The 57,671-nt window shown below is 38.7% G+C and carries 49 protein-coding genes (1 of these 49 running past the window's edge); 14 read left to right on the top strand and 35 right to left on the bottom strand.

Features of this window, described 5'->3' with window-relative positions; translation table 11 throughout:
* The 4 genes from ACTB0Y_RS05740 to ACTB0Y_RS05725 form a co-directional block, all read left to right on the top strand.
* Nucleotides 1-124 carry the final stretch of a GAF domain-containing protein gene (locus tag ACTB0Y_RS05740; protein ID WP_463205854.1) on the top strand. 2,255 nt of this gene lie to the left of the window's left edge, so only the last 124 of its 2,379 coding nucleotides appear in the window; its start codon lies off the left edge, out of view; it ends in the stop codon at nucleotides 122-124.
* Between the two features lie 123 nt (nucleotides 125-247).
* On the top strand, nucleotides 248-3,124 hold the full coding sequence (locus ACTB0Y_RS05735) for a M16 family metallopeptidase (RefSeq protein ID WP_463205853.1): 2,877 nt from the start codon (nucleotides 248-250) through the stop codon (nucleotides 3,122-3,124).
* 110 nt (nucleotides 3,125-3,234) lie between these two features.
* Nucleotides 3,235-5,160, top strand: coding sequence for a glycosyltransferase family 39 protein (locus ACTB0Y_RS05730; RefSeq protein WP_463205852.1), 1,926 nt, complete (start codon nucleotides 3,235-3,237; stop codon nucleotides 5,158-5,160).
* A gap of 145 nt (nucleotides 5,161-5,305) precedes the next feature.
* The gene (locus tag ACTB0Y_RS05725) at nucleotides 5,306-6,934 is read left to right on the top strand and encodes an amidohydrolase (protein WP_463205851.1); all 1,629 of its coding nucleotides are present in this window, start codon (nucleotides 5,306-5,308) and stop codon (nucleotides 6,932-6,934) included.
* 869 nt (nucleotides 6,935-7,803) lie between these two features.
* Here the strand turns inward: ACTB0Y_RS05725 and ACTB0Y_RS05720 are convergent.
* A complete protein-coding gene (locus tag ACTB0Y_RS05720) occupies nucleotides 7,804-8,382 on the bottom strand; it encodes a superoxide dismutase (protein ID WP_463205850.1) in 579 nt (192 codons plus the stop codon).
* A 182-nt stretch (nucleotides 8,383-8,564) separates the two neighbouring features.
* A complete protein-coding gene (locus tag ACTB0Y_RS05715; protein WP_463205849.1) occupies nucleotides 8,565-9,164 on the bottom strand; it encodes a superoxide dismutase in 600 nt (199 codons plus the stop codon).
* Between the two features lie 136 nt (nucleotides 9,165-9,300).
* Between ACTB0Y_RS05715 and ACTB0Y_RS05710 the strand changes: the two genes are divergently transcribed.
* From ACTB0Y_RS05710 to ACTB0Y_RS05700, 3 genes are all read left to right on the top strand, one after another.
* Entirely contained in the window at nucleotides 9,301-11,046 is a 1,746-nt protein-coding gene (locus ACTB0Y_RS05710) for a potassium channel family protein (protein WP_463205848.1), read from the top strand.
* Between the two features lie 142 nt (nucleotides 11,047-11,188).
* The gene (locus tag ACTB0Y_RS05705; protein ID WP_463205847.1) at nucleotides 11,189-11,938 is read left to right on the top strand and encodes an alpha/beta fold hydrolase; all 750 of its coding nucleotides are present in this window, start codon (nucleotides 11,189-11,191) and stop codon (nucleotides 11,936-11,938) included.
* A gap of 72 nt (nucleotides 11,939-12,010) precedes the next feature.
* Nucleotides 12,011-12,295 carry a hypothetical protein gene (locus ACTB0Y_RS05700; protein WP_463205846.1) on the top strand — a complete coding sequence of 95 codons (285 nt, stop codon included), beginning with the start codon at nucleotides 12,011-12,013 and terminating at the stop codon, nucleotides 12,293-12,295.
* Between the two features lie 60 nt (nucleotides 12,296-12,355).
* Here the strand turns inward: ACTB0Y_RS05700 and ACTB0Y_RS05695 are convergent, their stop codons facing one another.
* From ACTB0Y_RS05695 to ACTB0Y_RS05650, 10 genes are all read right to left on the bottom strand, one after another.
* The gene (locus ACTB0Y_RS05695; protein ID WP_463205845.1) at nucleotides 12,356-12,643 is read right to left on the bottom strand and encodes a hypothetical protein; all 288 of its coding nucleotides are present in this window, start codon (nucleotides 12,641-12,643) and stop codon (nucleotides 12,356-12,358) included.
* A gap of 23 nt (nucleotides 12,644-12,666) precedes the next feature.
* Complete coding sequence (locus ACTB0Y_RS05690; protein ID WP_463205844.1) at nucleotides 12,667-13,830, bottom strand: baeRF7 domain-containing protein; 1,164 nt, start codon at nucleotides 13,828-13,830, stop codon at nucleotides 12,667-12,669.
* 51 nt (nucleotides 13,831-13,881) lie between these two features.
* Nucleotides 13,882-14,277, bottom strand: a complete 396-nt coding sequence (locus ACTB0Y_RS05685) for a hypothetical protein (RefSeq protein WP_463205843.1) — start codon at nucleotides 14,275-14,277, stop codon at nucleotides 13,882-13,884.
* A 146-nt stretch (nucleotides 14,278-14,423) separates the two neighbouring features.
* Nucleotides 14,424-15,908, bottom strand: a complete 1,485-nt coding sequence (locus tag ACTB0Y_RS05680) for a BON domain-containing protein (RefSeq protein WP_463205842.1) — start codon at nucleotides 15,906-15,908, stop codon at nucleotides 14,424-14,426.
* A 36-nt stretch (nucleotides 15,909-15,944) separates the two neighbouring features.
* The gene (locus tag ACTB0Y_RS05675) at nucleotides 15,945-16,262 is read right to left on the bottom strand and encodes a sll1863 family stress response protein (RefSeq protein ID WP_463205841.1); all 318 of its coding nucleotides are present in this window, start codon (nucleotides 16,260-16,262) and stop codon (nucleotides 15,945-15,947) included.
* A 159-nt stretch (nucleotides 16,263-16,421) separates the two neighbouring features.
* Nucleotides 16,422-17,171 carry a PRC-barrel domain-containing protein gene (locus ACTB0Y_RS05670; protein ID WP_463205840.1) on the bottom strand — a complete coding sequence of 250 codons (750 nt, stop codon included), beginning with the start codon at nucleotides 17,169-17,171 and terminating at the stop codon, nucleotides 16,422-16,424.
* Nucleotides 17,172-17,190: 19 nt separating this feature from the next.
* Complete coding sequence (locus ACTB0Y_RS05665; RefSeq protein ID WP_463205839.1) at nucleotides 17,191-17,619, bottom strand: hypothetical protein; 429 nt, start codon at nucleotides 17,617-17,619, stop codon at nucleotides 17,191-17,193.
* 237 nt (nucleotides 17,620-17,856) lie between these two features.
* On the bottom strand, nucleotides 17,857-18,900 hold the full coding sequence (locus ACTB0Y_RS05660; RefSeq protein ID WP_463205838.1) for a response regulator: 1,044 nt from the start codon (nucleotides 18,898-18,900) through the stop codon (nucleotides 17,857-17,859).
* Nucleotides 18,897-20,066, bottom strand: coding sequence for a PAS domain-containing sensor histidine kinase (locus tag ACTB0Y_RS05655; RefSeq protein WP_463205837.1), 1,170 nt, complete (start codon nucleotides 20,064-20,066; stop codon nucleotides 18,897-18,899). Before ACTB0Y_RS05655 ends, ACTB0Y_RS05660 begins: the two co-directional genes overlap by 4 nt.
* A gap of 123 nt (nucleotides 20,067-20,189) precedes the next feature.
* Nucleotides 20,190-22,301 (bottom strand): M3 family metallopeptidase, encoded by a 2,112-nt coding sequence (locus ACTB0Y_RS05650; protein WP_463205836.1) that lies wholly within the window; start codon nucleotides 22,299-22,301, stop codon nucleotides 20,190-20,192.
* Nucleotides 22,302-22,421: 120 nt separating this feature from the next.
* Between ACTB0Y_RS05650 and ACTB0Y_RS05645 the strand changes: the two genes are divergently transcribed.
* A complete protein-coding gene (locus ACTB0Y_RS05645) occupies nucleotides 22,422-22,922 on the top strand; it encodes a hypothetical protein (RefSeq protein WP_463205835.1) in 501 nt (166 codons plus the stop codon).
* A 44-nt stretch (nucleotides 22,923-22,966) separates the two neighbouring features.
* Here the strand turns inward: ACTB0Y_RS05645 and ACTB0Y_RS05640 are convergent, their stop codons facing one another.
* Nucleotides 22,967-23,368, bottom strand: a complete 402-nt coding sequence (locus ACTB0Y_RS05640) for a hypothetical protein (protein ID WP_463205834.1) — start codon at nucleotides 23,366-23,368, stop codon at nucleotides 22,967-22,969.
* A gap of 291 nt (nucleotides 23,369-23,659) precedes the next feature.
* Between ACTB0Y_RS05640 and ACTB0Y_RS05635 the strand changes: the two genes are divergently transcribed.
* On the top strand, nucleotides 23,660-25,393 hold the full coding sequence (locus ACTB0Y_RS05635; RefSeq protein ID WP_463205833.1) for a right-handed parallel beta-helix repeat-containing protein: 1,734 nt from the start codon (nucleotides 23,660-23,662) through the stop codon (nucleotides 25,391-25,393).
* A gap of 66 nt (nucleotides 25,394-25,459) precedes the next feature.
* Here the strand turns inward: ACTB0Y_RS05635 and ACTB0Y_RS05630 are convergent, their stop codons facing one another.
* From ACTB0Y_RS05630 to ACTB0Y_RS05580, 11 genes are all read right to left on the bottom strand, one after another.
* Nucleotides 25,460-25,813, bottom strand: a complete 354-nt coding sequence (locus ACTB0Y_RS05630; protein WP_463205832.1) for a hypothetical protein — start codon at nucleotides 25,811-25,813, stop codon at nucleotides 25,460-25,462.
* 263 nt (nucleotides 25,814-26,076) lie between these two features.
* On the bottom strand, nucleotides 26,077-26,775 hold the full coding sequence (locus ACTB0Y_RS05625) for a Crp/Fnr family transcriptional regulator (protein ID WP_463205831.1): 699 nt from the start codon (nucleotides 26,773-26,775) through the stop codon (nucleotides 26,077-26,079).
* Between the two features lie 27 nt (nucleotides 26,776-26,802).
* Entirely contained in the window at nucleotides 26,803-28,215 is a 1,413-nt protein-coding gene (gene rlmD / locus ACTB0Y_RS05620; protein ID WP_463205830.1) for a 23S rRNA (uracil(1939)-C(5))-methyltransferase RlmD, read from the bottom strand.
* 197 nt (nucleotides 28,216-28,412) lie between these two features.
* Entirely contained in the window at nucleotides 28,413-29,039 is a 627-nt protein-coding gene (locus ACTB0Y_RS05615; RefSeq protein ID WP_463205829.1) for a class II aldolase/adducin family protein, read from the bottom strand.
* A gap of 11 nt (nucleotides 29,040-29,050) precedes the next feature.
* A complete protein-coding gene (gene mtnA, locus ACTB0Y_RS05610) occupies nucleotides 29,051-30,097 on the bottom strand; it encodes an S-methyl-5-thioribose-1-phosphate isomerase (RefSeq protein WP_463205828.1) in 1,047 nt (348 codons plus the stop codon).
* A 66-nt stretch (nucleotides 30,098-30,163) separates the two neighbouring features.
* Nucleotides 30,164-30,334 (bottom strand): hypothetical protein, encoded by a 171-nt coding sequence (locus tag ACTB0Y_RS05605; protein ID WP_463205827.1) that lies wholly within the window; start codon nucleotides 30,332-30,334, stop codon nucleotides 30,164-30,166.
* 96 nt (nucleotides 30,335-30,430) lie between these two features.
* Complete coding sequence (locus ACTB0Y_RS05600; RefSeq protein WP_463205826.1) at nucleotides 30,431-31,831, bottom strand: adenylate/guanylate cyclase domain-containing protein; 1,401 nt, start codon at nucleotides 31,829-31,831, stop codon at nucleotides 30,431-30,433.
* A gap of 61 nt (nucleotides 31,832-31,892) precedes the next feature.
* Nucleotides 31,893-32,675 (bottom strand): class I SAM-dependent methyltransferase, encoded by a 783-nt coding sequence (locus tag ACTB0Y_RS05595; protein ID WP_463205825.1) that lies wholly within the window; start codon nucleotides 32,673-32,675, stop codon nucleotides 31,893-31,895.
* A 26-nt stretch (nucleotides 32,676-32,701) separates the two neighbouring features.
* Nucleotides 32,702-33,796, bottom strand: coding sequence for a methylmalonyl Co-A mutase-associated GTPase MeaB (gene meaB, locus ACTB0Y_RS05590; RefSeq protein WP_463205824.1), 1,095 nt, complete (start codon nucleotides 33,794-33,796; stop codon nucleotides 32,702-32,704).
* Nucleotides 33,797-33,964: 168 nt separating this feature from the next.
* The gene (locus tag ACTB0Y_RS05585) at nucleotides 33,965-35,056 is read right to left on the bottom strand and encodes a DUF1573 domain-containing protein (RefSeq protein WP_463205823.1); all 1,092 of its coding nucleotides are present in this window, start codon (nucleotides 35,054-35,056) and stop codon (nucleotides 33,965-33,967) included.
* A gap of 161 nt (nucleotides 35,057-35,217) precedes the next feature.
* Entirely contained in the window at nucleotides 35,218-36,483 is a 1,266-nt protein-coding gene (locus tag ACTB0Y_RS05580; protein WP_463205822.1) for a mechanosensitive ion channel family protein, read from the bottom strand.
* A 40-nt stretch (nucleotides 36,484-36,523) separates the two neighbouring features.
* Between ACTB0Y_RS05580 and ACTB0Y_RS05575 the strand changes: the two genes are divergently transcribed.
* Nucleotides 36,524-37,813 carry a M64 family metallopeptidase gene (locus ACTB0Y_RS05575; protein WP_463205821.1) on the top strand — a complete coding sequence of 430 codons (1,290 nt, stop codon included), beginning with the start codon at nucleotides 36,524-36,526 and terminating at the stop codon, nucleotides 37,811-37,813.
* 5 nt (nucleotides 37,814-37,818) lie between these two features.
* Here ACTB0Y_RS05575 and ACTB0Y_RS05570 read toward each other — a convergent pair whose 3' ends face one another.
* From ACTB0Y_RS05570 to ACTB0Y_RS05555, 4 genes are all read right to left on the bottom strand, one after another.
* On the bottom strand, nucleotides 37,819-38,328 hold the full coding sequence (locus tag ACTB0Y_RS05570; RefSeq protein ID WP_463205820.1) for a peroxiredoxin family protein: 510 nt from the start codon (nucleotides 38,326-38,328) through the stop codon (nucleotides 37,819-37,821).
* Nucleotides 38,329-38,387: 59 nt separating this feature from the next.
* Nucleotides 38,388-39,695 (bottom strand): UDP-N-acetylglucosamine 1-carboxyvinyltransferase, encoded by a 1,308-nt coding sequence (murA, locus tag ACTB0Y_RS05565; RefSeq protein ID WP_463205819.1) that lies wholly within the window; start codon nucleotides 39,693-39,695, stop codon nucleotides 38,388-38,390.
* A complete protein-coding gene (locus ACTB0Y_RS05560; RefSeq protein ID WP_463205818.1) occupies nucleotides 39,695-40,285 on the bottom strand; it encodes a DUF4290 domain-containing protein in 591 nt (196 codons plus the stop codon). The genes murA and ACTB0Y_RS05560 overlap by 1 nt, the downstream gene beginning before the upstream one ends.
* 130 nt (nucleotides 40,286-40,415) lie before the next feature.
* The gene (locus ACTB0Y_RS05555; RefSeq protein ID WP_463205817.1) at nucleotides 40,416-42,737 is read right to left on the bottom strand and encodes an ATP-dependent helicase; all 2,322 of its coding nucleotides are present in this window, start codon (nucleotides 42,735-42,737) and stop codon (nucleotides 40,416-40,418) included.
* 162 nt (nucleotides 42,738-42,899) lie between these two features.
* Between ACTB0Y_RS05555 and ACTB0Y_RS05550 the strand changes: the two genes are divergently transcribed.
* Both ACTB0Y_RS05550 and ACTB0Y_RS05545 read left to right on the top strand, forming a co-directional pair.
* Complete coding sequence (locus ACTB0Y_RS05550) at nucleotides 42,900-43,859, top strand: formylglycine-generating enzyme family protein (protein WP_463205816.1); 960 nt, start codon at nucleotides 42,900-42,902, stop codon at nucleotides 43,857-43,859.
* Nucleotides 43,860-44,141: 282 nt separating this feature from the next.
* Nucleotides 44,142-44,402: an RNA recognition motif domain-containing protein gene (locus ACTB0Y_RS05545; protein WP_463205815.1), complete on the top strand. Its 261-nt coding sequence runs from the start codon at nucleotides 44,142-44,144 to the stop codon at nucleotides 44,400-44,402.
* Between the two features lie 111 nt (nucleotides 44,403-44,513).
* On the opposite strand, the gene ACTB0Y_RS05540 is transcribed toward ACTB0Y_RS05545, so the two are convergent.
* The 6 genes from ACTB0Y_RS05540 to ACTB0Y_RS05515 form a co-directional block, all read right to left on the bottom strand.
* The gene (locus tag ACTB0Y_RS05540; RefSeq protein ID WP_463205814.1) at nucleotides 44,514-45,641 is read right to left on the bottom strand and encodes a hybrid sensor histidine kinase/response regulator; all 1,128 of its coding nucleotides are present in this window, start codon (nucleotides 45,639-45,641) and stop codon (nucleotides 44,514-44,516) included.
* Between the two features lie 113 nt (nucleotides 45,642-45,754).
* Entirely contained in the window at nucleotides 45,755-47,803 is a 2,049-nt protein-coding gene (locus tag ACTB0Y_RS05535) for a methyl-accepting chemotaxis protein (protein ID WP_463205813.1), read from the bottom strand.
* Nucleotides 47,804-47,951: 148 nt separating this feature from the next.
* The gene (locus tag ACTB0Y_RS05530; protein WP_463205812.1) at nucleotides 47,952-49,400 is read right to left on the bottom strand and encodes a sigma-54-dependent transcriptional regulator; all 1,449 of its coding nucleotides are present in this window, start codon (nucleotides 49,398-49,400) and stop codon (nucleotides 47,952-47,954) included.
* A gap of 1 nt (nucleotide 49,401) precedes the next feature.
* On the bottom strand, nucleotides 49,402-51,807 hold the full coding sequence (locus ACTB0Y_RS05525; RefSeq protein WP_463205811.1) for a PAS domain S-box protein: 2,406 nt from the start codon (nucleotides 51,805-51,807) through the stop codon (nucleotides 49,402-49,404).
* Nucleotides 51,808-51,943: 136 nt separating this feature from the next.
* Nucleotides 51,944-52,801 (bottom strand): hypothetical protein, encoded by an 858-nt coding sequence (locus ACTB0Y_RS05520; protein ID WP_463205810.1) that lies wholly within the window; start codon nucleotides 52,799-52,801, stop codon nucleotides 51,944-51,946.
* Between the two features lie 69 nt (nucleotides 52,802-52,870).
* A complete protein-coding gene (locus ACTB0Y_RS05515) occupies nucleotides 52,871-54,076 on the bottom strand; it encodes a 6-phosphofructokinase (protein ID WP_463205809.1) in 1,206 nt (401 codons plus the stop codon).
* A 396-nt stretch (nucleotides 54,077-54,472) separates the two neighbouring features.
* On the opposite strand from ACTB0Y_RS05515, the gene ACTB0Y_RS05510 reads away from it, so the two are divergent.
* Nucleotides 54,473-55,474 (top strand): glycosyltransferase family 2 protein, encoded by a 1,002-nt coding sequence (locus tag ACTB0Y_RS05510; protein ID WP_463205808.1) that lies wholly within the window; start codon nucleotides 54,473-54,475, stop codon nucleotides 55,472-55,474.
* A gap of 86 nt (nucleotides 55,475-55,560) precedes the next feature.
* Nucleotides 55,561-56,772 (top strand): L-serine ammonia-lyase, encoded by a 1,212-nt coding sequence (locus tag ACTB0Y_RS05505; protein WP_463205807.1) that lies wholly within the window; start codon nucleotides 55,561-55,563, stop codon nucleotides 56,770-56,772.
* 8 nt (nucleotides 56,773-56,780) lie between these two features.
* Here the strand turns inward: ACTB0Y_RS05505 and ACTB0Y_RS05500 are convergent, their stop codons facing one another.
* Nucleotides 56,781-57,533 (bottom strand): DUF481 domain-containing protein, encoded by a 753-nt coding sequence (locus ACTB0Y_RS05500; protein ID WP_463205806.1) that lies wholly within the window; start codon nucleotides 57,531-57,533, stop codon nucleotides 56,781-56,783.
* Between the last annotated feature and the right edge of the window lie 138 nt (nucleotides 57,534-57,671).

The following is a 57,671-nucleotide window of genomic DNA, read 5'->3' as shown; positions in this document are numbered from 1 at the left end:
AACTGACGCTGAAGGTAATATTCATAAAATAGTGGGAATTGGCTACGATTTCACAAAGATTAAAGAGAAAGACAATGAAATTGACCGCCTGAAAAAGCAGATAGAGAACAACAAAGATGCTTAGTGGATGATCTAAATTCTGTCTTTGATTTGTTGTTAACAATCTTTTAACACCTTTCAGTTGTAACTAAAATATATTACCTCTCGTCACAATCTTGTTATATTATTAATCAAAAAAAATCTAGTTATGAAAATCTACATGTGGGCATTTTTATTGGTGTTCGTCCTATCGACACTTAATTTAAATGCAGATGAAAACCCCAAAATTGAAACTTATAAGTTAAAAAATGGACTTACGGTCATCTTAAAAGAAGACCATCGGCAACCCAAAGTTTTTGGTGTGGTTATTACAAAAGCGGGTGCCAAAGACGACCCCGCCGATGCTACTGGAATGGCACATTACCAGGAGCACATGCTTTTTAAAGGCACTCAAACCTTAGGTACCACAAACTGGGAAAAGGAAAAGCCCCACATCGACCGTATTTTCGAACTTTACGATGAGTTGGGCGCTGCCCAGGGTGATTCTGCCCGCCAGGCTATTCAGAAAGAAATAAATAAAGAATCACTGGCTGCCGGGAAGTATGCTATTTTAAATGAAACCAGCTTTCTGATTAATGCAATGGGCGGTACCAGACTTAATGCCGGAACAGGCCCTGATCAGACTGTTTATTATAACCAGTTTCCACCCAATCAGATTGAAAAATGGCTCGATCTGTATTCAGAAAGGTTTTATAATCCTGTTTTCCGTACTTTTCAATCGGAATTAGAGGTTGTATATGAAGAGAAAAATATGTACGATGACCAATTTTTCACAGGATTATTCGAAGCTTTTAACAAAGATTTTTTTAAAAAACATCCCTATGGCCAGCGTACAACAATTGGTACAGCAGAGGATTTAAAGAACCCTTCGCTGAATAAAATGTATAAATTTTTTACAGACTGGTACCGTCCGAACAATATGGCACTGGTGATGGTGGGCGATTTTGATTCAGAGCAAATTAAGCCACTCATTGCAGAAAAGTTTAATAGGTGGGAAAAAGGAGAAGTACCTGAACATAAAACATATAAAGAGGAACCATTTAAAGGACGTGAATTTAAAAAAGTTCGCATGTCTCCAATACCGCTGGGGGCCATAGGTTTTCGCTCTCCATCAGAAAAAAGTGAGGATATACTTAAATGGGAAATGACCATGAAAGTACTCACCAATGGCATGCAAACAGGCCTGCTCGATCAACTGATGGTGAATAATGAAATGCCACTGGCAACTGCAATAAATATGGCTAATCATGACTATGGAGAAACGGTCATGTTTTATTTTCCCGGCTTCTTTAAGCGATTGAAAAAAGGTGAGAAAAAGATTATGGCCCAGGTCGAAAAGCTTAAGAATGGCGATTTTTCAGATGATATGTTAGATGCAATCAAAGCAGAAATGTATAAAACGTATCAACTTAAACTTGAATCTATAGAAAATCAGGCTGTTAACCTTGCTTACACATTTACACTTGAGAAAGATCCCAAAAGTGTATATGAACGGCCGCAAAAGATAAAGGCGGTTACTAAAGATGATATTGTAGCAATAGCTAATAAATATTTTACAGACAACAGGCTGGTGATGTATTCCAAGATAGGTTTTCCAAAGAAAGAAAAACTCGAAAAACCTGGCTACGAACCGGTTGTTTCCAACACAAATGCTAAATCTGCTTATCGCAAAAAATACGAGCAGATGCCATCTACCGAGTACAAGATAGAACCTGTCGATTTAGAAAAAGAAGTACTTAAGGCAGATATTTACCCTATGGTACATCTTCGCCAATCTGAAAATTCCCTCAACGATATTGCGCAACTTCATATTCAGTTTAATAAAGGACGTAAACATGATATGATGCTCACATATGCGTCTCGTGCTATGAATAACGCCTCACCTGAAGGTATGACCCTGCAGGAATTTAAGGAGGCAATGGGATCTACAAATTGTACATATAATTTTTATTCCACTGATGGCTATTTTGGGCTGAGCATAAAGGGGCCTGAACATAAACTGCCTGAAGCGTATGACTTAATAAGTCAATTGTTTGCTCAACCAACAATTACCAAAGATAAGATTAAGCAAATGTACAAAGAGGAGAAGATGTCCCGTAAAATGGAAAAAACAGAGCCGGATATGATTGCTTCCGGGCTTTATAATTACCTCATTTATGGAGAACGTTCACCTTATATCAACAGACTTCCTAAAAAAGATATTAAAAGACTCGATCCGGAAGATCTTTTTAATCCATTCCGTGCAGCTACAACACATGAAGCTGATCTGTTTTATACAGGCCAGAATTCACTAAACCAGACAGTATCCACAATTAAGAAACATTGCCCCTTCCTGGCACAGGTAGAAATAAAAGGTACTGGTTTCCCGGCGCCTGAATTTAGAGATTTTACAGAAAATGAAGTTTATTTTATAGACCACAAGCGGGCCAAACAAAGTAAAATGTTTTTGTTTATAAATCAGGACAAAGTAAAGCCCGAAGAAGTGCCATTGGTAGAAGCCTTTAATATGTATTTTGGCGGGGGATTTTCAGGACTTGTACTCCAGGAAATACGCGAATACCGGAGCATGGCCTATTCTGCAGGAGCCAGGTTTAGGTTACCTAACCAAAAAGAACATGATGCTATTTTTGTGGGATATGTGGGAACCCAATGCGACAAAACTCTGGATGCGCTGGAAATTTATAACGGACTTATCCGCGATATGCCCGAAAAACCAGAACGCATGGATATGATTCGTAATTACCTCGTTAACTCTGCTATAACTAAGAAACCCTCTTTCAGAGGTTTACCCTGGAAAGACAGAACCTGGCAGTTAAAAGGCTACGAGGAAGATCCTATTCCTTCCAAAGTAAAAGCATACCAAAATCTTACATTCGACGACATTATTAAATTTTATGAACAAAAAATTAAAGATAAGGCTGTTGTAATAGCTCTGGTAGGAGATGCAGACCAGATTAGTATGGAGGAAATGAAGCAATACGGAACCATTCAGGTCAAAGAATGGGATGAGGTTTTTACGAAATAACGATAATTTTTCCACTACAAAAAAGCGCTGTTCTTCCGGAATGGCGCTTTTCTTTATTTCTTTTAGTTGCTTTTAACTATTTTTGGTGATTCATAAATGCCAATGCTGCCATGAAATTTTTATCTAATAAAGCTATCTTGTTGCTAATCATGTTGGTTGCTGTTGCCACCAGATTTTATCAACTAACAGAAATTCCCTTCACTCATGATGAGTTTAGCGCGCTATTTCGCACCGCGTTCGATTCATTTAATGAACTAATCGATAAAGGTGTACGTGTGGACGGCCACCCGGCAGGAATACAGGTTTTTTTATATTATTGGACGAATTTATTTGGCACAGCAGGATGGATTGTAAAGCTGCCATTTCTGATATTTGGTGTTTTATCTGTTTGGCTCGTTTTTTTGATTGGGCGCAGGTGGTACAATGAAACAGTTGGTTTATTAGCCGCTGCTTTTATGGCTACGCTCCAATACCCTGTAATGTACAGCCAAATTGCCCGTCCTTATGTTAGCGGACTCTTTTTTACACTTTTAATGGTTTGGTTCTGGACATCGATAATCAAACAATCTCAGGTGAAATTTTGGCCAAATGCTATTGGTCTGATTTTGGCCAGTACGCTATGTGCCTACAATCATCATTTTAGTTTGTTAATGGTTGGTATAGTATGGGCAAGCGGTCTGTTTTTGATAAGAAAAGACTACCTGGTGAAATATATTGTATCTGGCTTAACCGTGGTCTTGCTTTATTTGCCGCATATTGGCATTTTGTTGGACCAATTGAAGATGGGCGGCGTCGAAGGCTGGTTAGGTAAGCCTGACAATGATTTTCTATTAAAATATGTAGGGTACATATTTCATTTTGATTGGATGTTAATGATTGTTGTTGGTTTGCTCGTAATAAGTGCATACTTTTTACGTGGTTTTCAATGGAAACCTAATTACAAGTTCTGGCTTTTTCTCTCCTGGTTTTTATTGCCATTTTTTATTGGGTTTTTGTATTCCATGTACATAAATGCTGTACTGCAATTTTCTGTCTTAATTTTCAGCTTTCCTTTTTTATTTTTCGTCCTCTTCGGGCATTTGAAAAAGCAAAAATTCCGCATAAATTTAGCGATGGTATTAGTTGTTTTAGCTTTTGGATTGTTTACTTTAATTGAAAAACGACAGCATTACACGATTTTTTACAACAGTATTCATCAACATGTAATAACTGATAACCCACAGACAGACAATCGGAAATCAACCGTTTTAGCAATTATTAATGCGGATAAGGAAATTACAAACTACTATCAAAAGAAGTACGATTTACAAACCGACTATATTTGGTATGACCAATTTAGTGATGAAGGAGATTTTATTTCTTTTCTCAGAGAAAATAAAAATCGCTACAAACGGGTCTATTTTGGTGGGTTATCTTCAAGCAGCTCTGTAATAGTGCCAATTATCCAGAACTATTATCCTCAAATTGTATGGCACAAAACTTATTTTGGAGGTGATACCTATTTATTTTCAGGAGGCAATAAGTCCGAAAGAAATGTTATTGCAGAAATGGGGTTCGAGTCAAAAAAACAAAAGGGTTGGCGCGGTATAAAGCAAAAAGGGCTTACTAAGCAAGAAGGCGATTCCATAAATATTGTATATCAGATGTTGCCAAAAATGGAATGGGGTCCTAATTATACGCTTTTGTTGGATACCGTGCTTACTAACCCTAATAATTTTGTAGATGCCACTATTGAGTTTCGTTCCACTGAAGTCCCAGAAGAAATGCTTTTTGTGGTTAACGTAAAGTCAGGCGAAAATTCGATTTTCTGGAAAGCACGATCCTTTGATCAGTTTGTGTATTCCAATGATTCAGTGGAATGGCATAAAGCATATCATTCTGTAAAACTTTCAGATATCCGTCTGAAAGGTGATGACCTGCACGTCAGATTCTCATTGTGGAACAAAGGAGAAAATAGCATTTGGCTCGATAATTTTGTCATTAGCCACCGAAATGGTAACCCGAAAATTTATGGACTGATTCAACCTCTGAGATAGTAATTTTTAACAACAGCTTGAAAATGATTATATTTATAGCCTCAGTTCGAAAATTAAATATGAACTAAGCTGTTAATTACATAATATGCATCATTTAGCTCAATTCAAACTCGCGTCAGTTATAAATAAATCTTAAATTATAGCCATGAAATCATTTATTCCAATACTCATTATTTTGCTTGCTATGGGCTGTCAAACGCAAAAAGAAAAGGTAGATTTAATTGTAAAAAATGCCACGATTTATACCGTAGATAGCAACTTTTCTGTTGCCAGTACAATGATTGTCGATAATGGCGTAATTAAATCGGTGGGCGACAAGTCGCTTTTGAATGACTTTGAAGCAGAGCGAGAAAAAGACCTTGAAGGTCAATATGTTTATCCCGGATTAATCGATGCGCATTGTCATTTTGTTGGGTATAGTATGAACCTTCGTCAGGTGAACCTGCGGGGAACAAAATCTTTTGATGATATTCTGAATAAACTGAAAGAATGGGACAAAAATCATGACTTAGAATGGATACTGGGTCGGGGCTGGGACCAAAATGACTGGCCTGTTAAGGAATTCCCCAATAATAAAGCACTTAACAAGCTCTTCCCAAATAAACCTGTTTTTTTACGACGAATCGACGGGCATGCCGCATTGGTCAATGCCAGAGCACTTGAAATTGCAGGTATCGATGAAAATACTACTGTTGAAGGAGGTGAAATAAGAAAAAGTAACGGACAACCTACGGGGATTTTGATAGATAATGCACTGGAGTTGGTGTTGCAACATATTGTTGAGCCTGTCAAAAACGAAAAGGTGGAATTATTGAATATAGGTGCAAAAAATTGCTATGCCGTTGGATTAACTACTGTTGCCGATGCCGGCTTAGACCACTCAGATATTCAATTGCTTGATTCTTTGCAAAGAGCAGCGGAACTGAAAATGCAGGTGTACGCCATGCTATCTCCAACCAGGGAGAACCTTGAACAGTTTATGGAACATGGAATATACCGAACCAGCCGTTTACATATTCATTCAGTAAAACTCTATGCCGATGGTGCTCTTGGTTCCCGCGGTGCTTGTATGATTGAACCATACAGCGACGACCCTGATAATTACGGACTTATTATCACTAATCCGGAAGAAATGGAGCATATTGCACGTCAGGCATACAATAATAATTATCAGGTCAATACACATGCTATTGGTGATTCGGCCAACCGATTGGTTCTAAACCTCTATAGCAAAATTTTGTCTGAAAATAATGACCGAAGATGGCGCATTGAACATGCCCAGGTTGTGAATCCGGATGATTTTCAGCTTTTTGATAAATATAATATTGTGCCGGCTGTAAATACCACTCATGCTACTTCAGACATGTACTGGGCCGGTGAAAGACTGGGTGATGAAAGGTTAAAGCATGCCTATGCATACCGCCAGTTACTGGAGAAAAATGGCTGGTTATGTAATGGTAGCGATTTTCCTGTCGAGAATATTAATCCATTATACGGCTTTTATGCTGCAGTGGCCCGCCAGGATTTTGATGGTTATCCACCAAAGGGTTTCCAAAAAGACAATGCCCTGAACAGGCAGCAGGCACTAAAAGCCATGACCATCTGGGCTGCTAAAAGCATTTTCGAAGAAGATAAAAAGGGTTCGCTTGAGATGGGAAAACAAGCTGATTTTGTTGTGCTTGATAAAGATATTATGACAATTGATATAGCTCAGGTTCCTAATGTCAGGAACCTCCTGACAGCAATTCAGGGGGAGATTGTTTTTGAAAAATAGAGCGAATAGCCCCTTTTTTATACGCTTTGTTAATAAGTATTTAATATTGATTTTACGGGTAAATAAAAAGGGTGGTCAATAGACCACCCCCAAAAACAAGTCATGAAAACAGCTTATATTACCCCTCGCAATTGATCACCGAAAGTAGAACCTCCCGGTAATGTTGCATTCAAAAATAAGCAAACTAAGTATTAAAACAAAATAAATGTTGGTTTTTTTACTATTTTTTCACTTTTCTGTTGAAAAAGTACGAAGTGAATAATTGAGCAGCCAGCCAGGAGAAGTCTTATCGATTATGAAATGAAGCCAATAATATGCTTCTGGCCACGGTGCTGGCGTCGATATATTGAAACTCAATTTTGGCTGAAAAAATGGCTGAACTTAGCTAATGCTAATCAAATTTGATTTTTGATAAACGCGAGTTTTTTTGAGAGATAAATTATAGCCCTTACTTTTTCCAAATCTAAGATTTGCATATCGTGCTTGTAGTAAGGTTGTTTGAAGTTTCTCGGTAAGGTTTTTTATGACATGAAAAAGGGGTGGTCAGTAGACCACCCCCAAAAACAAGTCATGAAAACAGCTTATATTACCCCTCGCAATTGATCACTAAAGGATTTAGTGATGTTGCACTTTTAAGAAAACAAATCCTGTACCAAAAATAATATTTGCATGCTTAATTCAATTTTTTTTTCACATTCATCCGAACCTATTCCAAAATTAGAAAAATAGAGCCTCCATCCCTTGAACTACATAGTCTATTCTTGAATTATTAAGAAAAAAAGTTGGTTTTATTTCAAAATAACGGGCTTTGAAGACTAAAATTAATTGTTTATTGAACAGGGCCGGTCCTTTGTGCTTGTGTTTTTATTTTATCCAAGACGTTTTTCTACCACTTCCCAATCGAGCACTGCAAAGAAGTTTTCAATGTACTTGGGCCGCGCATTCTGGGTATCGAGGTAATATGCATGTTCCCATACATCCATTGTCATAATAGGTTTGTAACCCTCGCGCAATGGATTTTCCGCATTTTGCCCCTGCATGATATCCAGGTCACCATCTTTGTTCTGGATTAGCCAAACCCAACCTGAACCAAAAAGTGTTGCACCAGCGTTGGTAAAATCTTCTTTGAACTGCTCGAAGCTGCCAAATACTTTGTCTATTGCGCCAAGTAGTTTTCCTCCCGGTTTGGCTTTGGAATTGCTGCTTAATGCTTCAAAGTAGAAGGTGTGATTCCATGCCTGGGCGCCATTGTTAAAGATACCCCCATCCGCGTTTTTTATTATGGTTTCCAGGTCTGCATTTTCGAACTCAGTTCCTTGAACCAGTTTGTTTATTTTATCCACATATGTTTTATGGTGTTTTCCATAGTGAAATTCAATGGTTTTTGCACTAATATGTGGCTCTAATGCATCCTTGTCAAAAGGAAGTTCCGGTAATTTAAATTTCATAGCTTTCTGTTTTTTAAGTTAATAATTCAACCGTCTGCCTGAATAGACAAAAAAAGGCATCACCTTGTTTGGTGATGCCCATAATTAAGATTCATTCCAGATAGTGTTGTTAAGTGGGAAAGCTTTACAACGGTTGTAAATGTGAAATGCTCGGGTTATTGGGTATGATATCCGGAATGAACTTAAGCTTTATAAAGTTCGTTTACTTTATCCCAGTTTATTACATTGAAGAATGCATCGATATACTCTGGTCTTCTATTTTGATATTTTAGGTAATAGGCGTGTTCCCAAACATCTAATCCAAGAATTGGTTCTCCTTTGAAATCTGAGACATCCATTATTGGATTATCCTGGTTTGGTGTGCTGCCTATCTTTAATTTTCCGTTATCTTTCACGAGCCAGGCCCAGCCTGAGCCAAATCTTCCTGCTGCTGCAGCGGCAAATTCATTTTTAAAAGCATCGAAAGAACCAAAGGTGTCATTAATTGCTTTTCCTATTTCATTTGCGGGTTCGCCTCCGCCATTAGGGCTCATGATTTCCCAAAATAACTTGTGGTTGTAATATCCTCCGCCGTTGTTTCTAACGCCGACTGAATATTTCGAAACCTGCTTCAAAATGTCTTCTATGGTTTTATCACTCACGCCTTCTTTTTCTAAAGCCGTATTTAATTTAGTGGTATAACCGCCATGGTGCTTGCCATGATGAATCTCCATGGTTTTGGCGTCGATGTAAGGTTCCAGTGCATTAAAATCGTATGGTAAATCTGGCAATTTAAAACTCATAATGTTAATTTTTTATTGATTTTATGAGCATAACGTCTCATAAATTAAAATGTTTAGTGTATTCATATATTAATACCGTAATATATTTTATTGATTCGTAAGATTATTTGGTATAACTTGAACATTAAAAACAACGATGTATAGAACTTTTCATCATTTTAGTGTAAAAACAGTCGATAAGCCTTATGTTTCTGCTCTGGGTACCAGGTATGAACAAACCGCCATTATATCATTTTATGATTTAAGTAATCATTTGCTTTCTACGCAGGATTTTGGAATTGCCAACATTGATGAAATTTATAACCTGATTGAGCAAGAACGTATTATTATGCTCGATGAGGCATATGTTGAAAATTTTTCGATGACTGCCTGGAGGCGGTTGAGCTTGATTGATAAAAATGAGTTGATAAAAATTAACAAAATCGTAGCAAATGATTCATTTTTTAACGTACACAACAATGTAGATTTTTCTTATATTACGGTACATAAGAACGAGGTCAGCTTTAAAAATGCCATTTTTTATGGTGGTGATATTTCGCTTTCGCACAGTGTATTTGAAAATGTAGAAATTGATTTTTCTTATATTGCACATCGTAAAGGGGGCCTCATTTTCACATCCACAAAACTCACAGGGGGCGGTCTTTCTTTCAAAAATGCTCTTTTAGATAAAGGTGAAAAAAATTTCCAGTATGCGGCTTTCGAAGGTGCATTTGTTGATTTCACCAATTGCGAATTCGACGATGGGGATATCAATATGGTTGATACTCATTTTAGCGGCGGACTAAGTTTTAAAGTATCCAGAATTGGCAAGGGTAGCATAAATTTTCAGTTTGCCCGGTTCGAATCAAAAGAGGTGTCTTTTGACCGTGCCTTTTTTGGAGAAGGTGATATTGATTTTCGTACTACGGAGTTCGAAAATGTCAAGGTCAATTTTAACAGGAGCGAAGCCGGCAATGGTTGTTGGAATTTTGCCGGTTGTGAAGCCCACAATGGGAAACTAACTTTTAAAAAAGTGCTTTTTGGTAGTGGGACTGTTGATTTTAGTGAGGTAGTTTTTAATAGTACTGATTTGAATTTTTCACGTGCTGAAACTCAGAATGCATTGATAAAGCTAGAGCAGGCCAAGCTGCATAATGTCGATTTCAGTTATTGCTTCTTTAATCGTTATTTGAACTTCAGGGTATATAGTGCCCAGAGTCTAAACCTGAGAAATGCCGTGGTGAGGGATATTCTTGATTTGAATTTGCCCAGGGGAGGCCAGCCCATACCATTAATAAATTTTACCGATATGAGTCTTCCAGGCCTCCTTTACATCGATTGGAAATTAAACCAGGTAGAAAAGGCCATTTATAATCAGCAGTCTTTGACTGATGAATATGAGAAAGCCACACAGTTTTTGATGTTAAAGGAAAATTTTAGTACCAATGGCCAATACGATTCGGAAGATTTGGCTTATGTTGAGTATCGTCGTTGCAGAGCTCGTTCAAGGTGGGCTAATAAAAACGAGGGAATTGGTAAGCAGATACTCCGAAATATTTCATATGCACTTGATCGCGTGTTGCTTGATTATACTGGCTTGTATGGTACCAGCCCTCAAAGAGTATTTACTACAATGATAATGGTTTATATACTTTTTAGCCTGGGCTACTTGATACTCATTGTTGCGGGCTGGGGCAACGTTGTTGTGAGCGTTGGTGCAGAACATGAACTCCCATTGTGGTCAAGAAGTTTCTATCATAGTGCCATAACGATGTTAACCATTGGGTATGGAGATCACTTCCCGATTGGGCTGGCACGTGGTTTAAGCGCAATACAGGGTTTCATTGGCATGCTTCTGCTTAGTTATTTTACCGTATCGTTGGTGCACAAAATATTGCGATAAACTAATTTGTTTTTTTTTCTGGTCTTAAATGAGTTAAAGCAGTTTTATTTTAATTTGCACCAATGTGCGAATCTTTAAATACACAAAAATTTCCTGATATTGATTAAATATCTTATCTTAAAGCCAACAATAATATTTATTGATGCCTTATTTTACAGTTAAAAATATCAGGTTGTTTTATAACGAGCGAGGAAAAGGTGCTCCGTTAGTTTTATTGCACGATAACGGAGGGTCTTCTAAAATGTTAAAGACCGAAATCCGGTATTATAGCAAACATTTTCATGTAATTGCTTTTGATTTACCCGGGCATGGAAGGAGCGACCGCATACATGATTTTGAGGGTGACTTTTGGCAATACAGCGCTTTTCTGATAAAGAAAGTTTTACTTGAATTAAACACCACAGATATTAATGTGCTGGGTACAAGCGGCGGCGCTATTGTGGGTTTTCATCTGGCTTTAGATCAGGAGCTTAATTGTCGTGCACTCATTGCGGACAGCTTTGAGGGTTTGGCCTTACCTCCTGAACGGGCAAAAGAGCGAATGGCTCAGAGGGAACGCACCATTAAGATTAATTTTTTCCGCATGTTCTTTCAGTACCTGCATGGAAAAGATTGGCAGGAGGTATTAAAAAGTGATGCCAGTAATCAATTACATTTTGCCGAGCATAAAACGGTTTGGTTCGATTCGCTTGAAGATTTAAACTGCAAAGTGCTGCTTACAGCACTTACTAACGATAATATGATTCCGCGAGCCGCTGAAAAGGTCAGGCTTGTAAATGATATGCTACCCAATAGCAGGCTGGAGCTTTTCGAAAAAGGCAAACATCCGGCTATGCTCTCAAATAAAAAAAAGTACCGCAAACTGGTGTGCGATTTTTGTTGTAAACAATAGTTTCCGGGCCTTGTTAAACATTAAATATTTTCCCAATCAAGTTTTTTTAGAATTGTATTGATATAAATTTTGATGGCTAGCATACCTCCAAAATACACAAAATATATTAGACCTTCTATTGGCGTTGTGGTGCTGTTGTTGGGTTTAGTTTTTATGTTTGTGCCTTTTATTCCCTTAGGTTATATTTTTATTGCCGCAATACTCATACTTCTTTCTTACGAAATTCCTCTAATTCGCCATGCAATAAATCGAATAAAGAAAAATGGAAATGGTGATAAAATTGAGAAAATCGAAAAGGAAGTTGATGACGTTGAAGAAGAGATAAGCGAGCACATTGTAGATGATGAGTCAAAGTAAAAACCCGGGCCAAACATTGGCCACGGGCTTTTCAATTATGAAAATGAACAAAGCGCACCATCATTGTTTTTTAAATAAGGTACCTGCTTGTGTAAAAGCCTGATTAAATGACTTGACACTCTGATGAATGTTTTTGTCAAATTCATCCCAATCGGCATTTGGGTCAGCTTCAAGTGTGTCAAATTTTTCTTTCAACTCTGTTTGAATTTTTTCTAATTGTAATAATAGTTTTTGAAGCTCTTCATCCGGATTTTCTTCTTTGTTCATACGTTCACGGATGCTCAAAACTTTTGAGTTTATATCATCTATTTTTGCTTTAATGTTTTGTTTAAGTTTTGCAGTACTCATAATTCCTCCTTTTATTTTCCAATTTAATACCTAAGTAATGCGTTTGCATTAGTTTTATTTAATGGCATATAGTCTTGTGAAAGTAAGTACACATTGCCATTGTTGAGAATAGTGTTTACAGCTGCCAGGTTATATAGCGAAGCATTTTGAATTTGTTTTTCGCGATCAATTATTATTGTATTGTTTTCCTGGTCAAAAAGGCCAAAAGTTTCTTTATTGGGTTGTATAAATAAGGTATCTATCTGCCCATTTAACGCTGCGGGAACAATATCTTCTATTTCTGCAAGAACCTTGTCTGTGGCAGAATAGTGGCGAAAAGTTGCGATTTTTTTGTCTTTAACTTTTCCAAACTCGTCATCCAGGTACAATGAAGCCTGATGATGTAAATCTATGGGGGCCATATCTTGCGGGTTTCCGGGAATGTAATTGTTGCTGAGTTTGTTGTAATTGGTTATTTTTCTATAGATTCCAAAATGTTGTTTGTCACAGGCAAGTATGAGCGGAGCTGTTTCGCCATTGAGGATATCAGTAACCTGCTTGTCAACCGCTTGTAAAAAACGGGTGATTTCATTTTTTCTATCATCATTGCCACTCCCATGGCCATGAAACATGGCATTGCCGCTATTATTCTGGCCGGTTCGCTGTTGCAAATGCCTTTGTTCGGTTTCATTTCCAACAACTTGCTCCAATGTTTGAGGTATATCTGAGTTATCTATTTCTGCAATTGTGTATGGTGTAGCCTCAAACAGGGTTACTTTTTCGAGACTGAGCGCCAAAACATAAAATTTGTCATCGCTGTTAAGTATTGGAATAAGGGGTTTCAGGTAAAAATGATCTGCGATGTAATAGTATGGTGCAAAATGAATTGGCACCTTATATTTTTTTATTGTTTTGGGTGTAATGAATATGGCAAGTCCATCCGATTGATCGGTCCAGAATTCATTATCATCCAGTAATTTTATGAGCGGCCTCAGATATACTTCGGCGTCATTTTTATTCAATTCCCGGTCAATTAATCTTATGCGCACTTGTTTGATAATATTTTTTAATGTTTTTTGCGCATGTTGCTCTTGTACCTCTTGCCCGGCCCTATATGCAGGGATAAATACTGACAAGCATAAGGGCTCATGAGTATAGGCCAATTGTTTAAAATCTTCAATATTGAAAATTATAGTTTCTGTTTGCATCGTTCCTCCTCTACTTTTTTTGTCTATTTTATCAACATATCCATGCTCATTTTAGAACACTAGATTTGCTATGCCGGCAAATAATAACACTATCATCAGTGCCCAGAAAAACATGCCAAATGTAATACCTAAGGCTCTGGCTTCCTCAGCTTCTTCTTCTGCCTGTTCAAAGGGTGTTTCTGGTTTTTTAGGTTTTGCGGGTATTAATGCAGCGATCAGTAGCATTGTAAAAAGCCCGATAATGAGATAACCCAGCCACGGGACACCATAAAACAGTGGTCCAATTGGTGTAACCCATGATCCGATGGCCCAGGAGAACAGGAAGATGATTAGGAAAAAAAATATGGCTCCTCCCATAGGTCCAGGTCCTTCTCTTTTAAACGCCGCGGACAGAATTGCCGCAAATAATACTGCAATAAGAAATGATATTAGTATTGGGTATAACATAGATTTTATTTTTTGGGATTATTAATCTGTTTAATAATGGACTACCTGAAATGGTTACTCTGTTTTATTAAGTCATGGGATTTTCTAACTTGAGTCATTGAACAAAGTGATTATATTTCAGGCAGTCCAAAGGCTATAATAATTTCCTACTGAATCTCAAGATTGTTTTTTACATTCCATGCTCCGCCTTCCCATGCGTTTTCTGTAGCACGTCGAAACTCAGTTATATTATCTGCTGTACCGGTCAGCGTTACATCCCCATTTTCAACAGTTACTTTTATGTCATCGGCGTCGACATAGGGGCTCCACCAAAGCTGGTTTTCTACTTCTTTCTTTATTTTTTTATCATTTGGTGTAGTTACGGTTACCACTTCAGCAGCAGCTGCAGGTACGTAATACCATTCGTGAAAAGGTGTAGCGTCCCACCAGTAATAGGAGTAGGGTGAATTAACGGTTATTAGGTTTTTTACCGTGGTTACACCTTTTACGCCACTTGCAACCCATTCTGCCTCCATTTTTTCCATATAACTATCTACCAATCCGGAGAGGGTTACTATGCCTGCCTTCACGTCAACGGCAATTTCAAAAGATTCTGTTACCGAGTTTCGATTCAGTGCAGTGAGAATATTATCTTTAATTTCACTGTCGGCCGGTGGTAAGTCAAGCTCAACCTTTATGCGATTTGTTACACCTTTAACACCTACAGTGTTTTTAGCCAGGTTTTCAGCAGCCTGGCGTGCTTTTAGGTTGTTGACCGTGCCTCTGAGTGTTACCCACCCGTTTTCTGATTCCGCAGCAATGTCAAATGAGTAAACACGCGGATCGAATAACGCTGCATCAATAATGGCATCTTCAATAACTTTATCTGGTTTATCTACATTTTTATTCTTTCTTAAGTCTTTGTCCTTAGCCCACCATTCAATGTCGATCTTTGATGCATCCACATTTTTTACTCCTGTAATCCATGCAAGATAGCGAGCGTTGCGTTTTTCGGCGGCACTTCCTACAGTTCCGCTGAGTTCTACTTCAGCATTCTTTACTTTTACATCAATTAATCCATCATCGACGCTTGTGCTCCATTTTAGAGTTTTTTCAATTTCATCCTTTAGCTCACTATCTGTCCGGGTGAGGTCATAATCTATCTCTATTTTATTTGAAACGGCTTTTACGCCAACAACTGATTTGGCCACGTTGCCTGCCAGTTGTTTTTCTCTGTAAGACTCTACATTTCCGCTAAGTGTTACTTTTTTGTCTGATACACTGACGTCTACTTCGTAGCTTTCTGTTGCAGGGTCATTCAGTAGTGCAGTAGTTACTTTATTGTCTATGGTTTGATCACTGAGCATTAATGGTGGGTCAACAATTATGCGATTTGAAACTGAACGCACACCTTTTACCATTTCTGCAATTTTTGTTGCTCTTTCTTTCGCTTTGATGTTCGATACCGATCCGGTCAGTTCTGCAATACCATCATTTACTTTTATGTCTATTTTATTAAAGTTAATGGCATGGTCAAATTGGTATTCGGTCTGTATGGCATCAGCAATTTTCTGGTCGGGTATGTCTTTTTGAGCCCAACCAATAGAAATTAATGCTATTAATACTATTGTTAACATTGTTTTTAGTCTCATAATAAATAAATTTTTAAGGGTCAACATTTTTTTTAATTACGCCTGATCAGGTTTTGGTCGTTCCTGATCAGACTCAAATATTTCAGCTATTTTTGTCAGCCCGGATTTGAAATAATCTGCACTTTCTGCAAATTTATTCTTGGTGTCTTGCCAGGCCTGACCGCTTGAGAGTTCAAGTTCTTTATATTGGTTTTCGAGTTCGGCATATCTGGCTTTTAACGCCGCTATTTGCTCATCGTATTCGGCTTTCATTTCTTTTGAAACGTGATGTCTTTTTTGTTCAAGTACTTCTATCTGATTAAATATATCATCAACAGTTTCTTTTGCCTTTTTTCTGTATTTTTCTTTTTCCATGGTATTATTTTTTAAGGGGTTTGCGTAAAATAATTTCTATTTGTTGGCTCTTTTCCTCAAGATCATCCAGCTTTTCAAATATTTTTGCTGCAGTTTGATGTTGATTATCCAGCTTGGTCATAGGGCCACTCCCATTTTGATTCAATAAATTTATCGTAATTATGAAATATTCCATTTCATTTGGTTACGTCCGTAAAAATCATACACTTTCTTTTCAAACTCAATATTGACGGGAGTTGCCGGGTTGTATTCCGGAGCGTGTACCATGTTTTTAAAATCTATTTCTAATGTAATGCGCTGGTTAACGTAGCTTATCTCTTTAATCCAACCAATGGCAAGCATTACTTCTCGCTCTGTATCAGTATGTTTGCTATTGGTCACGAAGTATACAATTTGCCAGTCGTCATCATCAATAATAATATCGGTAAGTTCTCCGTAGCTACCATCTGCTGTGTCGACTTCATATCCGATTACCTCTTTAAAACTTCTCAGGTTTGTATCCACATCTTCCTCCTTTACCTGGTTTTTTGGAGTTACTATAGGGCGTGGTGGGTATGCTGAAGTACCTATTATAGGCGGTGCTACGGCCCAATAATTATTGAGTTGTAGGTGTGCTGCCAGCTCTTGTTCATATTTTCGCGAAACAGGCAGTGTTTCATCAGTAGCCGGGCATTTTTCAATATCTTCTTTAGACATTTTTACAGGGAACTTGCCTTTGCTCCATTCTGGTTGATCTAAAAATACCCTGGGTATTAAAACTTGCTTGCGTGGCAATATTTTACCCTGATCTGCCTCAAGATATCTTACTACCCAACGTTCTTCGTCGAACAAGAAGTCTTTTACTTTTCCTTTTTCTTTATCAGTTGTTGCTAAGTCGAATCCTAGTAATGCTTTTAAACTCCGCTTCATAATGCGCTCCTTTCTTATCTTATTCTTTAAGTGAATTTTGGGTTTTTAAAATGGTTTTATTCAGCGTTTCAATTTGTTGCTCTACAGTTTTTCTTTTACTTGTAAAAGCTGTATCGCTTTTGCTTTTTAGTTCTCTTAGGTTATAACTAAGTCTTTTATATGCTTGCTCAATTTTATTGAGCATTTCTTTTGCTATTGTGTCTGACTTTCGGGCTTTGGTTTTTATTTTCAGTCGTGTAATTTTATTATGTGTTTGTTCCGCTTCTTTCTCCAGCCCGTTTATGATGGCTGCTTTTTCAGTTGCTACATATGCTTTTGTTTTTTCTCCTGTTTTTTTGGCTTCTTTCTGAATATTATTTCTCATTATTTTTTCCTGGTCTGCTGTATTACAACTCACCAGTATGAGTATTATTGAAAGAAGTAGATTTATGTTTTTTATTTGCCTCATTTTCCTTTACTGTTTCTTGTACAAATATCAGCCTTCGTGCAAATTTTTGCAATGAGCTGCCTCAATGTGCAGTATTGATTGTCATCAATTTTTTAAGTTTTTATTGATACAGATCAATCAATATTTGATTCAAGTCTAATTAGGAGGTTCAATAGTCAGGTGAGTCGTATTTTAGGAGCAAGAAATAGAAAAGCAGGATAAAGCTGAGCACAAAAAATCGCAGGAGTAAGCAAGGTACTAAAACCTGATTAGTGTATTGCGTAGTTTTTTCGCATCGGGTATTGTAATGTTGTGTTCATCTGTTTCTATAAGTCCATCATTTTTAAACTCAGTCAATGTTCTTACAAGTGTTTCCGCTGTAGTTCCTATCATTCCGGCTAAATCTGTTCTTGGCAAATCAATTATTCCGTTGGGATGGTTCTCACTGAGCTCAAGTAATTTAAATGCTATTCTGTAACGAACCGAATTGTAAGCCACGCTCATTAACTCTTCTTCTTTTTTACTCAGCCGTCTTGATATGTGCCGAATAAAGTGTTTCGACATTTGTGGATTGTTGTAGAGGGCATCGAGGAATGAATTTGCAGGTATTTTTTTTATCTCTGTGAGTTCGTTCGCTTCAGCAAACTGATTTGAAGGCCTTTTCTCAATTACGGGCTTGTAACCCAATAAGCTTCCGCTGTGAAAAATTCCTGTTATAAATGTTTTTCCCTGGTTGCTGAGCTGGTAGGTTTTTATGCTTCCTTCTGCTACATAGTAAACAAAATGCGGATATTCATCCTGGTGGTATAATGTTTCACCATCTTTCAGGTTTATAGATGTGGCCTTGCTCAATAGCTCCTGCATAACTTCAGCATGGGTGCTTTGGTCATTTTGTGTTTTGTCCTTTTTTCCGGTTATGGCTGTTAATTGGTCTTGTCTTTTTAGCCGGCTTTGTATGGCATTGAGTAATTCAATATCCTCAAAGGGCTTGTATAAAAAGTCGTCAGCACCCATTTCCATTCCCTGCCGGAGGGCATTGTTTTCTGTTTTTGCTGTAAGAAAAATAAATGGTATTGTGGCTGTTTGTTCGTTTTGGTTAAGCGCATGCAGTACACTATATCCATCTGTTTCGGGCATCATAATGTCACATAAAATAAGGTCCGGATGTTCACTTGCAGCTTTTCGTATGCCATCTTTACCATCTGATGATGTTATTACTTCGTAACCAGACAGGATCAGTAATTCTGCTGTGTTTTCGCGCAGGATCTGATCATCTTCAATAATTAGAATTTTTTTACTCATGCTTGCTTAAATGGTAGTTCAACATTGAATGTAGTTCCCTTGTTTTCTTCACTATTGAAGTTAATTACACCGTTCATTAGTCCCACATATTTTTGCGTAATAGTTAGCCCAAGGCCTGTTCCCTGATGATTCCTTACATTCTTGGCGCGGAAAAAATGATCAAATATCTTTTTTTGTTCCTTTTCCGGAATGCCTTTACCCTGGTCTTCGACAAACATATAAAGTATATTGCTTTTTGTGTAAGCTTTTACATTGATTTCTGAGTTGTGGGGGCTGTATTTTGATGCATTCGATATCAGGTTATTTAAAATGTTGTGCAGGAAGTTTTTATCCATGTGGACTTTTGCATTGCAATGGCTGCAGTGATAATGAAGTTCTTGTGGCGGGGCAATAATGTCATTTACCTGCTGCTGGTGCATCTGAAAGAACTCTCCCAGGTGGAATGTTTGTGAATGGCTTTCAAGTTTGCCCTCTTCAAGTTTACCAAGAGAAAGGAATTCGTTTAAAATACTTTGCAAATTACCTAAGGCTCTTTTAAGTATTTTTAAATGTTTTTCAATGTGGTTGTGATAAGGGAAATTTTTCCATTGGTTTTGGCCGGAATTTATATAGCGTTCAATGAGGTTTACGGAGGAAAGCAGTCCTGCCAATGGAGCCCTGAACTCATGCGAAGCCATTGAAACAAATCGGTTTTTCAGGTCACTTATTTCTTGTTCTTTTTCCAGGTTGGCTTCAATTTTTTCTTTTTCTGCTTTTTGTTCCTGAAGTTTACGCTGAAGCTTTTTTTCTGGTGTAATATCTTTAACTACGCCAACAAAAAACAGTACATCTCTAATATAAGTTTCAGATATGGCTAATTCTACATGCCGGGCATTTTTTTTGTTTCTGGTAATTTGCAACTCAATACTTCCATGCTCATCATTCTCATCTCTGTTGGCACAATACTCCAGATATTTATGCAGCATTCGCTGGCTTTCTTCGTTTAAGAATCCTTCAATGGATGTGCCTGTTAGTTGGTTTCTTGGCTGTTCGAGTTCTTCTGCCATGGCCTGATTAACTGCCTCTATTTCTCCTTTTCTGTCTAGAATTATTAGTCCTGCCAGGGGGTTGTTAAAAACTGCTTCGAGTTTTAATACATGTTCAATGTCAAATTGTGTTTCCGACATATAAATTTACTTGTGTTTATAAAATTAACAAAAACAATACTTTATAGTTTATATTTATTTTTGAAAAAAGAAAAGGGTTGTTACTCAATAGCAACAACCCTTCAAAGTATATTGTGTGTTTTTTTATTTCAATCCACGGCGTTCGAGCAGTGCATCAATTTCGGGTTCTTTTCCACGGAATTTTACATAATTTTTCATGGCGTCATTGCTGCCGCCAACGCTTAGTATATGGTTGCGGAATTTCTTAGCAGTTTCTTCATCAAATAGTCCATTCTCTTTGAAAGCCTGGAAAGCATCTGCATCAAGAATTTCTGCCCATGCATAACCGTAATAGCCTACTGCATAACCACCTGCAAAAACATGTGAGAAGTAAGGACTGCGATAACGGAATTCTATTTCAGGTATTAATCCAATTTTTTCGCGTACTTCGTTTTCAAATGCTTTAACCTTTTTCAGGTCTTTATTGGTGTGCATGTGCCAGTGCATGTCGAGCAGTCCGGCACCAATGAATTCTGTTAATTCAAATCCCTGGTTGTGAAGGCTTGCGGCTTTCATTTTTTCGATAAGCTCGTCGGGTATTGTTTCTCCTGTTTTGTAGTGTTTGCCAAGCATTTTAATAACTTCTGGCTGGGCTGCCCAGTTTTCCATAATTTGCGAAGGCAACTCTACAAAATCGCGGGGAACGCTCGTGCCTGACTGAGTATAGTATTTTGTGTCTGAAAGCAATCCATGCAAAGCGTGTCCAAACTCATGAAATAGTGTAGAAACCTCTTCGAAGGTTAAGAGTGATGGCTTGTCGCCGGTAGGTTTAGAAAAGTTTGTTACAACTGAAATTACCGGTGCTACACGCTTATCATCTTTGGTGTGTTGTTTCATAAATGAGTTCATCCATGCACCTGATGATTTGCTTGCTCTAGGGAAGAAATCCATATAAAGGATTCCCACGTGGTCACCATTTGCTTCCATAACCTGAAATGCCATAGCATCTTTGTGATAAACCGGGAGGTCGTTGCGTTTTTTGAACTGTAGGCCCCAAAGTTTAGTGGCTACTTTGAACATGCCATCGCGCACAGTTTTCAATTCAAAATAGGGACGTGTTGATTCTTCGTTGAAGTTGTATTTTTTTACACGCAATTTTTCGGCATAATACCACCAATCCCATGGCTTTAACTCAAAGTCGTGTCCTTCATTGTTAATCATTTGCTGCATTTCTGCACGTTCTTTTTTAGCCACTTCATTACCGGCATTCATCAGTTTGTTAAGCAAATCGAATACACGTTCGGGTGTTTTTGCCATGCGGTCGTCAAGTACATAGTGTGCATAAGTTTTAAAACCTAAAAGCTGGCCTTTGTCAACACGTAGTTTTACCATTTTTTTGAGTATTTCTTTGTTGTCGTACTCATCGTTTTGGTCACAACGGGTGATATAGGCTGTGTATAGTTTTTCGCGCAAATTGCGTTTTTCTGAAAACTGCAGGAATGGTATAAGGCTGGGCTTATGTAATGTAAATAGCCATTGCCCTTCTTTTCCTTCGGCTTTAGCTGCTTCAGCAGCGCCCTGGCGAACTGATTCCGGCAACCCGGCCAAATCTTCTTTGTTTTCAATAAAGAGGTTGAAGTTATTGGTTTCGGCCAAAAGATTTTCGTCAAATTTCAAGGAAAGCTGAGATAATTCCTTATTGATAGCTCGTAGGCTTTTTTGCTTATCTGGAGCCAGGTTGGCTCCATTGCGAACAAACTTTTTATAGGTATCATCCAGAAGTTTCATTTGTTCTGTGGTTAAATTGAGCTCATCTTTTTTGTTGTAAACAGTTTTGATGCGCTGAAAAAGCTCTTCGTTGAGGTTGATGTCATCGTAGTGCTTTGACTTTAGTGGAGATACTTTGTTGGCTATTTCCTGAAGTTCATCGTTTATGGTAGATGATTTCAAATTACCAAATATTGAGCTAACACGTCTGAGCATCATGCCGCTTTTGTCGAGCGCGGCAATGGTATTCTCAAAAGTTGCAGGCTCTTCATTAATGATGATGAGATGAATTTCTTTTTTATGCTCCTCCATACCTTTTTTAAAGGCAGGCATGTAGTGTGTTGTATTAATTTTATCAAACGGAGGTACTTGATATGGTGTCTCAAATTTAGAAAAGAATGGGTTTTCGCCACTTTTTTCTTTGCTTCCATCGCTGCAAGCGCCTAGTAACAGACTCGATGCTAATACTGCAAACATTATTTTTTTCACGGTTTATTAATTTTATGATTTTACCTTAACAAACAAAAGTAACTATTGAGCGTCTAATATTCGAATGGCAGGTGAAAAAAATATTTATCGTACGTTTCTGAACACTTTATAAAGTAAATGATGGAAAATATATCTTTTAACACGCATGACAAAAGAAAGGTTTTCAGGTTGCTGGCAACCAGGATTGTTTTAAGTTTGCTGGCTGGTGGTGCAGTGGCTACTATGGTTTATTTCATTTCATCGAAAGAAGGTTTTTATCTGCCTGCTGGTTTACTCGTTATTATTGGTTTTTTACTGGCATCAGTTATTCTCATCGGCACATCACGGTTACTGATGGCAGATGCTGTAAATAAAAAGAAAACTGTAACTCAAAAAACAGTTCAGAAAAATACAAGTAATGATTTTTTTAAACAGATGGAATCACCTGTGTCGGCCAGATGCACCCAAAAGCAGAGTTTTGGTGCAAGCCCTAACGATGCGCCAAATGAATACGAAGTGCAAGCCGGCGATGAAAAACTGATACTTTCGCCCGAATTGTATGATGCCGTGCACGATGGAGATGAGTTGGCCATTCATCGGTCTGCAAAGAGCCACCTGTTATTGCAAATAACAAAGATTTAGTTTCAGATTGGCGTACCTTTCATAATAACCTAAACATTAACAAATTACTCGAAACTATTAAACCAGTCTATTGCTTCTTCCTCTGTAGTGAAAAGTTTTAATGGCATGCCGAATTTATTCGACACTTTAATAATCATGTTCATGTAGTATTTCTTAAAAACATTACCATCGAAAACAGAACCTGCTCTCTTAAGTCCGGCATCTATAGCTTTAGGAAGCATTTCATTTTCGAACCATTTGCGGTTTTCGGGTGCTACTACGCCCTGGTTCCTGATATCCGATAAGAAATTGTCTATTTGATGGGTTTTACTGAACTCGAGGAGTGTAGTAAAAGCGTGCCTGTACTCATCTGTTAGTGTTTTTCTTTTCCATGCGATTTTTCCCATCTTTAGATCAGGGTCGTAAGAAATTTCAGCATAATCACTGTCTTCAATAATTTTTTTCATTGTGAATTGTTTTTAGTTGGTAATCAAATTTAGTAATAATATGCTGGGAATGCTACTCTTTCCCTATAAATATAGACCATTTATAAGCCGGTTTTGTTTGCTGAGATTGGTATGTATTATATTTTTCACAGATCGGTTTATCCATCGAAGTTTTGATGGTTTGTGAAAGATTTCGGGTATTGGGCTTTTAAATTTTCGGGATGAAAAACTTCAAAAATATTTCTTGCTTTTGTTAGTAGAGCACATTAATTTTGTAAATTGTTAGTTTATAATTAATTAAACAAACCAGTTATGAGAAAAATATTTATTCTTTTTACAGTTTTTTGGTTGCCCGTTTATTTGTCGGCTCAATATATTACGAGTGGATCGGGAACTGTTTTTACACCCGACTTGCTTGCCGATTCAGCCGGGAGCCAGTTTACGGCAGCAGGAAGTAACTATACCCTTTCTGGGGAGATTGTTATTTCAACAGGCGATACGTTGATGCTTTCAAATGCTGACAGCCTGTTTTTTGAAACCACGGGTGATTTGCGTATAGAAGGTACAATGATAGCAGAATCGGATCAATTACTTGTAATTACGGCTGTAGATTCTACGCTTGGTTACGCAGGAATTACCTTTGACGAAAGTGTTGGCTCGGTTTTACAAAACATTGAGTTCCGATATGGCGGCGGAGTGAAGTTGTTGTATTCAGACGTATATTTCAATAACTGTGCATTTTATAAAATGACCGATGCCAATGGTTCCGGAGCAATTAACCTCTTGCAATCCAATCCGGTTATTGAATACTGTAATTTCACACAAAATTTCAGGTCTGCCATAAGTTCAGGTGCTACTGCAGCATCATCGCCGGTTATTAGATATAATAATCTCTACCACAACAATACCGAAAATGGCAACAGACCACAGATTAACCTTGGTACGAGTGATGGTGTCAATGATATAGTTATTCGCGGTAATGTTATCGATGGAAATTACGATGAGACCGGGGGGCTTAGCCTGGCAACTCTGGCCGGTGGTAATGTTTCTGCAATTGTAGATAGTAATGTGATTATAAATAACCGGTATGGAATTAATCTGCAAGGTGCTGTGGAGGCAAACATATCGCATAATCATATTCTGGATAATAACCTGGAGGATAACCCATTCTATGGTGGGTCCGGTATTGCTTTCAGTAGTGGGGCGCAAGCTACGGTAGCACATAATATCATCAGGAATAACTTATGGGGTATTACCATTCAGAATGGTGCGCAGCCTAACGTTGGTGAGATAGACCCCGATACCGTAAACATTGGACATAATTATATCTACGAAAATGGAAATGGGGGCGTGCTATACAATTTATACAACAATTCAGACGGAAATATTTACGCTCAAAATAATTGGTGGGGAACATCTTCAGTGTCTGAGGCAGAAGTTGGCATCATTGATCATGCCGATGATACTACGCTCGGAGTGGTATATTACGAGCCTATTTACATATTAAATACCGAAAAGGAATTTCACTATTTTGCATTTGATTTGAATGATACTGTAATTGAAGCCAGTATTGACCAGCAAAACCTACTTATTACAGCTACTCTGCCTGAAGGGTCAGATATTAATTCATTAGCACCTTTATTTGAAGTGAGTGAGTATGCAAGGGTACTGGTAGATGGTAATTTGCAGCAAAGCGGACTATCGATACAAGATTTTGCAGATACTTTACAGTACACTGTTGTTGCAGAAGATTCTACCAGTGTTACATACAAGGTAGCTGTAGATGTGGCTACTTCCATAGAATCCGGTCAACAAATTGCTGTGGATATATTTCCAAATCCATTTAGGTCCAATTTGAATTTAAAAAGTAGTGAGAGAATTGTGCGTGCTACAGTATTCAATTTGACTGGTCAGATGGTTCAGGATATTCAGTCGCCGGGCCATAATGTGGCAATCAGAACTAGGAGCTGGATGCCGGGTATGTACCTGATGCGTTTGCAATTGTCAGACGGTACACATTTGAACCGGAAGCTGATTAAGAAATAAAACATGCATGCAAAATAAAAGCCGGCTGGGAGGCCGGCTTTAGTTAAGTGTTATGGGAATTAAAACTTACCTCATTTCCTTATTGAAAACTATTTTTATCATGTAGGTTTTTCCATGGAGGTAAGGGTTCGTTACTTGCACGTTTTTCAGTTCTTTTTTTACATGGTCTACAAATACCTGCTCGCCTTGCACATTTGTGGCATTTAGCGTACCATCTTCATTCACATCAAATGTTACCCATACTCTAGCGTTGGGTATGTCTTCATCCACATTCGACGGATAATCCATCACTTTCTCAAGTGTATTGTGAAGCGAAGCATTAATTTCTGCTGCAGGAACAGGCGGGTTACTAGCTATGGCAGCAGCGTTCAAAAAGATTACGGAAACAAATGCAATAGCAATTACTTTTAAGTTCTTCATGGTTTTAGGTTTTAAAGGTTAATAATTAAAAGGGTTCTGTTATGAAGACGACAAAACTCCTCAAGTGTTACACTTAATATAAACCAATTATATGTCGAAAGCATTAAGTATTTGTTATTCAGTGTTTTGTTCTAATAAAAAAATAAAATAAATTCTTATTATTGTGCGTTTCCGTGCACTTCATATTACATAAAAGCACAAAAGAAACACTGGCAGGTGTTTCTTTTGTAAAAATGATTTAAAATGAATTTTGTCCCCAATGCTTATCCGAGGTCATTTATCCACTCTAATTTTTTTATGTCTTTTATAGAAATGCGTCTTCCGTTAATATCTATAATATTTTCTTTAGCGAATGCTGAAAGGGTCCTGATGGCATTAGAAGTTGTCATGTTGGAGAGGTGGGCAATATCTTCTCTCGAGAGATAAATGTTGATGGTATGTCCATCTTCCTCAAATCCATAGGTGTCTCTCAGAAAGAGCAGGGATTCGGCAAGGCGGCCACGTATATGTTTTTGTGTAAGTGTTACTGTTCTTTTATTGGCAAAGCCCAATTCGTAAGCCAATGATTTAATGATGCGCATTGAGAAATCGGAATTCTGACGAATAATACTTTCCAGCGCTTCTCTTCTTATGGTGCAAACCTTGCTGTTTTCGATAGCCTGGGCAGAGGCTATGTGGTTCTCGTCGGCAAAAAGTGCACGATAACCTATAAAACTTACCGGTTTGGCCATTCTTACAATTTGTTCACGGCCACCGACGCCCTCTTTGAAGATTTTTACTTTTCCTTCCTGCAGGCATAAAAGTCCACTTGGGCGCTCTGCTTCTTTAAAAATAATTTCGTTTTTCTTAAAGGAGGTACAGGTGTAATTTTCGTACAGAAGCTTTATTTCATCTTCATTAAGCGTACTAAATACTGAATTGTTTTTTACGAGTACATCTATGCAGCTATCTTGATTTTCCATAAGTTGATTTTTTTCACAAGCTTAAAATTATATATTTTTTACGAGTAAAACCACATTTTCAATATGGTGAGTATGTGGAAACATATCTACCGGTTGTAATTTCTGTACATTGTATTTAGTGTGAAGCAACTCTAAATCACGAGCTTGTGTGGCCGGATTGCAGCTTATGTAAACAATTTTTTTTGCTCCTGAATTAAGAATTACATCCACCACATCCTGATGCATTCCTGCACGGGGCGGGTCAGTTACAATAACGTCTGGTGCTCCATGAGTTTCAAAAAATTCTTTGTTTAGCAGGTCTTTCATGTCGCCTGCAAAAAAAGAAGTGTTCTCAATATCATTTAGTTCTGCATTGACGCGGGCATCTTCAACCGCTTCTTCGATATATTCTATACCGATTACTTTTTTGGCTTTGGAAGCTATAAAATTGGCTATGGTTCCGGTGCCAGTGTATAAATCATAAACAATTTCACTACCGTCGAGGCCGGCAAAGTTTCTGGCTACCTTGTACAATTCATAAGCCTGATCGCTGTTTGTTTGATAAAACGATTTTGGACCGATTTTGAATTGTAATCCTTCCATTTCTTCGAGCAAATGGTCTTTACCATGGTAATTGATTACTTCCTGATCGGCAATGGAATCATTTGCTTTGGCATTGATAATGTAATTTAAAGAAGTAATGTCCGGAAATGTTTCTTGAAGGTGGTTTAGCAGTTTTTCTCTTTTCGGTTGATCATCTTCATAAAAAACTACGATAACCATCCATTGACCCGATGAGGTATTTCTAACGATTAAATTCCGGAGTAAACCATGATGGTTTCTGATATCAAAAAATGTATAATTGTTTTCTAATGCGAATTTTCTGACTTCGTTTCTAATATTGTTTGAGAAATCGGCTTGCAAATAGCAGGTTTCAATATCCAAAACTTTATCGAACATTTTGGGCACATGAAATCCAAGAGCATTAAGGTCGTCATGTGTCTTATCTTGTGCTATTTCATCTTTAGACAGCCATCTGCGATTAGAGAATGTAAATTCCAGTTTATTCCTGTAATACCGTGTTTTGGCTGAACCCATTATTGGCGATACTTCAGGCAAAGGTATTTTGGCAATTCGTTCGAGATTATCTACAACTTGTTGTTGTTTTGCTTTGAGTTGCTCTGCATAGGGCAAATGTTGCCACTTGCATCCTCCGCATGTGCCAAAATGCTTACAAAAAGGCTCTATTCTTTTGTCTGAATATTTGTGGTATTGAGTAACAAAGCCCTCCAGAAAGTTTTTTCGCTTACGGGTGACCTGTATATCTACGATATCTCCTGGTGCTGTATAGGGTGCAAAAACAACTTTGTTTTCTACGCGCGCTAAGGCTTTCCCTTCAGATCCAATATCTGTGATTTCTACTTCTTCGAGTAATGGTTTTTTTTTATTTCTTCTTCCCAAAGCTATTTCTTTTTTGTAGTCTGTTTTCCTTTAATCAAAACTTATGCCGAAGACGCTGTTAATGGCATGATTCGGTGCCTTTAAGGGCTGAAAAGGTATTTTTATCTGTTATAGTCCGTTTTGGCGTTTTAGTTTGTTGTTTTTTTGACATTTTAAGGGTGAAAATGTGAAATTTTTCCATATTATAAGTTGCATTTTCAGGGTTGGTCAAACATTCGATCGATGATGGCGATTTGTTCGTCGTTGATGCGTTCATCAATTTTGAGACTATTCCTGATAACCGCACTACGTGCTGTCATTTCCATTAATTCGAGCCGGTCGAATGCCTGGAGCAGCGTCTCGCCGATTGTGAGTATTCCATGATGCTGTAAAATAATTGTATTGCCATGCTTAATGGCATCTGATGCAGCTTTAGCCAATTCGGGTGTGCCCATGGTGGCGTAGGGTGCAAAAGTGGGTTTACCAAGCATGGCACGTGCTTCACCGTTTATTCTTGTATCTATCAGATTTGGTTTAGCCGAAAGGGTTGTGGCAGTGAATGGGTGTGCATGTACAATGGCTTTGATGTCTTGTCTTGTTTTGTAAATCTCTACGTGCATGGCTGTTTCCATGCTCAGTTTAAGCTTTGGCGTAAGGTTCTTGCCATCTATTGTGATTACACCAATTTGCCGGCTCTTCATATTACCTTTATCTGTTTGCGAAGGAGTGATGTATATTTTATTATTAACGCGCACACTCACATTTCCTCCACTTGTTGTGGTAAGTCCTTTAGCATAAAGCCGGTTCATGAACACGGCAACTGTTTTTTTGGGTTTGCTGTTCATTTTTTCTGAAGTTATGTTGTCAGTAAAGCAAGTATAGATTTTTTGTTGGGTTCAATTATTCCTTTTTCGGTAATTATTCCTTTCACAAGACTTGCAGGCGTAACATCAAAAGCCGGATTGATAGCTTCAGACCCCGGGTTGCTCAATCTTATGGTGTGTAATTTGTTTTCAGCATCGGGTCCTGTGGCATAATGCACTTCATCAGCACTTCGTTCTTCTATGTTGATTTTTTTTCCATTGGGCAAACCGGGATCAATTGTAGAAATGGGGGCTGTAACGTAAAAAGATATTCCATAATATTTGGCCACGATAGCTTTTTCGAGGGTGCCAATTTTATTGGCCACATCTCCATTGGCAGCAATGCGGTCGGCCCCGGTAATGAGTACATCTATTTTTCCCTGCTGCATGAGCGATGCTGCGGCATTGTCAGCAATGATGGCGTGTGGAATTTCCTGGTTGTGTAATTCCCATGCTGTAAGCCTTGCTCCCTGACTACGGGGCCGTGTTTCATCGGCATATACAAAAACGTTTTTGCCTTGCTCATGGGCCACATATACAGGTGCCAGTGCTGAGCCATAGTCTACAAAAGCCAGCCAGCCGGCATTGCAATGGGTGAGTATATTTACGTTGTTGCTTAAAATCTTATTGCCGTTTTCTCCGATAGCCCGGCCAGCTGCAGCATTAGCGTCGGCAAGTTCTTGCGCCTTTTGCATTGCCGATTCTGGCGATTTCAGTGCTGCTTTATATACAGCTTCAACACTGTAAAACAGGTCGTAGGCTGTGGGGCGGGTTGATTCTATGGTGTTTCTGGCTTCGTTTATAAAGTTTTTATAATTGTCAGCATTAGCTTCATAAGCTGCCTGGGCCATGGCAAAAGCTGCAGCTCCCCCTATGGCTCCTGCACCCCGGGTAACCATTTCTTTGATGGCCCTGCAGGTGTCTGTATATTTTTTGGCTTTGAATATTTGAAACTTGAAAGGCAACAGGTTTTGTTCAATAAGATGAACCGTTGTACCTTCTATCCAAACACTGCGGTAGTGTTGATTATTTACTTTCATGATGTTTATGGATTAAAAAAAAGCCCGTAGTTTATCACTTACGGGCTTGGTATTTTAATCATTTTTTTATTCGATATATCGTCCAAGGACAATTTGTAAAATCAATCCCAATACAATTAAACCTCCACCAATGGCCAGAGGTGTGTTGCTTAATGAAGGGCTTAATGTTTTAATAGCCAAGATTATCACGCCTATCAGTATGACAATTATCCCGAGATTTTTAACAAGATTTTTCATGGTGCTTATAGTGTTTAGATTTTTGTTTACAGATACGGGCATAAAAATAGGAATTTTGATTGGAAAAAAGCGAAAAAAGAGCTAAACTTTCTTGTGCTATTCATCAGGAATTAATTGTTTAATTCGTTCTATCTGTTTTTGTTTGTTTACTTCGCGCAAGTTGTTGGCCGTTTCAGTAAAGTATTGGTGCAATGAAATGAATTTTACCTGTAGTTTGTTCCAGGAGTTAATATCTCCAATTTTATCCTGTGCTTTTAATTCTTTATACAGGGTATTCGATACGGGAATAAAATCACTACGTCCCAGATAATCCAGGTCGGCATCGCACATTATGCGTTGCAATTTATTTTTTGGTTCGGGCGGAAGCTGGGTAGCCATTATTAAATTACAGATTTGTTCTATTTGTTCTTCTGTGTAGTGGAAATCAGGCAACATTTTGCGGGCCATCTGGGCACCATGATATTCGTGATTTTCGTATTCAACGGTATGGCCGGCATCGTGGAACAGTGCAGCTGTTTTTAGTAGTAAGATTTCTTCGTCCTTAACGCCTTCGCCAATACCGATAAGTTCTGCCTGGGAAGTGACGTCTATGGTATGTTTCACATTATGGTAATACAGGTAATCGGGTAGTCCCTTTTCCAGAATATCCAGTACAATTTCCTGCAAATCGGAGAATTGTCTGAGCAGGTATCGTGTGTTGAAAAAATGGTTAGGTTCGCGCCCCTTTTGGTCTTTTGAGAGTTCGGGACGAATACCTTTCACAGAATACATGTCCACATCGCCTTTGTATTTTACCGGCATTTTGCCAAAATATTCACAAACAAAGTATTCCCGCACCATTTCGTAGGTCATCACTGAAATGTTGATTTCGCCTGCTTCGCAGGCTGCTTTCATTCGGGTTGCAATGTTTACCGTATCTCCTTTTAGGTTGTACGATACTTTCTTTTTTCCCATGGTTGTGGCAGTAACCGGTCCGGTGTGCATGCCAAACGTTATTTCCCAGATTTTTTTATTGTTTTGCAGCCGTTTTTCCTGTATGGCGTTAACTCTATACCGCATTTTCAGGGCCGCCATTACCACATCGATGGGGTTTGTGATATTTTTTACAGGTACACCACCGGCACTCATGTAGGTGTCACCAATGGTCTTGATTTTTTGTATGTTGAAACGTTTCGATATTTGGTCAAATTCAAAGAATATTTGGTCCAGTTCATCGATGATATCATGTGAGTTTGATTCTTCGTAAAGTTTGCTGAATCCTTCTATTTCAGCAAAGAGAACGGTGGCCATCTTGAAGCGAAGCGTTTTTTCCCGGGATTTGCCTTCCGGCTCGTGCTGTATGGTTTTAAGTTCTTTTAGTTGATTTTTGAGCGTGTCGTTTTCTTCTTCAAGAGCATCGTTGGCTTCCAATAGCTTCTTGTTTTGCATGGAAAGCTCTTTGTTTTCCTGCATGAGCCGGGCAATCCGTTTAACAAGGTCTTTTTCTTCGCTACTCATTGTGGTTACTTTTAAGCAAAATACTAAAAAAGGAACACTTGCCAAAATAAAGATGTTCAGGCTAATTAGCGCTTTTCGATGCTTTCTGACAGAAAATGATTTTTTCTGTTGAAAGCAAACCATATCGTTTGAGTTCTTCCTGAGAAAGTTCTTCGGTGAGGTCTGCTACGTTAACTGAAAAGCCGGCTTCTTGTAATCGGTTGGTATAATCTGCTCCATAATATCTAACATGGTCGCGTTGCCCAAAGCGTCGCTCTTTTTCCGCAGGGTCGGTAATTGTGTTGTCTTCAACTGTTTTGGGTTCATGCCATTTAATAGGCACTTGAAAAATGGCCCATCCGCCGGGTTTAAGGACACGATAAAATTCTTTCATGGACTGCGCGTCTTCCCAAACATGCTCGAATACGTGGTTGCACATAGCTGCATCAAACTCATCGTTTTCAAAGGGCATTTTGCGAATATCCATTTTTACTTCGGCCCAGGGAGACGATAAATCGCCGGTTACGTAATCAAGGTTTTTTTGTTTTTTGAAAAGTCTGAGGAAACAATATTCCGGAGCAACATGTAAAAATTTAATTTTGTCCGTGAAAAAGTTTGTATGGTTTTTCAGGAAAAGCCAAATGGCCCGATGTCTTTCCAGCGACATACTATCCGGGGCCAGTGCATTTTGTCTTGCATTAATGCGTCCGTAGGGCAGTAATTTTCGGTATGTGATACCGTTAATGGGGTCTTTGTATTGCTTGCCACGATAAAACAGACTGACGATTCTCAGAAAGAAATGTCCGACTCGTTGCATGGTCTCGCGTGGAATAAAACGGGTTATAAATTGTATAATTTTTTGCATTGTTGACTGATTACAAATTTTGAGGCTTATTTTTTGAAATATTCATCCAGTAATTGATGTGCTGCCTGAAATGAGCTTTTACGGTTATTTAGAACGTCCTCTTCAAAAGATTGAAGTTTGGTTTTGATGTCTTTTTGTGTGTAAAAATGGGTTTTTAATTTTTCGTTAATGGTTTCGTACATCCAGTATTTGGCTTGCTCGTTTCTTTTGGCGAGCCAGTATTGGTTTTTCTTTGTCAGGTCTTTATAGTCCGTAATGGTTTGCCACACATTATTAATATCGATATTGTGCAGTGCTGAGCAGGTGAGTACTTTGGGTGTCCAACCTGATGGAGAAGGAGGGAAGAGGTGTAAAGCACTGCTGTATTCTGCTTTGGCCTGGCTGGCTTTATTTTTATTATTTCCGTCGGCTTTGTTTATGGCTATGGCATCGGCCATTTCCATAATACCGCGTTTTATACCCTGCAGTTCATCGCCTGCTCCTGCCAACATGAGTAACAGGAAAAAATCGACCATAGAGTGTACCGCCGTTTCGCTCTGACCAACACCCACGGTTTCAATGAATACGATATCGAAGCCAGCAGCCTCGCATAAAAGCATTGATTCGCGGGTTTTTCGCGCTACTCCACCCAGAGATCCTGCTGAGGGTGAGGGCCGAATAAACGCATCAGGATTATTAGCCAGCGTTTCCATGCGGGTTTTGTCGCCAAGTATAGAGCCTTTCGACCTTTCGCTGCTGGGGTCTATTGCAAGTACAGCTAATCGTTGTCCGCGTTGGGTTATTTCATTGCCAAGCGATTCGATGAATGTGCTTTTTCCTACTCCCGGTACGCCCGTTATACCAATGCGCATGGACTTGCCTGCAAGAGGCAGGCATTGCTCTATAATTTGTTGTGCTATTTCCTGGTGTGCAGGCAGTGAGCTTTCTATGAGTGTGATGGCACGGCTTAATATGGCCCGGTCACCATTCTTAATACCGTTAACGTAATCTTCAAGTGTGAGCTTTTTTCTGCGAAATTTTTGAAAATTATTTCTGGCCTGCGGGCTGATGCTGGGTGGTTGCTCTACACCCTTATTGACATGTAATGCACTTTTATTGGTGTTTTTATTTTTAGAACTCATTGTTGAGGTTTTTCTAATCACAAAATGACAATCAACTTACTGCTTTGTTTAAATTCTTTGTTGATGGTTGTATGGTATGCCAATATAATGAAAAATCTGGCAGCATGTTTCGCTGCCAGATTTCTTTGTGGTTAATGTATCGCTAAAAAAGTTTTGGTCCTTTATCTTTTACTTTTTTTTTACTGTTCCTCTTATAATCAATGTGGTAATGCTGTTTTCAGGGTCGTTGGCATAAATGCGTATGCTTTTATGCTGTCGATTTCTTTTACCTCTTGAATGAAAAATTGCTTTAATAGCACTTGACTCACCTGGTTTAATTGCTTGTTTTGGTGGGGCAACAGCTGTACATCCACATGTAGCATGCACTTTTTTTATAACGAGGTCGCTTTTACCTGTATTTGTGAATTTAAATTCGTGGGTAATTTTTGCACCTTCTGTGATGGTGCCAAAATCAAATTTAGTGTCTTCGAACTGGATGTGAGGTGCATTGGCAAGCTCTTCATCGGAGAGATGAGAGAAATCTTCTTTTACAATAGCGGTTGTGGCAATACGGTGGTGAGGATTTTGTTCTCCGTTAATTATTAGGCTCATTCTTCCGCGCATGTAACCAAGGTCATTGGTTTTGGGGCCATGAAAGGTTGCCTTGATTTGACCTTTTTCATCTGGCTTGAGGGTTTTTGGCTCAAAATTTATGTCGATATACTGGGGAACTCTTTTCATGGAGAGTGTGACCGGTTTGTCAGATACATTTACAATTTTTAGTACTTTGAGTTTTTTCTCACGGTTTGTAACATTCATAAAGGCAAACTGGGTATTATTTAACCTGATGGCACCCAATTTTCTTGGATAATCGTCTTCAATTGAACGAGGTTTGGGGGTTACTTTACCTTTAATGCGCAAAACTACATTTGGGTTATCGGCAGAATTGCTATAAACCCTGATGGTTTTACTGAATGGTCCGGGACGGTTCTTAGGATTATATTCTGCAGATACAAAACCTTTTTCACCGGGATTAATGGGCTTTTTTGTGTGTTCTGAACTTGTGCAACCACATGTTGGGTTCACCCTGTTGATGATTAATGGAGTAGAACCGGTATTGGTAAATTCAAATTTGTATTTGGCTATTCCATCCTGCTCGTTAATGGTTCCATAGTCATGAACGGTTTTGTCAAAAGCAATGTGTGGTCTCTGCTGCTGTGCTGATGTCATGCCTGAATTGAGTAAAAAAGCGGCGATGAGTATCAAATATAATTTATACATAGTTTAATTTTTTGAAATTATAACGGTTACAAATTTAAAAATTGTTTGTGCTTTATATCTAATTTTCTGAATATTTTTAAGGTAGCGTACTTTTATTAACCCTTTTGAAAAAAAGATTTATTGGTATTTCCCCATAATCAAGTAATACAACCAGCAATAATTTATATCGTTCTTAGTTCTAAAGCTTTTGAAATGTCATTGCCAGATGGATTTTGATATATGCTAAGGTCAAATTCATTTATGGCTGCCAGTAAATGATCGAAAATATCGGCCTGTATCCTTTCAAATTCTACCCACTGTTGTACTTTACTGAACACATAAATTTCGATTGGGATACCTTTTTCGGTGGGTTGCAACTGGCGGATTAAAAAGGTCATTTCGAGATTGATCATGGGATGATGCCGGAGGTATTCTTCGACGTATTGCCTGAATACCCCAATATTGGTGAGGCGCCTGCCGTTGGCCATTAAGCTTTGGTCTACTCCCTGGCTTTGGTTGTATTCGTTTACTTCTTTACGTCTTTTTTCTATATAATCGGATAACCTGTGAATTTTTTGAAGTTTATTTAATAGCTCTTCTGAGCAAAACTTAATTGAGCGTATATCAATGTAGATTGATCTTTTAATACGTCTTCCACCTGATTCCAGCATGCCGCGCCAGTTGCTGAATGATTGAGATACCAATGCATATGTGGGTATAGTCGTGATGGTTTTATCGAAGTTCTGAACTTTAACGGTATTCAGGGTAATTTCGGTCACATTCCCATCGGCTCCGTGGCTTGGCATGGTAATCCAGTCACCAATATGCACCATTTTATTTAAGGATAACTGTATGCCTGCTACCAGGCCCAGAATGCTGTCTCTAAAAACTAACATGAGTACGGCAGCTAATGCTCCAAGTCCTGCGAGCAGTGCTCCCGGCGATTTACCCAGCAAAACAGCCAGGATGATAATGATTCCAAAGAAGTATATGAAAATTTGTACTACCTGTACATATCCTTTTATTGGGCGGTCTTTAGAAATGGGACTACGTTTATATATTTCGTTTGCGGATGTAATGAATGAGTCTAAAACCAAAATTCCAATAAAAACCATGTAAATATACGTTAGCTTTTGAATGAAATTTACCCACCCCGGAGCATCAGGAAAAGCCAATTCAATGAGAAAGTATACAACAATTGCAGGAGCAAGATGGCTCAGACGATCGAATACTTTCCGCTCAAAAAACACATCGTCCCAGGTAACTTTCGATCTGTGCACAAAATATTTTATGCTTTTTAAAATTATGCGTTTGGCAATCCAATCTGAAATGAGACTAATTAGTATGATTGCCAGTATGTTAGCGCCTGTATAAAAAACATCTACCATGCTTGGATTTATACCGGTACCTTCGAGCCATGACTTAAAGATTACTTCTAATTCTTCCATTGGGCACTATATTTGATTATTATTGCAAAATAAATAAATTATGCACAAAGTATATCCTTTTCTACTGTTATTGTTTTTATCTTTTGGTGCTAATTCCGCATCTTTTGGGCAGGCACATAAAGATTTTGATTTAGATCGGTCTCTGCGGATTGATTTTATTCTTACAGGTGAAAAAATAGTACAAAAGGCCGGGCTTTTACGATTGAAAGAGGAGAAGTATTGGTCGGGTACTCAGCATAGTCTTATTTGGCCATTTGAATATGGTACCTATCAAATAGAGGTTTATAACGATGCGGATAAGCTTATTTTTAAACAAGGCTTTTCAACGCTTTTTGAAGAATGGCAATCAACGGGCTTGCCCAAATATGGAGCTGCATCATTTGAGCAGTCCTACAATATACCTTACCCTAAAGATGATGTCCGGGTAAAATTATTGGTAAGAAAGGGGAATGATTTTGAAATTCTGAACACGTGGAAAATTAATCCTTCGGCGGATAATATAATAAAAGAATCAGCTAATCAGGAAGCAATACTTATTGCAGGAGAGGGCGATTACAGAAATAAGCTTGACCTGGTTTTTCTTGCTGATGGTTATAAAGCTTCAGATTTAAAAAAGGCCCGTAAAGACGCCAAAAGGTTTGGGAAGTTTTTATTCAGAAATGCACCATTTAATGATTACCGGAAACATATCAATATTTGGCTGGTGCATAAGCCGTCCATTGAAAATGGTGTTGATGAGCCATGCAAAGGTGTTTTCAGGAAAACTGCTTTGGGTAGTAGTTTCAATACTTTGAATTTGAAACGATATCTTTCTGTACAGGAATTTTTTAAAGTAAAAGATGTGGCAGCTGCAGCTCCGTACGACTTTATTTTAGTTATGGTTAATACAGAGCGATATGGCGGAGGGGGTATATTTAATCATTTTTCTGTTTTTTCTGCAGATGGACCCGATGCAGGGAAAGTGTTTTTGCATGAGTTTGGCCACCATTTTGGTGCTTTGGCCGATGAGTATTTTAATAGTGAGGTATCTTATGAAGATATGCTCGATACCACAATTGAGCCCTGGCAACCTAACATTACCACCTTGGTTAATTTTGACGGTAAATGGCCCCATTTAATCGACGATGGTGTACCTGTTCCTACACCTCGTATTAATAAATTCGAAGATAAAACAGGCGTTTTTGAAGGTGGTGCATATCTGAAGAAAGGTGTTTTTAGTCCTGCTATGGATTGTCGAATGCGCACCAATAAAGCTAAGGGTTTCTGTGAGGTTTGTCAGTCTGGTATTGAAAAGATGCTTTTGCTATACGTATCGCAAAATATTGAATAGGTTTATTATTTTACCAATTGCTCCAGCACTTTTTCAATTTCCGGACCACGTAGATTACGTGCTATTATTTTCCCGTCCTCATCAATAAGAAAATTACTTGGAATACTACGAACATTGTATTTTTGAGCAGGTTTGGCATACCACCCTTTTAAATCACTAACATGATATGGCCATTGCAGGTCGTCGGCTTTGATGGCTTCAATCCACGCTTTTTTATTTTTGTCGAGCGATACGCTAAAAATTGTGAAGCCGTCTCCATTCACAAATTCTTTGTCTTTATATTTTTCCCAGGCCCTTACAAGGTTTGGATTTTCGTAGCGGCAGGGCCGGCACCATGAGGCCCAAAAATCAATAAGTACAACTTTACCCCGCAGTTCAGATAAGGCGAGTTGTTTGCCATTGGGGGTTGTGTTCTCTATTTCGGGTGCGATATTGCCAACTTCTGTACCTGTTTCTTGTGAAAATGTAATGTTTGAAAAAAATAGAAATGCTAAAATCAATCCGGCTGTTTTCATTATATGTCCCTTAATTCTATGTGATTTATCTTTTAACGATAATAATAAAGGTTTTGTTTTTATTCCATTCTGGTGATTTTTGCACCCAGATTATTTAGTCTTAAATCTATGTTTTGATATCCACGGTCTATTTGTTCTATATTATGGATTTGACTTACGCCATCGGCTGAAAGGGCTGCTATGAGCAAAGCTACGCCTGCACGTATATCAGGGCTGGTCATCACTGTTGCTCGTAGTTTGTTGGCTCTGTTTAGACCAATAACAGTGGCTCTGTGTGGGTCGCATAAAATGATTTGCGCTCCCATGTCAATGAGTTTATCTACAAAGAACAGGCGCGATTCGAACATTTTTTGATGTATCAATACACTTCCACTGGCCTGCGTGGCGACTACCAGCATTATACTGAGCAGGTCAGGTGTAAGGCCGGGCCACGGGGCGTCATCAATAGTAAGAATTGAGCCGTCAATGAATTTTTCTGCTTCGTAGCGTGATTGTTCGGGTATGTATATATCGTCGTCCTGGAATTTAAATGCTACGCCCAGTTTTTCAAAAGACCGGGGTATAATTCCCAAATGCCCTACACCTGCATTTTTTATGGTGATTTCACTTTGGGTCATGGCGGCCATTCCTATAAATGAACCTACTTCAATCATGTCGGGCAGGCAGCGGTGTTCGCAACCACCGAGTTTCTCTACACCTTCAATTGTCAATAAATTGGATGCAATTCCTTCGATATTGGCACCCATTTTCACGAGCATTCTTGATAATTGCTGCACGTATGGTTCGCAGGCGGCATTATAAATTTTGGTGGTTCCTTTGGCCAGCACTGCACCCATCAATACATTGGCCGTTCCTGTAACGCTGGCTTCTTCGAGCAACATGGTGTTACCAGTGAGGTGTTTGGTTTTGGCTGTAAAGGCACTTTCTTTCGGGTCGAATTGGAAATCGGCTCCAAGTTTATTCAAACCTACAAAATGCGTGTCGAGGCGGCGTCTGCCAATTTTATCTCCACCCGGTCTGGGAATGTACACTTCTCCAAATCTGGCCAGGAGTGGACCAGCAATCATGATAGACCCTCTGATGGTTTGGCTTTGTTGCCTGAAAGTATCTGATTTCAAATAGTCGAGATCTACATCGTCTGCCTGAAATGTGTAGCTGTCAGTAGTATTTTGGGTGACTTTTACATTCATTCCCCGCAAAAGTTCAATTAACTTATGCACGTCGCGAATTGCAGGTATATTTGTAATAGTTACAGGTTCGTCGGTAAGTAAGACAGCGCAAATAACCTGAAGTGCTTCGTTTTTAGCACCTTGTGGCGTTATTTCTCCTGATAGCTGATGTCCCCCTTCGATTACAAAACTAGCCATTAATTGCGGTTTTTACGGTTTGTTTTTTTCTTTTTGGGTTTGGCAAGTATATTACGTGTTTCTACCAGCTTGATATCTTCTTTGAAAGTAATGTCTTTTTCGGCCAATTTAATAAAATCATCAATGATTACATCATCGTTTACAGCCTCTTTGTTCCATTTAACATATGATTTTTTTAGCTGATTGGCGAGCAGTTCAATAAGCACTTCCTGCTCTTCCGGCGAATAATTGTCGATTTTATCCATCATGTTTTGAATGATTTTGCCGTAGTGTTTTTTCTTGAATTTGCCCTGGGTGTAGGGGAGTGGATCGGGTTTGCGGTTGAGTACTTCTTTTTTGGGCATTTCAAACGGTGCATCGATATCTAAATCGAAATCAGCCATAATAAAAAGGTGGTCCCAAAGCTTGTGTTTATAATCTCCGTTTTCTCTCAGGTTAGTGTTTACCTGGGCCATAACCGGGATTAGTGCGTGAGCTGCTTTTGAACGCTCATCTTTGTCTTCAATAGTTTTTATATGTTGCACGAGCTTTTGGATGTGTCTGCCATACTCGGCCAAAATCAATTCATCTCTTGTTGTGTTATATTCCATTTTGTTTGTTTTTCGGTAAGCTATATTGTAGTGAATGTTAATGGTTGGATCTGTTTTGAAGCTTTGACCCGGTAAAAATAAGGATTTTTTTTGGGTTTAAAAAACGTATAAGCGCAAGTGGGCCTATTTATTATCCTGCTTTAATGATTTTTAATTTAGCAAATCTCAGCAATAGTGTTTTTCTTCCGCTTGCAAATTGTACACTGGCCTTTCTGTTGGTTCCTTCTCCCTCAATGCGCGTTATTTCACCTCTTCCAAATCTTTGGTGTATCACGGTTTGTCCTTCTTTAATATTTTCGGGCGCGTCAGGCTTAAAATTTGGATCAGTAGCAGGCTGATTTGTAGCGGGCCTGGCTCGCATAGGTTGCCGCAGGTTAGGAGTTTTAATGTTTCCGGTTTTTCTCTCAGTGCTTTGGAATGCGGGTTGAGCCTTGGGTTTACGGAAATGTGTTTCTCCGGGTGTGGGGTTCTCAAAGTTATAAGATTCATCATCGGAAGCCTCAAGATAAGCCTGGTCCAGTTCTTTTAAAAAGCGGCTTGGTGCTTTTGATTCTACTGATCCCCACTTGTAACGACTTTGACACCAGTATAGACTTGCTGTTTGCTCGGCTCTTGTGATTGCTACGTAAAATAAACGTCTTTCTTCTTCAACTTCGGACTGGCTTTCCATTGACATGGAGGAGGGGAAAAGTCCTTCTTCGAGGCCGGACAGATAAAGGTGTGGAAATTCCAGTCCTTTTGCCGAGTGCACGGTCATTAAAGTCACACGGTCCAGGTCTTCATCCTTGTCCTTATCCAAATCGGTCAGTAATGCAATATTTTCGATGTATGAGTGGAGTTTTACATCATTTCCTTCTTCGTGGGCATTGGTCACAAAATCTTTAATACCATTGAGCAATTCCTGGATGTTTTCGTAACGGCTGCGGCCTTCTGGTGATTTGTCGTTGTATAAATCTTTGAGCAAACCGGAATTAGATGCTATTTGCAGAGCTGCATCATAGGCGTCGTTATTTGCGGCCAGATCAGTAAATTGTTGGATTAAGATTATAAATCCCTGAAGTTTTTTTACTGTCCCGCTATTGACACTTACTCCAAATTTTTTTGGTGCTGTGATGACTTGCCAAATTGAGATGCCGTTTGCCGTAGCAGCAGATTCGAGTTTGCTCATGGTGGTGTTGCCTATTCCGCGTGACGGATAATTGATAACCCGTTTCAGGGCTTCATCGTCATTAGGGTTGATGGTCATGCGTAGGTAACCGACAAGGTCTTTAATTTCTTTGCGCTGATAGAATGATAATCCACCATAAATGCGGTAAGGAATATTTCTTTTACGTAGTGCTTCTTCAAGTATACGCGATTGAGCATTTGTGCGGTACAAAATTGCAAAGTCGCTGAATTTTTTCTGTTCATTTAATCTTTTCTCCTGAATTGAATTGGCGATTAAATGTCCTTCTTCAACTTCTGTGATGGCGCGTATAATGCTTATTTTTTCGCCTTCGTCGTTTTCTGTATAAACTTTTTTGGGCAATTGTTTCTGGTTATAGGCTATAACGCTATTGGCAGCATTTACAATGTTTTGTGTGGATCTGTAGTTGTGCTCCAGTTTAAAGACTTTCATTTCCGGATAGTCTTTCTGAAAATTGAGAATATTTTCAATTTTGGCACCTCTAAAAGCGTAAATGCTCTGCGAATCGTCTCCAACCACACAAATATTGTGATGCTTTTCGGCAAGTTTTTTTAGAATCAGGTATTGAGCAAAATTTGTATCCTGATACTCATCGACAAGTATGTAGTCAAATTTTTTCTGATATTTTTCAAGAACTGGTTTATGATCGCGAAATAAAATATTTGTGTTGAGCAAAAGATCGTCGAAATCCATAGCGCTGGAAATTTTACAGCGCTTCATGTAAGTGGCATAAATTTCTCCTGTGTAAGGAACCCGGTGTGCTTCGTCTGTTGTGTGATAGGTAGGATTATTCAGATATGTTGCAGGTGTGATTAGGTTGTTTTTAGCTCTTGATATGCGTCCGAGAATTTGGCCGGGTTTGTATGTTTTCTCATCCAGTTTTTTTTCTTTTATGATGCTTCTAATCAGATTTTTACTATCCGATGTGTCGTAAATTGTATAATTAGAGTCGTAGCCGAGGTAACTTGCCTCGTATCGCAAAATACGGGCAAAAAGTGAGTGGAAGGTTCCCATCCATAGGTTAGCTGCATGTTCAAATCCGACAATGCTGCCAATACGTTGTTTCATTTCTCTTGCGGCTTTATTGGTAAATGTAAGCGCAAGAATTTTATAGGGTGGTACACCATTAGCGAGTAAATGCGCAATACGATAGGTAAGCACTCTTGTTTTTCCGGAACCGGCACCGGCAATAACCAAAGTAGGTCCTTTTGTATTTACTACAGCTTCTCTTTGTGCCTCATTGAGTTTTCTGAGGTATTCATGCATAGTATTAATTTCTTAAAGGGTGCAAATTTCATAAAAAAATATGGGCTTTGAAAGTCTTTATTTTAATATTGGCCCGATTTTTATATTTCTCTAATATAGGAAGTATTTAACTTTTCGGTTTTTGTAAATCTATATTAATTTTGATGGTTCAATTGCACGGGTATGAAGCTTAATTTAATTACTTTTTTTACTTCGGTTTTAGTATTGGCCTTTACATTGCCCACTATTTCTCAGACCTCAAATGAAACCCCGGAAGAGTCCGGGTTGGGGGCATGGTTGGTTTCAGTAATGGGTGGAGACGAAGATAGTTCATTTGTGGATTATATAGACGATTCCTGTGGAATAAAGCTTGACCTTGTAGCCGTAGAAGGTGGTTCTTTTGAAATGGGGTGTACCGGTGAACAGGATAACTGCGGGATTGATGAGCAACCGGCCCATGAGGTTATAGTAGATGATTTTTATATGAGCCGCTATGAGGTAACCAATGAACAATTTTGTGCATTTTTAAATAGTGTTGATTTGGAGGCCAATGCTTTAAAAAATGGTAAGCAATTGATTGCTCTGGATCAAAAATTTAGTCAGATACATTTTGTCAACGGGCAATTTGTCCCCGAAGCGGGAATGGGTAATTATCCTGTAGTGGAAGTGAGCTGGTTTGGGGCTGTTGCGTTTTGCAAATGGGCTGGAGGCAGGTTACCTACCGAGGCAGAGTGGGAATATGCAGCAAGGGGAGGAGTAAAAAGTGAAGGTTATCTGTACAGCGGAGGAAATGGCCTTGATGAAGTGGCCTGGCACTACGATAATTCTCAGCGGGACCTCAGTTCCGGGTTTTATGAAAACCATGGCACGATGCCCGTTGGTTTGAAAAAGCCCAACGAACTCGGAATTTATGATATGACCGGTAATGTTTTTGAGTGGTGCTCTGACCGCTATAATCGTGATTATTATGGGTATAGTCCGACACACAACCCTACAGGCCCCGAAAGTGGTTACTCGCGTGTTTTGCGGGGAGGTAGCTGGGGCGATGAACCTAAAGCCTGCAGAGTGTCTTATCGTGTAAGCGTAGGTGAATATACCAATTATTTTATGTACGGATTTCGTTTTGTGAAAGATCGAAAATGATATGCGTGTTAATAGACTGATATATAGCTTGTTGTGTTAATTGTACCGAGCTTGTTTATTGGCAAACTATATGATTTTCAAAGGATTTGACATTTTATTCACAAATTTTATTTGTTTTTACAACAGTTTATCTTTTACTTTGCTTAAGTAATCACCAATAGGATAAATATTTGACAAACCTACCTGTAAAAACTCCACAATATTGGAAAACGTATCGAAGAAATGCTTCGTTTAGCGGATTCCTGTTTTTATTATTTCTTTTTTAATTTAAATTTTTTCACAATGAACATTTATGTAGGTAACCTGAATTACAAGGTAAAAGAAGACGACCTGAAATCTGTATTTGAAGATTACGGACAGGTTGAGTCGGTTAAGATCATTACTGATAAAATGAGTGGTCGCAGTAAAGGTTTTGGTTTTGTAGAAATGCAAGACGATGCTGAAGCACGCGCTGCACTGGAAGCTCTGAACGAATCGGAGTTTGAAGGTCGTAAAATGATTGTAAACGAAGCACGGCCACGCCGTGAGTTTAACGATCGCTAATAGCAGAATTTGTTTTTCGAGTAACTTCTACATATAAAGTTTTCGATTAAAAGATTAATCTCTATTACCGGTTATTTAGAGTACAGGCTGCCTGATGCATCGGGCAGCCTTTTATGCTGTAGGTAATGTAATTTGAGCGCAAGTTCCTTTGCCCGGGTGAGAACTAAGCTTAAGTTGTCCTTTCATGTTCTCAATATGGTTTTTTGCTATAAAAAGTCCCATGCCCAGGCCATTTTTGGGCGAGAATATTTTGTTCCTGGTTTGGTTAAAGGGTTCAAAAATGCGCTCAACTTCTTCGATTTCTATTCCACATCCCCGATCAATTATTTGCAGCAAAATAGTATTTTCAGTTAGCTGGCTCTGTATATTTATCTTTCCGTTATCCCCAAATTTTATTGCATTGTCCAGCAGGTTTTGAATAGAAATAGTCAATTTTTGATGGTCGGCGTAAATGTCTCTGTCTTCAGCAAGTATTATTTCCATAGCCGGCACTTTGGTACGCTTTTGTTTTACTATTTCAATTGCCTGATGTAATAATCCATTGAAACTTGTTTTTCTCATGTTGTAATCAATCTGGTCTGTGATTAGCTTAGATCCTTCCAAAATGCTGTCAATAATATTTAGTAAGTCATAACCTGCAGTGATAGAGTATTCTACGTATTTTGATATCCTTTCAGACTTGGACGTATTGGCAATAAGTTGGTTGAACCCCAGAATTGAATTGAGCGGTGTGCGTATTTCATGAGAAATGTTCTCGAGAAATATGTTTTTTAGTTCATGAGCTTTTTTTCCGTTTTTTATGGCCTGCTTTAATTGTTTATTTGTTTTTTGAAGTTCTGTTGTAAGTCTTTCTTTTTCAATTTTTTCCAAATAGGAGTTACTTGCGTTTTTTAGCATGATTTTTACTTCATCGTAATTCCATGGCTTTTGAATGTATCCGTAAATATTATGCTGATTAATAGCCTTTATTACTATAGAGCTGTCGGTGTAAGCAGAAATGATAATGAAAATGATATGGGGTGCTTTTTTTTGTTCAATTGTAATAAAATCAATTCCATTTAGTTCGGGCATTTTATAATCTACGATAGCTAAATGGATGTCGGTTTTGGATAAAATTTGCCTGGCTTGTTGTACTTTTTGAGCCGTAAATATGTTGTAAATTTTACCAAAGGTAGCAGCAAAGCCAACTAAATTTTCACGATCATCGTCGAGGTATAGGATGTTGATTTTGCTATTCATTGCAATTTTTGTTTTAATTGTGTCAAGAAAAAAGGGCAGCTCTTATTGTAAGTGTATGGGTACTGATGTCCTTTTGAGCTGCCCGTTTTTTAGCTTAATTTATTGATTTTGTTCTAAAAGTTTTCGAATTCATTGTCGTTTTCCTGATCGGTTAAATTCAGGTTTACGCCTTTGTTGTGGGTTGTTTTAGTGTTGTGAGACTTGGGGCTGGCAGGTTGGCCTTGCTGTTCAACAGCTGCTTTCGGTTGTTGTTTACGTCTTTTTTTGTTTGTTTCATCCTCATAGGTAAAGAAGGAGACCACATCGCGCATGTTATCGGCCTGGCTGTTGAGCTCTTCGGCACTGGTAGCCAACTCTTCACTTGCCGCAGCGTTTTGCTGGGTAACCTGGTTAAGTTGCTGCAATGCGTTATTTATTTGTTCTGCACCTGAATTTTGTTCGTTGCTCGCTGCAGTGATTTCATGAACAAGTTGTGTGGTTTTTTCGACATTGGGCATGAGTTCTTTCAATAATGCTCCAGATTCTTGTGTCAGCTTAACCGAATTTTTAGCTTCTTCGATTATTTCATCGGCTGATTTTTGACTGCGTTCTGCCAGTTTGCGTACTTCGGCTGCAACTACTGCGAAACCTTTTCCGTGTTCGCCTGCCCGGGCTGCTTCCACAGCTGCATTTAAGGCTAGAATGTTGGTTTGGCGGGCTATTTCGTTGATAATGGTTATTTTCTCCGAGATGGATTTTACAGCTGCCTCAGATTGTGATGCTTTGGCACTTACATCCTGAATGCCTTTGTTGGCCATTGACGATATTTTCTCTGTTTCGTTGGCATTGTTGGTGTTTTGCTGAATATTAGAAGATATTTCTTCCATTGTAGATGAAACTTCCTCGGCACTCGATGCCTGCTCGCTGGCTCCTTGTGATAGTTCTTGTGAACTACTGCTTATCTGATGACTTGCCGAAGCAACATTTTCTGTTTCACCTGTAATGTCAGTGACTATTTCGCGTAATTTAAAAGCCATCCGGTTCAATGCTTTGGCCAATTGACCTATTTCATCTTTCTGATTAATATCGACATTCACGTTAAGGTTACCTTTTGCTATTTCTTCTGCGAGATGCACGCCTTTTTTTAATCCACGCGAAATGGAGCGGCTTATGGCAGAATTAATAAGTATGAAAATACCCATTGCCACAAGTATGGCAATTATCAGTGCGTTTCGTGTAGCGTTTACAATACCCATTAACTCATCTTCGTAAATAGATACCGCCACGTAGGAGTTTATTGCATCTACATTTTTAAAATAGAGTATTTTCTTGCGGCCTTCATACATGTATGAGAGTTTGCCGTGTTCTTTTCCTGTCGATTTTATTTTATCGATGGTTGTAGAGCTACCTCCTTCATTGGTTGGATGAATGATAAGTTTACCTTGATCATCGACAAGGAATGGATAGCCCGACTCAAAATAACTTTTAGCATAGAAGATGTTTTTTATGCTTTCAATATCTTTTTCTTTAACTCCTACATAGAGTATTCCTCTGATTTCTCCATCTATGCGTATGGGTTCATATGCTGTGAGGTACCAGTCGTTTACAACAAATGCTCTGCCTTTGAATGTACCGCCTTGCATTACTGTTTGGGCTACTGGCGATGAATTTGGAATATAGGTGCCTGTGGCTCTTTCGCCACTCTTTTGTCTGACATTGGTAGCAATACGCAAAAAACCCTGATCTATTTTCTGGAATATTGTGGCTGTAGAGTTAGTGAGTGACTCTAATTTGTCTACAATTTTTGGATCGTTTTGGAGCTGATTCCCGTTAAGCATCCATTGGTTTACTTTTACGCTGGAGGCAGACTTTGTTTCCTGGTTTACTGCCTGGAAATTTATTAGCTCATCTTCGTTTACTTTAATGTCGCCCAGACTGTAAAAATACTGATGGGCAACTTTCAGGTCTGTATTTACTTTTACCTGATTTTGAGTTATTTGGGTTTCTATCAGACGTGCAAGGTCCTCTGCTTGCTCAGACATGCGGGTGTCTGTGTCTTCTATAATTTTGGCACGCTGGCTGTTCATCATATACAAACCCAGTGCAACCACAATGATGGCTATTGTGAGGCTGAGTATTATGTTCAGTCTTGCGCCGATTTTAATGTCGTTGATTTTCTTCATATCTATTAGCTTTTAGTTTTGTGATAGATTAGCCAATAGATGTGCCAATTAGTGTAAGGTTTTGTTATTATGCCTGTTATGGCTAATTCGGAAATAGTTAAAAGGATTAAAATCTACGAAATGTCGTGCATATACGAAATATCGTAGTTTATTTTGGTTTTGAGATGTTTAATTTCTTCATGCGCGATTCCAATGTTGTAGGATTTATTTCGAGCAGTATTGCAGCGCCATCTTCACCGCGAATTTTCCAGTTTGTTCTTTTCAAAACTTTTAGAATGTGCTTTTTTTCCTGTAAATGCAGGGCTGTGGGTTCGTCGTCAACGTTGGCAGGTTTTGTTGGGACATTGAACCAGTCATCAATGGCAAGTTTTCTGCCTGTGCTTAGTACATGTGCTCTTTCTACGATATTTTGTAACTCACGGATGTTTCCGGGCCACTGGTAAGCTTGAAGTTTTTTAATGGTTTTTTGAGGGATGGTGTCAATATTTTTTTTGCTGCTTTTGTTCAGTTTCTCCACAAAGTGCCCAACCAATAGCGGGATGTCTTCTTTGTGTTCCCGCAAGGGGGGCATTTTTACAGGAATAATATTGATTCGATAATAGAGGTCACTGCGAAATGCTCCTTTTCTAACGGCTTCTTCGAGGTTGCAGTTTGTAGCCGCAATAAGTCTGATATTGGTTTTTATGGTTTGTGAACCGCCTACTCTTTCGAATTCATTTTCCTGTAAAACCCGTAGTAGTTTTGACTGTGTGCTGAGGGGTAATTCTCCAATTTCATCTAAAAATAAAGTTCCGTTATGGGCCAGTTCAAATTTTCCATATTTTAACTTATCGGCTCCTGTAAAAGCACCTTTTTCATGACCGAAAAGTTCGCTTTCAACCAGGGTTTCGGGTATAGCTGCGCAGTTTACTTTTATCATTAATTTATCGGCCCGGCTACTTTCTTCATGTATGGTTTGCGCCATTAATTCTTTTCCTGTTCCGGTTTCGCCTAAAAGCAAAATGGTGGAGTCTGTTTTGGCTGCCTGGACTGCTTGAGATATGATTTTGCGGAATTTTGGGTTTTGGGTGATGATATGTTTACTATTACCTTCGTGGCCTGAGATAAGTTGTTTAAGCTGGGTGTTTTCTTCCTCGACCTGTTTTTTCAATGAAAGAATGAAATTATATGAATTGACCAGTTTCCTGTTTTTTTCTTTCAGGTCGCTTATTAAATCAATGTTGCTCTTTTTGAGTTTGGTGTTTTCTATCGCATTATTAATGGATTGTTTTAATTCGTTTAAATGCCAGGGTTTAAGAATATAGCGGTATATCCCTCCCTGGTTTACTGCCTGCAGAACTGTATTTGAGTCATCGAATGCGGTTAGGATTATTATACTTAACCATGGGTAAATATCCTTGACTTTTTGGGCCAGCTCGAGTCCACTCATTTCGGGCATGCGCTGATCGGTAATTAGTACATCAATATCTTCACGTTCAAGTATTTTTAATGCCTCTCCGGGCGATGTGGTAATTTCAATGTTATACCATTTGTTAAGCGTGAGCTCAAATGTTAGTAGATTATTCTTTTCGTCGTCTACGTATAGAATTTTATGCATATTACTCTATTGGTAATTGAATTGTAAATGTAGAACCTTTTCCTGGTTCTGAATCAATTAATATTTTTCCATTGTGGTCTTCAATTATTGTGTGCACAATCGACATCCCGATACCTGTCCCTTCGCCCGCCTTTTTGGTAGTGAAGAATGGGTCAAAGAGTTTCTGTTTTGTATCTTCATTCATCCCGATACCATCATCTTCCACAATAATTTCATACATGTTTTTGGTCTCATTTCTTTGGGTTTCGATATTAATTGTACCCTTATCAGGTATTGCCTGAATGGCATTCATCAGTATGTTTAAAACTACCTGCCCCATTTTGCCCGGAAAACCATAAATTGTATTATTCTCCGTTAGCTTTTTGGTTATTTCGATGTTGTATTTGAATTTGTTTTGCAGTATGGTGAGTGAAGAGCTTATGGTTTCTTCTATATCCACCGGGCTTTTCTCCTCATTGTCCATTCTTGAGAAGGTTCTGAGTCCTTTTACTATCTTGGTTATACGATCGACACCTGTTTTTATGGATTCAACTAATTCTTTAATATTATCGGAGAATTCTCCAATATTTAATTCTACCGGCAATTGTTTTTCTTCTTTGGTTACCCGGTCGAGCTCCTGCAATAAATCGGACAGCATGATATCTAAGCCCATAATTCCACCATATATGAAATTAGTAGGATTGTTAATTTCATGTGCAATACCAGCTGTAAGAATACCGAGAGAAGCCATTTTTTCAGTATGGATAAGTTGATTCTGTGTGTTTTGTAGCTTTTTCAAGGCCTTTTGCAGCTCATCTCGCTGGTATTCAAGTTTTTCATTTGAATTTACAAGCTTTTTGTTAAGAGCTTCTGTTTCTTTTGTTCTTTTTTTGACGAGTGACCCCAGACTGTCTCTGTGCTTTTCCAATTCTTGTTGCATTAACTTCAATGCTGTAATATCGAATGAAAAAGCCAGGTGTCCTTTTATCTTTTCATTTTCGTAATATGGAGCGAAAACCCGTTTATAGTGTTTGATTTGATTTTTGATTTTTACTTCGCCTTCAAACTCGATGATTTTGCCGGAATTTATTTGTTGAACTATCTGGTCATATTTTTCTTTCTTTATTCCGGCCGGGAAATCATTGGCATTTTTACCGGCAAAATCGCCCCATTGTTTTTTCGAATAACCGCTTTGAGTCAATACTTTATTGTTCTTGTCAACCACCCAAAGTTCAATAGGTATAGAGTTGAAGATGGAATTTAAAAGAGCTTCTCTTTTAACAATTGTTTCTCTGGCTTGCTTTTGCAAGGTAATGTCGCGCAGGTTGACCTGCATAACAAAATCATGGTTTTGGTCATTAAAAGCAATTGCTCTTAGTTCCCCTGTTTTTAATTGTCCGGATTTATGCTTCCAGCTTATTTCCATGGGGTTAACAGATTCATTTTTTTTGAGCGCATAAAAAATGTTTTGCGATTTTTTTTTGCTTTCAGCTGTTAACCGTTCGAAGACGCTAAAGTGGTTATTGATGTATTTTTCTTTCGGGTAACCGGTGAGGGTGCAAAATGCTTTGTTGACATTTAAAACAATACCCTCTTTATCAATGGTGATGATGCCATCAGGTGCAGTTTCAACTATTTTTCTGAACTTATACTCACTGTCACGTATTTTTTCCTCGGCGTTTTTACGTTCGGTGATATCTCTAACGATAGCCTGAATCATTTTTTTCTCATGGTCGAGCAGACTTAGCGTAATTTCAGCAAAGAAAGTCTCTCCATTGATTTTTTTTAATACCCACTCTAAGAATTGGGGTTTATTATTGAGTGTTTTTTCTATTAGTTGGGTTGCTTTATTTATGCTCAGGTTATCATCAGGTTGTTTTTCGGGATGAAGCATCTGAAAGTCGGGAATATTTTCGCAATTTGTGTTCGCGCAAAATAAATCACGTGCTTTTTTGTTCCATTCTATTATTTTGGTGTGCTGAATAATTAATATAGCATCGGTAGAATTCTCGAAAAGGGTTCTATACTTTTTTTCCTGGGCTTTTCTTTTGGCTCCAATGCGCTTTTTTTCCGTAATGTCCTCAATAATGCCAATGTTGTTCATTAGTTTCATTTGCTCGTTGTAGTGGTGCCTAATGGACATCCGCACATCGATTATGCTGCCGCTTTTTTGTTTAAATTTTACTTCAAAAACAGATAGCTCATTCTTTTGGGCTATTGATTCTAATATTTTGTTTCTTAACCCCGACTCAACATAAAGGTCGTATTCCAGTTTTTTTATGTTTGCGAAAACGTCTTCCTTTGATTTATACCCCAGAATTTTGACAAATTCTGTATTGAGATCTACGAATTTACCGTCAATTGTTGTTTCGAAAATACCAATAGGGGCATTATCGAACAACCGCTCTATATTTTTGAAATCGTTCATTTGTTTTATTTAGGGCATAGCAATAAAACTAAGAAAAATATTAGTTTGATAAAAATAATTTGAAATATCTGAGGTTTTAAAAATTCAATATTGCTAACTGATGCTGAAATTGAAATAAACTTAAAACAAATTCAGGTTACTTTATTTTATAGGTTTCTATCAACCGTTGGTTAGCGTAAACTTTTATTAATCCAGGCGTTTCGAGTGAAATTTTAAAGCCGGAGTACTTGTTGTTGTAGATGATAATGCTGTTTTGAGAAAAAACCATCTGATATAAAAGTTGCTCTTTACCCCAACCCAGTTTCAATATTTCAATGGCATTTTCGCGATTTCTGATGACTAACTCATTCTTGAGAAAAAGGGCATGGTCTTTTTTAATATAATCATTGCGATTGAGCAGCTGTTTGGTGTAGTAACCATTAGAAGTTTTATGTATCTCTTCTCCTGCTAGTACACGTTTATATTCGTAGCTGCCACTGGGTTTAAGTATCAGTTTCTGATTAGATAGTTTTCCTTTAATGAGTTCCGTTACAGAATCGGTTTGGTTGATGTTGTAATGACTGGAAAACCCAATTCCTTTTTTGACTTTAATGCTGAAGGTGCTTTTATCGCGTTTGAGGGCTGTGACTCGGTTGAAAAGTGTTGTGTGGTCTTTTTTTACGATGTGGAAAGTTTGCTGGCGTTCTATTCCTGCTGTTTTTGGAATGAGCAGGCTAAGGTTGCCATTTAGGTCGTAAAAAAGTCCATTGCCAAGGTAAAACCCGGCATTGTGGTATGGCATGTCTTCAGTTCCTTCCCCTTCTGAAGTCCTATCTCTGTTGGTTTTATTTCGAACAATGTCTATACGCTGCTCATAAATATCCAGCATGGGGGTCAGCTGTAATGAATCTGGTACTGTGCGGTTTGCCTGGTTAATTTCACTTTGATTTAGCGTAGCACAACCAGCCAGCCCGGCTATAAGAATCCACAGCCATAGCAATTTTAATATATTCATAAAGCGTTATTGCGTAATAGTTCAGGTTTCGAAGTTAATGTATGTTCTGCGATAAGAAAATTTTTTCAATCAAAACTCACTTGTCATCAGGAACAAGGGTTTCATTTCAAAACTTTTATAATGCGGACGCAATCGCTCAATATTGTAGTGTTTATCTACATTGACTTTTTTGGAGTTACTTGTAACTACTTCGATAGGTAAATTGTCGTACCTGCCATTTTGGAGTACAACCAACCTGCCATGTACGCGTTGCAGGATAAGATCAAGGGCCAGGTTTCCGTAGGCCATAGGTACAATGGAATCGATAGAGTCCGGATCCCCGCCGCGTACCAGGTAGCCTAATTTTTGGTTGATGACATTGATTTTTCGGCCTTTATTGAATTTGGGAGAGAGTTCTTTTACCCGTTGAGAGACTAAATCGCCTATACCGCCAAGTTTAGCGTGTCCGTACATATCTTTCTGACTATTTTCGAAAACCATTTCGCCGCCCTTGAACATGGATCCCTCAGAAACCAATACCACGGAATAGTTACTCGGATTTTTTAACCGGTCTTCTGTAAGCAGTTGTGTAAGGTGTTCAATATCAAATTTATGTTCGGGTATAACGCATCTGTTGGCAGCACCGGCCATAGTTGGTAACATTGCTGTGAAGCCTGCATATCGTCCAAAAACCTCCAATATAAGAAACCTTTCGTGAGAACCTGCTGATGTGCGAAGAATATTGGTCATCATGATGGTTCTTGTGATGCAAGTACTAAAGCCAATGCAATAGTCGGTTCCGGGAACATCGTTGTCCATTGTTTTGGGTATGGCCACTACATTAACACCTTCCTTGTAAAGGCGTACTCCATAACTTATTGTGTCGTCTCCACCAATGGGTATGAGGTAATCTATGCCCAGGTATTCCAGGTTTTTAAGCACTTCCGGTGTGAGGTCATTTACATCTGCGGTGTACTGCTCTTTAAGGTGTTCGGGGACGCGGTCTTTGGGAATATGACTGGGACGGGTTCTTGTGCTGTGTAAAAAAGTACCACCTGTTCGTCCGGCTTTGTTCACAATATCCTCGTTTAGTTCAATATAATGCTCTCCTTCATCAACTTTTGGTTTGCGTTGCATATCTATAATGCCACCCCAGCCTTTTCTTAAACCTATAACTTTATATCCTTCACGCAAAGCTCTTATCGTTACCGCCCTGATAGCCGGATTGAGTCCCGGTACATCGCCGCCACCGGTTAAAATACCGATAACCCCTTTTATTTTGTTTACATTGGCCATAATTTCTGCAGTTTTTTGTATTATCTACCTGCAATTTAAGTTTTTTCAATGAAAGATGAAAGCTTTTTGCCAAACCGGACATTTTAAGAATGGACCTTAGGATTTATTTGGGTTAAACCTAAGTAAAGCGCTTTTTCACTACCTTCAAGCCGCTCAACTTAGGTTTAATTAATATGTTGTCAAAACATGAGATAAGTCCTTATAAGAAATGATAATTGATTTTATCTTTGAAACATTGAATTTTTGTTGATGGAATCCGAAGCTCGAATTATCTAACGAAAACCAGGGCGTGCCCGTAAAAGAGCCCGATTTTACACGTGGTGCATGGCAAAAGGTTGATCAGGTTAAATATTACACAAAATAGCTGAATAATAAACTTCCAGGAATCGTAGTTTTATGCCGCAAGTAACTGTAGTTCTTCCGTTCTTTAATGCTGCCGCAACACTGGAGCTGGCTATGGATAGCATTGCTCAACAAACATTCAGAGATTTTGAGTGTATGCTTGTGGACAATAATTCGACAGATGGTAGTTTGGAAATTGCTGCAAAGCGTACACAGGAAGATGCAAGATTTAATTTAATGCAGGAAGCCCGTCAAGGTGTAACTTACGCCACAAATTTGGGGAGTAGCCATGCGCAAAGTCCCTATATTGCCCGTATGGATGCCGATGATTTTGCCTACCCGCAACGGTTGGAGCGGCAATTTGAATTTCTGGAAAACCATCCGGATTATGGAGCAGTTGCCGGACTTGCAGCGTTTGGAGGTGATGCGCAGAGCGCAGCAGGCATTAGGCGTTTTGTTGATTGGAATAATTCACTAATTACATACGAAGATATTCTGATAAACAGGTTTGTGGAATCACCTATTATCAATCCAACTGCTATGTGGAGAAAAAGTACAGAAGAAGTAATGGGGAGTTACAGACATGGGAATTTTCCTGAGGATTATGAATTGTGGCTAAGGTGGCTTGAGCAAGGTGTAAAAATAGCTAAAGTGCCGGAAGTGCTATTGCAATGGAACGACCCACCGGCAAGGTTGACAAGAAATGATGAGCGATACAGCTTTGATGCTTTTTATCGTACCAAGGCTGAATATCTTAGTTTGTGGCTCATAAAAAATAATTCGCAACATCCGGAGGTATATATATGGGGCGCCAGCAGGCGCATACGAAAGCGAGCCCAAATGCTTGAACAGTATCAAATAGAGATAAACGGTTACATCGATATTAATCTTCGACGTAAAATTAGTGAGCCCCTTATTCACTATGAGAATTTGCCTAATCCGAACAAATCATTCATACTCGTATACATGCCGCACCACGACATAAAACAGGAAATTAAGCAGCATTTAAATGCTCATGGTTTTATTGAGGGGGTTAATTGTTTGTTTGCAGCTTAAATTTCACTATTCAGTGTTGAGAAATATAACTGCAAGTTCATCTGTTGCGGAGATTATTTTCAGATATTTGCAAAAAAGTATTCAGTATGGAAAGTATAAAAAGTATATATCGTATAGGGAATGGCCCTTCAAGTAGCCATACTATGGGTCCCAAAAAGGCAGCCAGACAATTTTATGAGCAAAATAAAGATGCAAATTCATACCGTGTAACGCTTTATGGCAGCCTCGCAGCTACAGGAAAAGGGCACCTTACTGATGTGGCTATTTTGTCGGTATTTCCGGAGCGTGCCCTTGAAATTATATGGAAGCCTGAGGAGCTTAAGGAAAAACATCCCAACGCAATGACTTTCGAGGCACTCGATGGTAAAGGCGAAGTTCTAAAAGAATGGACGGCCTATAGCATTGGCGGAGGTGCTGTGGTCGATGACCAAACAAAAGTAGCGGAATCTCATATTTATCCGTTTAAGAATATGGATGAGGTGTTGAGGTATTGCAATAGAAACGGGATGCATATTTGGGAGGTTGTAGAGGCATACGAGGATAAGGATATCTGGGACTATTTGCGTGAAGTATGGGGTGTTATGGAGGCAGCTGTTGAGCGTGGGCTTGAGAACGAAGGCGTGTTGCCAAGCCATCTGAAATTGCCCCGAAAAGCAGCAAGTTATTTTATAAAAGCGAATGCTTATATCGGCTCAATGAAAAAGCGCGCTGAAGTGTTTGCTTATGCTTTGGCTGTGTCGGAAGAGAATGCAGCAGGTGGAAAAATCGTTACAGCGCCTACGTGCGGGTCAGCCGGGGTGATGCCTGCCGTGCTTTATTATCTTAGGTCGCAGCACAATTTTCCGGAAGTGAAGATTTTACGTGCTTTGGCAACTGCCGGGCTTGTGGGAGCAGTTGTTAAAATGAACGCCTCCATTTCTGGTGCTGAAGTTGGCTGCCAGGGGGAAATTGGTACTGCCTGCGCAATGGCTTCTGCTGCTACTACACAGTTGTTTGGTGGTACCATTTTTCAAGTTGAAAATAGTGCAGAAATGGGGCTTGAGCATCACTTAGGATTAACCTGTGACCCTGTTGCAGGCCTTGTTCAAATTCCGTGTATTGAGCGCAATGCTTTTGCCGCAGCAAGAGCACTTAACCACAATGCTTTTGCTATGCTGAATGATGGACGCCACAGGATTAGTTTTGACAAGATTGTGCAAACAATGAAACAAACCGGCCATGACCTGCCGAATATTTACAAAGAAACCTCAACGGGCGGGTTGGCATTGTTCAGTGGCATGGCTGATGATGATGTTTAATTGCCGGGTTAAAACTCCCATTTAATGCCATTACGCACTACAGAATAGAAGTTGGCCACATCTACAGGCGGATTGGTTTCGTAAGTTAAAGTTGTATTTACCACGAGACTCAATTTTCGAATAAGTTTTATTTGAATTTGTGCTTCACCGGCAATGTTGTGGTTTGAGAAATCATGCATGGACGGCTGGAAATAAACTATTCCGGAAAGCCTGGCGGCTTCAGAGATGTTCCAAAGTAAATTTGTGTAAAGGTTCAAGCGCCAGTGAAACTGCCCGGGGGCAGCATAAGTAAAAAATCTTTCTTCATACATCACTGATGTGCCGGTAAACCATTTTAGAGAGTCGCCTGAAATAATATTTAATCGTAGCCCAAGGCCGCCGAGGGAGCGGTATTCTATTTTGCGTAAATCATTAAACTGGTATTGCCCAAAGGCCTCAAAGGCAAATAATGAGTCAATAATAAAATTATAGCGCAAATGTTCATAGCCTTTATCCTGCAGGTTTTCTTTTCCTGCACTAATGTAGTCCCAACTGGTAAAAGACATTAAATAGTGTTTTCCTGACCGGAGGTACATATCGCTACTGATACTGTTTTGCCATATTACCTTCTTGCTTTTTTCATATTGCATATGGGCCTGTACATTGCCATAAAAGGCTTTATCTTTATCGGTACGTTGCTTTTCAATATTTACAACCTGGGCATGTAATTCTGAAAATTGGATAGGTAGCAGTAAAATTAGCGTAATAAGAAATTTGTTCATTTGTCTGAATATCACAACTATCCGAAACTTTGAAAAAAGGAACAGAATCCATATATTTAGAACTACCAAAACCTAAAAAGATATGGGACTGTTCCAAAGAAACAAAAATACAAATAAACCAGTAATTCGTAAAATTAT

It is taken from the genome of Salinivirga sp. (genome assembly GCF_055145285.1).
This window is presented reverse-complemented; position numbering and strand designations above follow the sequence as displayed.

Bases quoted from the DNA above. Each gene is read 5' to 3' on its own strand.
- ACTB0Y_RS05640 (WP_463205834.1), bottom strand. From the start codon at position 23,368: ATGAAAAAAATTATTGAAGACAGTGATTATGCTGAAATTTCTTACGAC.
- ACTB0Y_RS05690 (WP_463205844.1), bottom strand. From the start codon at position 13,830: ATGCAAACAGAAACTATAATTTTCAATATTGAAGATTTTAAACAATTG.
- ACTB0Y_RS05520 (WP_463205810.1), bottom strand. From the start codon at position 52,801: ATGAATATATTAAAATTGCTATGGCTGTGGATTCTTATAGCCGGGCTG.
- meaB (WP_463205824.1), bottom strand. From the start codon at position 33,796: ATGAGTTCTAAAAATAAAAACACCAATAAAAGTGCATTACATGTCAAT.
- ACTB0Y_RS05645 (WP_463205835.1), top strand. From the start codon at position 22,422: ATGGAAAATATATCTTTTAACACGCATGACAAAAGAAAGGTTTTCAGG.
- ACTB0Y_RS05695 (WP_463205845.1), bottom strand. From the start codon at position 12,643: ATGAGTACTGCAAAACTTAAACAAAACATTAAAGCAAAAATAGATGAT.
- ACTB0Y_RS05545 (WP_463205815.1), top strand. From the start codon at position 44,142: ATGAACATTTATGTAGGTAACCTGAATTACAAGGTAAAAGAAGACGAC.
- ACTB0Y_RS05535 (WP_463205813.1), bottom strand. From the start codon at position 47,803: ATGAAGAAAATCAACGACATTAAAATCGGCGCAAGACTGAACATAATA.
- ACTB0Y_RS05725 (WP_463205851.1), top strand. From the start codon at position 5,306: ATGAAATCATTTATTCCAATACTCATTATTTTGCTTGCTATGGGCTGT.
- ACTB0Y_RS05730 (WP_463205852.1), top strand. From the start codon at position 3,235: ATGAAATTTTTATCTAATAAAGCTATCTTGTTGCTAATCATGTTGGTT.
- ACTB0Y_RS05570 (WP_463205820.1), bottom strand. From the start codon at position 38,328: ATGAAAACAGCCGGATTGATTTTAGCATTTCTATTTTTTTCAAACATT.
- ACTB0Y_RS05715 (WP_463205849.1), bottom strand. From the start codon at position 9,164: ATGAGTTTTAAATTGCCAGATTTACCATACGATTTTAATGCACTGGAA.
- ACTB0Y_RS05685 (WP_463205843.1), bottom strand. From the start codon at position 14,277: ATGTTATACCCAATACTAATATCATTTCTTATTGCAGTATTATTTGCG.
- ACTB0Y_RS05660 (WP_463205838.1), bottom strand. From the start codon at position 18,900: ATGAGTAAAAAAATTCTAATTATTGAAGATGATCAGATCCTGCGCGAA.
- ACTB0Y_RS05505 (WP_463205807.1), top strand. From the start codon at position 55,561: ATGGAAAGTATAAAAAGTATATATCGTATAGGGAATGGCCCTTCAAGT.
- mtnA (WP_463205828.1), bottom strand. From the start codon at position 30,097: ATGAAAGTAAATAATCAACACTACCGCAGTGTTTGGATAGAAGGTACA.
- ACTB0Y_RS05515 (WP_463205809.1), bottom strand. From the start codon at position 54,076: ATGGCCAATGTAAACAAAATAAAAGGGGTTATCGGTATTTTAACCGGT.
- ACTB0Y_RS05585 (WP_463205823.1), bottom strand. From the start codon at position 35,056: ATGTATAAATTATATTTGATACTCATCGCCGCTTTTTTACTCAATTCA.
- ACTB0Y_RS05655 (WP_463205837.1), bottom strand. From the start codon at position 20,066: ATGTCGGAAACACAATTTGACATTGAACATGTATTAAAACTCGAAGCA.
- ACTB0Y_RS05705 (WP_463205847.1), top strand. From the start codon at position 11,189: ATGCCTTATTTTACAGTTAAAAATATCAGGTTGTTTTATAACGAGCGA.
- murA (WP_463205819.1), bottom strand. From the start codon at position 39,695: ATGGCTAGTTTTGTAATCGAAGGGGGACATCAGCTATCAGGAGAAATA.
- ACTB0Y_RS05630 (WP_463205832.1), bottom strand. From the start codon at position 25,813: ATGAAGAACTTAAAAGTAATTGCTATTGCATTTGTTTCCGTAATCTTT.
- ACTB0Y_RS05555 (WP_463205817.1), bottom strand. From the start codon at position 42,737: ATGCATGAATACCTCAGAAAACTCAATGAGGCACAAAGAGAAGCTGTA.
- ACTB0Y_RS05550 (WP_463205816.1), top strand. From the start codon at position 42,900: ATGAAGCTTAATTTAATTACTTTTTTTACTTCGGTTTTAGTATTGGCC.
- ACTB0Y_RS05530 (WP_463205812.1), bottom strand. From the start codon at position 49,400: ATGCATAAAATTCTATACGTAGACGACGAAAAGAATAATCTACTAACA.
- ACTB0Y_RS05560 (WP_463205818.1), bottom strand. From the start codon at position 40,285: ATGGAATATAACACAACAAGAGATGAATTGATTTTGGCCGAGTATGGC.
- ACTB0Y_RS05615 (WP_463205829.1), bottom strand. From the start codon at position 29,039: ATGAACAGCAAACCCAAAAAAACAGTTGCCGTGTTCATGAACCGGCTT.
- ACTB0Y_RS05675 (WP_463205841.1), bottom strand. From the start codon at position 16,262: ATGGAAAAAGAAAAATACAGAAAAAAGGCAAAAGAAACTGTTGATGAT.
- ACTB0Y_RS05525 (WP_463205811.1), bottom strand. From the start codon at position 51,807: ATGAACGATTTCAAAAATATAGAGCGGTTGTTCGATAATGCCCCTATT.
- ACTB0Y_RS05540 (WP_463205814.1), bottom strand. From the start codon at position 45,641: ATGAATAGCAAAATCAACATCCTATACCTCGACGATGATCGTGAAAAT.
- ACTB0Y_RS05720 (WP_463205850.1), bottom strand. From the start codon at position 8,382: ATGAAATTTAAATTACCGGAACTTCCTTTTGACAAGGATGCATTAGAG.
- ACTB0Y_RS05710 (WP_463205848.1), top strand. From the start codon at position 9,301: ATGTATAGAACTTTTCATCATTTTAGTGTAAAAACAGTCGATAAGCCT.
- ACTB0Y_RS05575 (WP_463205821.1), top strand. From the start codon at position 36,524: ATGCACAAAGTATATCCTTTTCTACTGTTATTGTTTTTATCTTTTGGT.
- ACTB0Y_RS05680 (WP_463205842.1), bottom strand. From the start codon at position 15,908: ATGAGACTAAAAACAATGTTAACAATAGTATTAATAGCATTAATTTCT.
- ACTB0Y_RS05635 (WP_463205833.1), top strand. From the start codon at position 23,660: ATGAGAAAAATATTTATTCTTTTTACAGTTTTTTGGTTGCCCGTTTAT.
- ACTB0Y_RS05600 (WP_463205826.1), bottom strand. From the start codon at position 31,831: ATGAGTAGCGAAGAAAAAGACCTTGTTAAACGGATTGCCCGGCTCATG.
- ACTB0Y_RS05580 (WP_463205822.1), bottom strand. From the start codon at position 36,483: ATGGAAGAATTAGAAGTAATCTTTAAGTCATGGCTCGAAGGTACCGGT.
- ACTB0Y_RS05670 (WP_463205840.1), bottom strand. From the start codon at position 17,171: ATGAAGCGGAGTTTAAAAGCATTACTAGGATTCGACTTAGCAACAACT.
- ACTB0Y_RS05595 (WP_463205825.1), bottom strand. From the start codon at position 32,675: ATGCAAAAAATTATACAATTTATAACCCGTTTTATTCCACGCGAGACC.
- ACTB0Y_RS05510 (WP_463205808.1), top strand. From the start codon at position 54,473: ATGCCGCAAGTAACTGTAGTTCTTCCGTTCTTTAATGCTGCCGCAACA.
- ACTB0Y_RS05500 (WP_463205806.1), bottom strand. From the start codon at position 57,533: ATGAACAAATTTCTTATTACGCTAATTTTACTGCTACCTATCCAATTT.
- ACTB0Y_RS05605 (WP_463205827.1), bottom strand. From the start codon at position 30,334: ATGAAAAATCTTGTTAAAAATCTCGGGATAATTGTCATACTGATAGGC.
- ACTB0Y_RS05665 (WP_463205839.1), bottom strand. From the start codon at position 17,619: ATGAGGCAAATAAAAAACATAAATCTACTTCTTTCAATAATACTCATA.
- ACTB0Y_RS05625 (WP_463205831.1), bottom strand. From the start codon at position 26,775: ATGGAAAATCAAGATAGCTGCATAGATGTACTCGTAAAAAACAATTCA.
- ACTB0Y_RS05735 (WP_463205853.1), top strand. From the start codon at position 248: ATGAAAATCTACATGTGGGCATTTTTATTGGTGTTCGTCCTATCGACA.
- ACTB0Y_RS05700 (WP_463205846.1), top strand. From the start codon at position 12,011: ATGGCTAGCATACCTCCAAAATACACAAAATATATTAGACCTTCTATT.